This is a genomic window from Ructibacterium gallinarum (genome assembly GCF_014982785.1).
GTDB lineage: Bacteria > Bacillota > Clostridia > Monoglobales > Monoglobaceae > Ructibacterium > Ructibacterium gallinarum.
Window position 1 is genome coordinate 1 of the sequence record NZ_JADCKB010000014.1, and the last position, 57,671, is coordinate 57,671.

The following is a 57,671-nucleotide window of genomic DNA, read 5'->3' on the forward strand; positions in this document are numbered from 1 at the left end:
ACATTCAGTCTGCCATTCGCCTTGGCATGGCAGTGCGGGCCGCCGATCGCTTTTCCTCTGTGGAACAGCTGCAAAATGCCCTCAACGGCCAAAGCACAACTTGGGTTCCAACGACTCCCGAGGAAAACCATACTAGTCCCTCCAGCTCTATACCCTATTCACCCTCAAAAGCAAAACCGTCGTCCTCCTCTCTCCTGATTGCGGGGCTGCTGGTTGGCTCATTCCTTTTGCTGTTGATTAGCATTATTACGGCAGTTACACTTTTTCGCACCTCGGCTTCGAAAAACAGTATGAATACACTGTCCTCTTCCACAGTGACTGTAACTCCGACTCCTGCTCCAACTATAACGCTAGAGCCGTATATTCCACCCCAATTTACGGGAGTAAGCGCCTCCAACGTAACCTCATCAAGCGGCAACTCCAGAAATTACCACCCAGAATTGGTTCTTGATAACTCTCCCGCTACCGCCTGGAACGTCCCCGGAGGAACAGGCGAATGGATTCTTCTTACCGCTCAAACGGAACAACAAGTAAAAGGGGTTCGAATTTTAAACGGATACACCAAATTCAGTCCAGACTATAATATGTGGATCTATGCGGCAAACAGCCGCCCGAAAGATATCACTGTAAGTTTTTCAGACGGTACTTATCAAAACTTTACGCTGTCAGATGTCTTTGACGACCAAAACTATATTTACCAAACGCTTGATTTTGGCGGGATCAAAAAGACCACCTTTATAAAAATTACAATTAACAGCATCTATCCTGGCACCCGCTGGAGCGACTGCTGTATTTCGGAAATTCAAGTATTTTAATATGATAATCGAAAGGAGATGATGTCTTGCGCAACAAACAAAACCATTACTCAGATAATCAACCAGATGAGGTCCATACCCTTTCTTTGCCGGAACAGACAGAGCGTCTTTATGTACTGCCAGACAACGCCCAGCATATCGGCAGCCGTGAGGAACAGCAGGATTATTTTTCCTATACGGATCTTTTTGATCCCGTACAAATTGACTGTCTTGGCTGTACCGCTGTGATGGCTGACGGCATGGGTGGACTGGAAAACGGCAGAGAGGCCGCTGTAACGGCAGTAAATGAGTTTTTGAACAGCTATACAGCGGCAATGAATGACGGTGCCGCAATTCAGGATGCACTGTTTGAAGCTTTGCAATGCGCCAACACCATGGTCTGTCAATATGCCGGTGCAGGCGCTACTTGCATCGGGGCTGTCGTGAAAGAAAATCATCTGCATTGGATTTCGGTGGGAGACAGCCATCTCTATCTGTTCCGAAAAGGTTTGCTGCGGCAGCTGAATCAAGACCACGTATATGCGTCCGAATTAGACGATCTGTATCAGTCCGGTCTTATTAGCAAGGACGACGCACTGAACCATCCGGAACGCAAGGCTCTCACCTCTTACCTCGGTATGCCCGCATTGACGCACATCGATCAGAACGCCCGTTCCTTTCCACTTCGGATGGGGGACAAGCTCCTGCTTTGCAGTGATGGTCTGTATCAAACGCTGTCCGAAGAAGAAATGATCAATATCCTTACAAATCAAAAAGACGACGTTGCGCAGACTCTGGTAGATACGGCAATTGCAAAACAAAAACCGGGACAGGATAATGTTACCGCAGTACTGATGAAAATAATATGATGAAAATATACCAACAAAACGGAGGGAATGTTATGTTAAAAAAAGTTGGCGCATCCATTTGTATTTTAGGATTGCTTCTTTTGCAGGCCGTTGCATTTGCGGCCGGGACACCCCAGGCAGTTTTAGACGTCAGGGACAGCGTGGTACGGATTGTGGCAGAAACCGAGTTCGGTACACAATTCGGGACCGGCTTTGCGGTGGGGACTGCGCAGCCGGTGCAGTACATAGTGACCAACCATCATGTCATTAAAAATGCGCAAAAAATTTCTGTTCTCCACGCTCGAGATAATCTTATTGAAGCCACCGTACAATTTGAATTACCCGGCTCCGATCTGGCGGTACTGCGCATGAATACCCCGCTGCACGCAGTCAAGCCGGCAGTTCTGAATGACAAAACAGTCAAGGAAGGTACGGTAGGCTATGCCCTTGGATACCCCTTTGCCGCTTCAGAACTGTCTGCCACTATTACCGGTAATAAAGAAGATATTACCATCACAAACGGAATTGTTAGTGCACTGCAGACTGTCCCTTATGTGGAAGGACTTCAGCCGGTTAATGTTTATCAAATCAATGCAGCATTGAATCCCGGAAATTCAGGTGGGCCGTTTGTGAACCAAAAAGGGGAGGTCATCGGCATTAATTCCTGGGGTGCACAGAACGCCGATGGTATCAATGCCGCCATTCGGGTACAGGACCTCACTGTTGTTCTGCAGCAAAACGGTATTCCATATTTAAAAGCACAGGATATGACTTTGATGTGGATTCTGCTGATTGCGGCCATCATACTGGCAACAGCTGCGATTGTCTTCTTGGTGATCATTCTGATCAAAAAGAACAAACAGCCAAAACCGGTGCTTTATGGCATCTCCGGCGAATTCTCTGGTCAGCGGTTCTATCTGCCAAAAGAAGGTGTCAATATTGGCAGAGATGCCTCTCTGTGCCAAATTGTATTTCCTCCGGATAGTCCCAAGGTGAGCCGTTCTCACTGCAATCTGCGCTATCAGCCGGATAACCGCACCTTTATCCTGACAGATCTTTCTTCCGCAAATGGCACCTATTTCGCCAACGGAACACCGCTGCAAGCCAAAATTCCTGCGGCACTTTCGGCTGGGACGAAATTCTATTTAGGCGATGAAACCGCCATGTTTTCTGTGGGAATCGAGGAATAGCCTATGGATGCAGCAAAAATATGCGATATCGGCGGCCGAACAGAAAATCAAGACTATGCCGCTATTTACACACAAAACCAAACCGGCTGTTTTATTGTGGCTGACGGTCTGGGAGGCCACGGTGGTGGCGAACTGGCATCGGAAGCTGCCGCACTTGCAGTACTGCGGCATTTTCATAGCCAGCCGTCCTGCACCAAAGACTGTCTTGCGCACTGCTTTGCCGCCGCCCATCAGGCAGTGCTTCAAAAGGCCTCAGAAACTGCCTTTTCCGGTATGCGTACCACACTGGCAGTTTTGCTGATAGAGCAGGACACCGCCATTTGGGGGCATATCGGCGACAGCCGAATCTATTATTTTCACAATAACACGCTCACGCAGGTAACGGCCGATCATTCCGTTGCCTATCTTGCCTATTTGAACGGTGAAATCAAATATCAGGATATTCGACACAGTCCAGATCAAAATCGACTGATCCGTTCCATCGGTGCAGGCAAAGAATGCAAACCTGCCCTTGGAGAGGCAGTTAGCCTTACCCCCGGAGATACCTTTTTGCTTTGCAGTGATGGATTTTGGGAACTCCTGTCTGAAAAAGAGATGCTGTCCTCTTTGAAAAAGTCATCCACCGCATCCCGCTGGCTTGCAAAAATGCTTCGGATCGCAAATGAAAAAAGAAAACGGATTCCGGATCATGACAATTTCAGCGCAATCACAATATGGATTTAATAAAATACAAAATATAATACGAGGTGAAACATTATGGCAATGAAACGATGCAACAATGGACATTTTTACGATGATACCAAACACTCCGTATGCCCTTTTTGCGGAGTCCAAAAGATTGATATTTCAAAAACCATGCCCTTAAAAGACGCCCCCTCCCTGCATCCGCAAACACCACCGATGACACCGGCGACTGAAAAAACCATAGCAAAAGGACAGGCTCATGCCAACGAAGGAAAAACCGTGGGTATTATGCGCAGTCATTTGGGATTTGACCCAGTGGTCGGCTGGCTGGTCTGTATTGATGGTCCGGATAAAGGAAAAGATTTTCGGCTCAAAAGCGAAAAGAACTTCATCGGCCGGAGTTCCAACATGGATGTTGCTATTTCATCCGATGCAGGAATCTCCAGAGCCAATCACGCCGTGGTCAGCTATAATCCCAGAAAAAATAATTTTATGCTGTATCCCGGCGAAAGTCACAGTCTTGTCTATTTAAACAGCGATGAGGTTTGTACTCCGATACAGCTAAATCCAGGGGACTGTATTGAAATGGGGAATACAAAGCTCATGTTTATTCCATTTTGCGGGGAGTGGTTTCAATGGCGAAACGACTGATTTGTATATACATTTTATTTAGTCTGCTGTGCATTCCAATCGGTATTACCGGCGCAGGCATCAGCAGTGTAAACATTCGTCAATTTTATCTGTACACCGACGCACTGCATACCTATGTTGATTTAAAATCTGCTGACGGCGTTTCTGTTTCCGGCTTGGATCGCTCAGGCATTTATGCTTCCTTAGATTCGGAAGATCTTCGGGTCAAGGAAATTCAGACCTTTGCAGAATCCGGAGAGGGTATGGCCTATATTTTTCTGATTGATATTTCCGGCTCCTTGTCTGGAACTCAATTTTCCCAAGTCAAAGCTGCCACCAAGCACTGGGCAGAAAAAATGGATGAAAAAGACCGAATGGCTATTATTTCCTTTGGAAACGAGGCTAAAATCGTCCAGGACTTTACCCAGGATGCGGGGCAGATCTCCACTGTGCTTGACAGCCTGTCCAATTCGGACGGCAATACCAAACTCTACGGTGGTATCGAGGAAGCAATTAATTTGGCCGGGAGAAATGATGCCGGTTTACCCAAACGCAAAGCTGTTCTTTTGCTCACCGATGGTCTCAATGACTATCCCGGCGGAATCAGCCAGGAAGATGTCATCATTCATGCAAAAGAAGATTTGATCCCCTTTTATACCCTTTTGGTTCCCAGGGGAAACACCGCAGGAAAAGCATTCTTAAATACGCTGAGCGAAACAACCAACGGAACCGCCTACGACCTATCTACCGGCATTGATACCATCTATGACGCTGCATATGCAGAATTGCAGGAAGCGTTCGTCATTGACTTTTCCTATCCTGCCGCCAAAGCCGATGGCCAGCTGCATAATCTTAAAATATCGGTTCGCCTGGAAAACCAGGAAGCCTCCGACGACATCAGCTGTACTTTAAAGAACCCCACAGAAACTTTAGCCAGTTTGCCGATCAGCGCTTCCGGAGCCGGCGGCGAAACAGAAAAGGAGCACAAAAACATGTCACCTATTTTACTCATTGCCATTATCATTACTATTTTACTGGTATTTGCAGCCATTATCCTGGTCATTGCGCTGGTCAACCGCAAAAAAAAGGAATTGCCCACCTCATCTTTCTCTTCTCAAACGCCAGTATATACGCCCGAATCCGCAAATATTCCCATTTCTGCGCCAACTCCCAAAACATTTTCTACCGGCAGTATGGCGTTCTCCTTGCATGAAATCGGTGGCACGGACGTAAAGGAATCCCAAATTGCCGATACACTGATCCTCGGCCGCGGAGCCGACTGTGGTCTGGTTCTTTCTGATCCGCAAATTTCCAGCAGGCATTGCCGGCTTACCCGAGAAAATGGCATTTTGTTCATAGAAGATTTGAACTCTACCAATGGCACCATCATAAACGGCATGACAATTACCGGAAAAACTCGCCTGAAAAACGGAGATCTTCTTCTTTTGGGCGGCACGGAATACCGCATCCGATTTGAGGAGAAATAAATGAAAAGTAAAAGACACTCACAACTTTTGTCCTCTGCACTACTATTCTGTTTGCTGTTAAGCGGATGCGGGCAAAAGCAAGAATCTGCTGCTGATACAGTGCCGGCGCCGCCTGCCACTGCACAGCCTTCTGCGCCCCCGGTCAGTACGCCGCCCCCTAAGCCTCAGCCCACTCAATCTGCCAAAGGGACCAAAACAGCTATTCCCGCATCGCTCCGAAGCATAATGCAGGGTGTTTCCATGCCCGAAGGCGCTTCTGTCACCTTTGACGACCTGGCCTATCTCACCATTCCTCATTATAATTATCAGGGAGAAGTCACCCAGGGACATATGGTAGTAGACGCAGCACTAGCTGATGAGATCCTGGAAATTTTTGAAAAGCTGTTCTTGCTCCAGTTTCCCATTGAACAAATGGAGCCCATTGATTATTTTGTTTCTTACATTGATGAGACCTTTGACAATCTAGATCGGGCATCCATGGGACAAAACAACACATCTTCCTTTTATTACCGCAATGTCAACGGCACCAATCGTATTTCTTATCATGCATACGGCCGTGCCATTGACATTAATCCCCGCACCAATCCCTATTGCATTCCATCCAGCGGATATGTAAGCCCAGCCAATGCTTACGCTTATGCAGACCGCAGTCAGGATCTGCCGGGCATGATCCATCAAGGGGATCCAGTCTACCAGATTTTCATAGAATATGGCTGGGAATGGGGCGGTGACTGGAGTGATGAAAAGGATTACCAACATTTTCAAAAGCCTTGATTCATGCACCTGCTAAATAATAATGCAAGGCAAAGATAAAAAGACAAAAGTATAAAAGACAAAAGTATATTTGAAAAGCGGAGCCGACGTACGCTGTCGGCTTCGCTTTTTGCAATCAAAAACGAAACAATCATTTTAATTGGTGTAAAAATTTTCTCCCTTTCAAGCAATCTATTAGCAGCAGCCACAGCTATTGTTGCAGCAAGTATTTTCTCTGGGCTTTTGCGGCGGGAAAAATTGGTCAATGGGGAACCGGATCTCATTGAACAGGGCACAGGGGCTTTCCTCTGTAGCCGAGGGGCACTCCTGGGTGGGGATACAGAAATCCACAGCATCAATCAAAAGCTGCGTATCCCGTTCCAGCCGAACAATAAAGAACAGTCCATAAGTAACCAAAACCTGTCTTGCATCATCATCCACCACCAAATCACCGCCGAAGCACTGACAGATATCCGCCGGGAACGGACAGCATCCACAGCCGCATCCGTTTCCATTGTTTGATCCGCAGTCACAGCAGCAGTCGCAGCAGCAGTCACAGCAATCGCTTTCCGCGATACGTGCGCTCAAAGCCACCGGCTCTACTACTTCCACAGCCACGTTAGGCAGATTGGTCTTCTTCCAGTTTTCAGCTACATCGCTGCATTTGGAGCTGAATACCTTGGAACTTCCCTCAGAACCGTAAAGAATCACTCTCTTGTCATAAGTGGTTAATCCATGTACAATTACAGGATTACATACACCACAGAATACCTCTAAGGTGACACAGACAAAGAATTTCATGTCAACCGAAAAATATCCCCGGTTAAAGGACAGCGGCTCAACATCGGTATATACCCAAATAACCTCTGCCTTCTTCAGCTTTACATTGATCGCTCTTTCAATCAACTCCTGGTCAGCCTGGGTCAAATATACCCGCTGATCTGCTACGCAATCACGATCCCGGCAGGAATCATAAATCTGGCTGGTGTTGATACATACCGGTTCAGAAAACACGCAGGCACGACGCGTTTTGGTATCTGTGCACTCCTCCCGCGCATCCGCCCGAGCTGCCTGTGCAGCGCCTGTATCTACGGAATTGTTCTGCGGACAGCAAACATAGCAGTTATCTTTTCCGGATGTCCCCTGACAACACCGTCTGTTATTTCTCTCGCTCATAAAAATTTCCTCCTTTTTTTGTTGACTGCGCGCTTTCCGCGCCGTCTCAGTATCATCATATGGGCGCTTCAGGGTTTTGTGACAGCTTTTTCGAAAATTATGTAAACAGCACCTGGCTTTATCATCAAATTATTGTGCATATCGACCAAAATTAGCCCATAATATTGTATACTTTTCGGTTGAATTATCAGACAAAATCAAGTACAATAATGGGGTATAAAACATTTTTTCGGTATGTACCTGAAAAAACAGGACCGCATATCAATTTATCACTTAGGAGGGCTGTCGTTTGAAACTTTATGACACATCAAAAATCAAAAACTTTTGTCTGTTGGGACACGGTAATTCCGGTAAAACCTCGCTTGCCGAGGCCATGCTGTTTACCTCCGGAAATATTGACCGTATGGGAAGAACCACAGACGGCAATACTGTAATGGACTTCGACCCGGAAGAGATCAAACGTAAGTTCTCGATCAGCACCGCCATTGCGGCCTGCGACTGGAACGGCGTTAAATTTAATATACTGGATACACCCGGATATTTCGATTTTGCTGGTGAAGTACAGGAAGCGGTTCGGGTAGCTGATGCCGCTATTATCGTACTGAGCGGAAAATCCGGTCTTACTGTAGGTGCAGAAAAGGCTTGGAACTACTGTGAGCAATATGGTCTACCCCGTATCTTCTTTATTAATAAGGTTGATGACGAACGGGTGAACTATCAAGGCGTTCTGCAGCAGCTGAAAGATAAGTACGGCAAAAAAATTGCCCCTTTCCAGCTTCCTTTGCGCGAAGGCGAGAAAATAACCGGATTTATTAATATTGTGGAACAGGAGGCCAGAAAATTTGATGGTGACCGCACTGTCACCGCCGAAATGCCTCCCGGTATGGAAGACGAGCTAGAGCCCCTGAGGGAAATGATTAACGAAGCAGTTGCTGAGACCTCAGAAGAACTGATGGATAAATATTTCAGCGGCGAGCCTTTTACCCTCCCGGAAATGTATGAAGCACTGCGTGCCGGCGTAGCCGCCGGCGATATTGTACCGGTTCTCTGCGGAAGCGCCTATCATAAACTTGGGATTTCCTCGCTGATGAATGCAGTACACGCTTATTTCCCCGCTCCGGACAGCAAAGACGAATTTGTTATGGCCACAAAAAAAGACGGGTCTTCTTCCCGGCTGAAAATCGATGTGAGCGATCCTTTGTCCGCGCTGGTATTTAAAACGGTTGCTGACCCTTATGTTGGAAGACTGTCTTATTTTAAGGTCTATTCCGGCGTCATGACTCCGGATACTACGGTTTACAATATGAACCGGGATATTAACGAAAAAATTGGTAAGATTTATGTTGTTCAAGGCAAAAAACAGGTTGAAGTGGAACGGCTGAATGCCGGCGATATTGGCGCGGTAGCAAAACTTTCCAAAACCGGAACCGGTGACACCTTAAGCGGTCTCAATCATCCGCTTCAGCTGGAAGGTATTGATTTTGTAAAACCCAATATGTCTTTGGCCGTTGTTCCCAAGTCCAAAGGCGATGAAGAAAAAATTACTCAGGGTCTAACCCGGCTTATGGAAGAGGACAAAACCTTTGTTTTGGAAAATAATAAAGAAACCCGCCAGCAAATTCTACGCGGACTGGGAGATCAGCATATTGATGTGATTGTCAGCAAGCTGAAGAATAAATTTGGCGTAGATATTTCTTTTGAGCCTCCGAAGGTTCCCTACCGTGAAGCCATTCGCAAAAAGGTGAAAGTGGAAGGCAAACACAAAAAACAATCTGGTGGTCACGGCCAATATGGTCATGTCTGGATTGAATTTGAACCTACCGATGCAGAAGGGCTGGTCTTTGAAGAAAAAATATTTGGCGGAAGTGTACCCAAAGGTTATTTCCCTGCTGTAGAAAAAGGGCTGCAGGAATCCATGCAGCATGGTATCTTGGCAGGCTATCCCATGGTGGGATTAAAAGCCACCTTGGTAGATGGTTCTTATCACGATGTAGACTCTTCGGAAATGGCATTTAAAATTGCTGCCAACCTTGCCTATAAAGCGGGTATGGCACAGGCTTCCCCTGTAATTTTGGAGCCCATTGGCCATCTTAAGGTTTATGTACCGGATAATTATACCGGTGACATTATCGGCGATATTAACAAGCGGCGGGGCCAAATGCTGGGTATGACTCCCGAAGGCGGCGGCATTACCATGATCGAAGGGGAAGTTCCTATGGCGGAAATGCATTCTTACGCTTCCGATCTGCGGAGCATGACCCAGGCACGGGGCAGCTTTGAATTTGAATTTGAGCGCTACCAGGAAGCGCCGCAAAATGTAATGGATAAGATCATTGCAGAAGCGAAAAATGAATAAAACCAAACGGCGGACCGGAAATGAAACTCCGGTTCGCCGTAAATCATTGTAAAGGAGTTTACCCAATGAATCTCAGACATTTAAAAATATTCCTTACCGTCGCTGAATGTCAAAATATGCACCGCGCGGCAGAAAAGCTCTATATCGCGCAATCCACCGTCAGCCAGGCCATACGGGAAATCGAGGAAGAATATGACGTAAAATTATTTGAACGCCTGTCCCGGCGCATTTACCTGACGGAAACCGGCGAATTGCTGCTCTCTTACGCGCGGCATATTTTAAGTTCTGCCGAAGAGATGGAGCACGCCCTGCGCCACCGCTCTCAATCCCCTATTCTACGCCTGGGCGGCAGTGTAACCGTCGGCACCTGCTTGTTGGACGGCATCATCGACCATATACAGCAGACACTGCCTGGCGCCCAATTGTATATTACTGTTGATAATACCTCCTCCATTGAATCCTTCCTGCTGACCAACGAGCTGGATGCCGCTGTAGTAGAAGGTGTCATTTCCAGTCCAGATCTCATGCAGCTGCCGGTGTTTGAGGATGAACTGGTCATTGCCGCCGGCAAGAATCATCCTCTTTCCGCACTGCCAAAAGTAACGCTTTCTGATCTTGAAAATCAGCGACTGATTTCACGAGAGAGCGGCAGTGCAGAACGAAACCAGTTTGAAAAAATTCTCCGTCAAAACGGCATCCATATGGTTCGTCTGTGGCAGTGTACCAATACAGAAGCCATCAAAAATGCCGTGATACATGGCAGGGGACTTGCCATATTATCACGGCTTCTTCTTCAAAATGAACTGGAGCGGGGTCAGATCAAAATTCTGCCTCTTGAGGATATCTGTGTTAAACGCACCATCCATCTGGTCTATCATAAAAACAAATATATCTCGCCGGTCATGGAGGCTCTACAGCAGGCCTGTAATGCCCTGTCCGGTCAGTGCGCCAATACCTAAATAAATCAGCGTTCCCACTACGCCGCTGCCCAAGATAACGGCAACCGCGCTAGGTTTAAACCGGCGCAAAATGAACAGGCAAACACCAAACATGATAAATTCTACCCACCGGAAATCTGCCCAATGAAACGACTGGATATCTGCCTGAAAAAGGCCCAGCATTAAAATAGAAGTCCCAGCCGAACCGATCAGCGCCACCACAGCCGGACGAAGCGCAGACAAAACTGTCTGTACGCCGCTGAAACTCCGGTATTTATAATAAAAGTGTGCCAAGGTCAGACAAATAATAAAGGAGGGAATAATGCATCCCAACGTACACAGAATTGCTCCCACCGGACCGCCCCACGCACCCAGCTGCCAACCTAGTTGGGTTCCCACAAAGGTGGCGGAATTGATGGAAATTGGGCCAGGCGTCATTTCCGCAATGGTGATCAGATCGGTAAACTGTTCCATAGTCATAAGATGATGCAAATCCACCACCTGCGCCTGGATCAACGGAATTGCCGCGTAGCCGCCGCCTACACTGAACAGCCCGACCTGAATAAAGGAAAAAAATAGCTTAATCAATAGACTCATTTTGCAGCAGCCCCCTTCTTTCTGTATAAATCAATCAATAAATCAAGAATCCCTATCCCCAGACAGGATAAAATAATCAGCATGGCATTGACCTTAAAGAAACAAGTAAGAATAAAAGCAATGACCATCATGGCAATATATAAGATACTCCGCGTTTTTACCACATTCTTTGCCAGATTGATTACAACATCAAAAATAACGGCCGCAACGCCTGCCCGCATGACCTGCAAAGCCACCGCAATATATGGATTGGTGCGGAACTGCTCATAGCACATGGAGATAATGAAGATGATGATCATCGGCGGCAGGATAGTACCCAGAATCGCTACCAGAGAGCCTACCACCCCACGCATCCGGTATCCAATGATCACCGAGGCATTCACCGGCAGAGGGCCGGGCGACGACTGGGTAATCGCAGTCACATCCAGCATTTCATCTTCCTCCAGCCACTTGAGCTCTTCCACAAATTTCTTTTTCATTAACGATACAATTACAAATCCTCCCCCAAAGGTAAAGGCGCTTAAGACGAACATAGACCAAAACAACTTCCGCAAAACGCCAGGGGTTTTTTCTTGCTTCATAACAATCCCTCCTCTTTAGCATTATTATACGCAAACCAAAACGATTTGTAAAGCACAAATATTTTATTAATTTGATAGGTATTTGCCTATCAAATTTTCACTTTTGTCATGGTAAGGTTGTCATAACCCACCAGGAAAAAATTACGGCCCGCTCTTGACAAGTTTCCGGCAGTAGGATAAAATAATAAGGATTGTAGGAAATGTATAGAAAGGGTGACGCAAATGGGCATGACACTGGCTCAAAAAATTTTAAAAGATCATTTGGTCTGCGGCGAAATGATTCCGGGGCAGGAAATCGGAATCCGAATCGACCAGACCCTGACACAGGATGCGACCGGAACCATGGCTTATCTGGAATTTGAGGCCATGGGAGTTCCGCGGGTGAAGACAGAGCGTTCTGTTGCATATATTGACCATAACACGCTGCAAAACGGATTTGAAAACGCGGATGACCATCGATTTATCGGCAGCGTCTGCAAAAAACACGGCATATACTTCTCCCGTCCCGGTAACGGCATCTGCCACCAGGTACACCTGGAGCGGTTCGGGATCCCCGGGAAAACGTTGATTGGCTCTGACAGCCACACCCCCACAGGCGGCGGCATTGGCATGATTGCCATCGGCGCTGGCGGTATGGACGTTGCAGTGGCTATGGGCGGCGGGACATACTATATCACCTGCCCAAAAATTGTGAAAGTAGAGCTGACTGGAAAACTGCAGCCTTGGGTTGCCGCAAAGGATGTCATTTTAGAGGTTTTGCGCCGTCTATCTGTCAAAGGCGGCGTAGGCAAAATTATTGAATACTGCGGCGAGGGTGTAAAGACCCTTTCTGTTCCCGAACGCGCTACCATTACCAATATGGGTGCAGAGCTGGGCGCTACCACCTCCATCTTCCCTTCGGATGAAAATACCAGGGCCTTTTTGAAAGCACAGCAAAGAGAAGAGGATTACCGTCCCCTTGCGGCGGATCCTGACGCAGTTTATGATGAAGAACTGGTCATCGACCTGAGCGCACTTGTGCCGCTGGCAGCATGTCCCCATTCTCCGGACAATGTAAAAAGCCTTGATGAGATTGGCTCCATGAAGATCGATCAGGTTTGTATCGGTTCCTGCACCAACTCATCTCTTTTGGACATGCTCAAGGTTGCCCATATTTTGAAAGGCAAGACCGTACACCCAGACGTTTCTTTATCCATCGCGCCCGGTTCCAAGCAGGTACTGAATATGCTGGCGGAAAACGGCGCGCTTGCAGTGATGATTGACGCCGGTGCAAGAATTTTGGAAAGCGCCTGTGGCCCCTGTATCGGTATGGGACAATCCCCCAACTCCGGCGGTATCTCCCTTAGAACCTTTAACCGGAACTTTGAGGGACGTTCCGGCACCAAAGACGGACAGATTTATCTGGTATCCCCGGAAACCGCGGCAGCTTCTGCACTGACCGGTGTACTGACCGACCCCAGGACCTTGGGTGAAATGCCCGAATTTGCCCTGCCGGATGTCTTTACCGTACGGGATAACATGATTGTTCCGCCGGTTCCCGCGGAAGAGATGGACAGCGTAGAGGTACTCAGAGGACCCAATATTAAGCCTTTCCCGGTATCCGAAGCGCTTCCTGACAGCATCAGCGCAAAATGCAGCTTGAAAGTCGGAGACAACATCACCACCGACCATATTATGCCGGCCGGCGCAAAGATCCTTCCTTTGCGTTCCAATATTCCCAAAATTTCAGAATACTGCTTTGCGGTCTGTGACGAAAGTTTCCATGACCGCGCGCTGGAGCTCAAGCAAAGTATCATCGTAGGCGGATCCAATTACGGACAAGGTTCTTCCCGTGAGCATGCCGCCCTTGCGCCCCTGTATCTGGGTGTGAAAGCGGTGATTGTAAAATCCTTTGCAAGAATCCACATGGCCAACCTGGTTAACGCCGGCATCCTGCCCATGACCTTTGCGGATGAGAAAGACTATGACCGAATAGACCAAATGGACGAGCTATCTATGGAAAATCTAATCCAGCAGTTAAAAGACGGGGACACCGTTACGGTTACCAACCGTACCAAAGGCTTTCGCTTTGATGTCAATGTTTCTCTCTCTGACCGGCAGAAAGATATGTTGATTGCCGGCGGCCTGCTGAACTATACCAGAAATAACGCCTAAATAAAGAAAGGAATGATACCCATGAACAATGCAGAGCAAATCAAGTATGCACAGGAAAAATTTGGAGAACTGCTTACAGAGCAGTTTGCCCGCATCGAACGGATGAAAGCTGAAAAGGACTTTCTCGATTATGACAAGCTGGATAACATTGTGATTGGTGTGGTCGGCGGCGACGGCATCGGCCCTGCCATCACAGCCCAGGCACATAGAATCCTGGAATTCCTGTTGTCTGATGAGGTGGCAAAAGGCCGCATCACTTTTAAAGTGATTGACGGCTGTACCATTGAACACCGGGCAGAGGTTGGCAAAGCCCTGCCAGACGATGTGGTAGAAGAACTGAAAAAATGCCACGTTATTCTCAAAGGCCCCACCACCACTCCCAGAGCCGGAGACCCGTGGCCTAATATCGAAAGCGCCAATGTTGCCATGCGCAAAGAGCTTGACTTATTTGCAAATGTACGTCCTGTGAAAGTTCCGGAGCAGGGCATTGACTGGACCTTCTACCGTGAAAACACGGAGGGCGCGTATGCGGTAGGCTCCAAAGGTGTACACGTTAATGACGATCTGGCGATTGACTTTACTGTTACCACCCAGGAAGGCAGCGAGAGAATTGCCAGAGCCGCTTTTGAATATGCCAAAAAGACAGGGAAAACCCGGGTTACCGCTGTTACCAAAGCAAATGTTGTAAAAACCACTGACGGCAAGTTTCTGCGCATCTGCCAGGAGGTTGCAAAAGACTATCCGGGCATTGAGCTGGATGACTGGTATATTGATATCATGACCGCAAAATTGGTAGATCCCAAGCGCCGCACCCAGTTCCAGGTGCTGGTTCTGCCCAACCTTTATGGTGATATCCTCACCGACGAGGCCGCAGAATTCCAGGGCGGCGTTGGTACGGCAGGAAGTGCGAATATTGGCAAACGCTATGCCATGTTTGAAGCTATTCACGGCAGTGCGCCCAGAATGGTGCAGGAAGGCCGGGATAAATACGCAGATCCATGCAGTATTATCCGTGCCGCAGTGATGCTTCTTGAGCACATTGGATATGCTGATAAAGCGAAAAAACTGGAACGTGCTCTTGATATCTGTATGTATGAGGAAAAGAAGCTGGTTATTACCGGCCGAGATACCGGCGCCACTAGCGAAGCCTTTGCAGATTATGTAATGGACACCATTCAAGCATTATAAAAAAATAGAGCTGCCGCAAGTGCAAAAACACACTTGCGGCAGCCTTGTTTTTTACCAGAACAAAATATCATTTTCGGCCAGTTTCATCAATGCTTCAATAAAATAATAGTCTCCGTAAATAATAGGATAATGATGTTGCTTATCATGATATGCCCCGGTGCCCATCTGTACGATCGACTGCTCCGATTCACTCCAATCACAGAATCGTTCCTCCGTAGCTTTTAAGATGCGGATGGCGCTGTCTAAGTATAAGTCCTTTTCATATTCTCCCACAGCTTTTGCAATTTCAATCAATCCACAGGCGGCAATCACTCCGGCGGTACTGTCATAGATCACCGGTTCTTTCGGCGCACGGAAATCACATTTTGCCACAAATTCATCCGCCACATTCGCAATAAAATAATGGGCGGCGCGTTTGGCCGTGTTTAAAAAGTCCTCGTTATGCGTATGGATATAGCTGAGAATAAATCCATACAAAGCCCACGCCTGCCCCCGGGACCAGGAAGAACCGGATTCATATCCCTGTCCGGCGGGATTGTCGATGATTTCACCGGTATCCTGATCAAAAATGACAATATGGTTAGAAGATCCATCGGGCCGGATGTGGTGTTCCATGGTGGTTTTGGCGTGCTGTTCTGCGATATAGCGGTATCTGGGGTCGTCAACCTGCTCGCTTGCCCAGTACAAAAGAGGAATGTTCATCATACAGTCAATGATTGCATACCCCTTGTTGATGTTCCCGCTTCCCCAGGCGCGGATGTATTTACCAACCATATTATACCGCGCAGCCAAAATATCTGCCGCATGAAGCCCCCGTTTTCTTGATGCGTCATTTCCAGTAATCCGATAATCCGCTACCGCGGACGTCAGCCACATAAAGCCGACATCATGATGCAGCTTATCATAAACACCAAAGGCCTTGTCCAGCTCCTTCTCACTCTGTTCCGCCTTCTGCCGGAACAGCTCGTTTTTGGTGCGCAGATACATCAGCCACATCATACCAGGCCAAAACCCGTTGGTCCACCAACAAATGCCATCAAAAGGCAGTTCCTCCTCGCTTTTTTCGTATTTTCCGTTCTTTGTGGTATATGGGAAACAAAACTCCACCTCTTGAGCTGTCCGTGTCAGCTTTTTTTCCACTTTTTGCAGTGTTTCTTCTATCCATTTTTGATCTTCTGCCTTAAGCATTTTGTCATTCCTTTCCTAATATATTTATTCTTTTTTCAAAATATGTAATTTTTCTTTTCCCATTATACTCCAGATTATTATCAACGTCAATCTTTTTTTGCTACACAAAATGAAAGGCTGTTTTTTGCTTTTTCCGCGTAAAACAGCCTTTTCATCATCTTATTTTGCTTCCGCAAGGGGTGTCAATTTACCGTCATCTGACAGCAAAAATGCCTTTATGCTATACCCTTCCATTTCCTCCGGGAAAGTAATACCATCAATTTGAGCTGTAAAATATTCGCCAAGACTTCCTTCCGGGATATCTACCGTCTTGCAGTCTACCAACGTCTGATCTTTATAAACGGCAAAATATAATTTGCCAGCTGTATTTTTTGTTCGCAAAACACGGACGCTGTCCACGCTTCCCAAAGCAGCTGGGGTATCCGTTAAATTCCCGTCTTCACCGCGATAGAAAAGATCCAGTATCACATAGGAAAACTGGGGATTTTCCATAGTCACAAAATAATCTCGCGTTACTGTTTTGCCGTTTTGGCTGACCGCTGCTGTCAAACGAACCGTCGCTTCTGTGGCTTGCGGGGTCACCACACCCGCACTTGTAATAAAGTCCTCTGCTCGGCTGGTCCAAGTTACCGGCAAACCAGACACTGTATTTTGAGGCAATATCAGCGTATCGGTAACAATTGCCGGCAATGTCAGCTGATTCAGCTGAGAAATCAGCGCAGCTTCATCCGGATCCTCGGTATACTCAAAAACCAGATACGGTCTGTAATCTGTAGCTTCTCTATAGTCGGGAATCTCATATTCTTTGGTATAAATGCTGGTTGGATATTTCGACAATCCGGCAACCTCTCCGGCAACCGTGCCAGTAAATTTAGTGGCCTCTAAGGTAAGATAATCATCTTCTTCCATGGCTTTCTGTACCGACGCGGTCACATCCACAGCATATTTTAAATTAGCACCGGAACCGCCAAGCCGTACTTCCGCTGTTTTTGCTCCCTTGGCGTTTTGCATCACTTCGGCATAATTATTGCCGCACAGAGTCGCCTCGTCCCAACCATCCTTGCTCATATCGTAAAAATTCAAATAATTTACATTGGCATCCGAGCGGGTAATATAGAGTGTGGCTTTTTTCACGGTTTGGGGCACTTCACTCAAGTCAAATCCAAGCAGAATTTTCCGCATCTCGTTATCATCATACGTCATAACGCTTGTCGCTGTACCCAGCGGGGTTGCGCTGGTTTGGCTGTCAATGGTAATACTGATACCCGTATCCTTGTCTGCTATCAGTCTGCCAAGAGCTGGAATGGTAAAGTTAAATTCTCGAGTGGCATTTTCGCTTCCTTCCTTTGCCGCCGTCGCAGTCAGGATAACTTCTTGATCCGCAAATGCAGGCCGTTTTACATTTCCTGTGTTGTCCACCACCGCTGGGATATTGGACTCCCATGTAATGGTTGAGCCACTTACACCCTCTGCAGGCAAATCAATTTTTAAAGCATTTTCATCATATTGGATGGAAATCGCCTGCAAATCCATGGCCGTTTCGCTTAGGTCACTGGGTACCACCTGCACCGCAAAGATCTTTTGCGTGCTCTCTTCGCCTTTCGAAACCGTTGCGGTCAACGTGACCTCTGTGGGTTCCGCAGGATTTTTGTATACCGCTTTTATCTCGTTCTCTGCTTCGCTTATTTCCAATATATCCGGATTGGAGGACTGCCAGGAAATGTCGCTGCCCTTATCACCTGTCTTTGGAAGGCTGAGGTCGGCCGAAACCGTATCCAGATTTCCAAGAGACAGTGCCGCTGCATCCGTGTACACATCTGCCTTGTCCTGGTTCTTCTTCAGGCTCAGAATCAGCTGAGGTTTTTGCGTATCCGGTCCGTCAGATTCTTTGGTAAACACATGAATACCATAGGTATTCTTATTATTTGGATCCCGGAAACTGGTTACTATACGCAAAACCAAGGTATCCGCCTCGGAATACACAGCATCATATACCGCTTGCGTTATATCCGAATAAAACGGCGCACCATAAGCAGGGCGCAAAGTACTTCCATCAAAAATTTCCTTGGACTGCTCTGCCATAGTACGGGAATTGTTCCAGGTCAAATCGGTTGCAACACCGGTTTCCGCTCCGATAGCAGATCCTTCCGTCCAGCCGGTATCCGGAAGAGAATAAATCACATACGACTGATTATACTGCCCTCCATTTTTTTGTATCTGCAAAGACAGATCTGCTTTTAAAACTTCATAAGCATTTTTCTTCAGCTCGGACAGATCAAACCGTAAATAAATCTCACGGCTGACCTCTGCTGCTGCCGCCGAAAAGGCATAAACATCACCGCCAAAATTTTTTGTACCATTTCCGTTGTGTACATAAGTATCGGCAGAGACTAAAATGTTTTTGGATACAATGGCATCTTTTCTAACGGTAACCAGAATTTCCCGGGTAATACTCGCTTCGCCTTTGCTAACCGTCGCGGTCATGGTTATCTGCGTATCCTCCTGAGGCTGATGATATTCCGCCAAGGCACCATCTGCACTGACCGACAAAACATCCGGATTGGAAGACCGCCAGGAAATATTGCTGCCTTTCGCACCAGTTGTGGGCAAAACAAAATTTTCTGTAATATTTTCGATATCACCAAGATCAATCGCCGCTGCATCCTCGCGAACCGCTATCGCATTGTCCACTGTCTGCTGATCCGCTGCTAAAGTAAGCCGCAGATGGGGCTGAGACATGGGCTCTACTTCATCCTCTTTGGAGTAAATCATAATTCCCCAGGTCTGCTTCTCATTGCCAACAAAATTAGTAATCAGCCGCAAAGTCAAAAAATCATCGGTTCCCTCGGCTGTTACCGCTGAAGTAATGTCTACTACAGTAGGCTGGTTGCTTTCCGTTATCAACCGTCCCTCTCCAGAATTAAAAACCTCTTCTGCTGTTTCTGCCATTGTTCTTGAATTGTTCCATGTAATATCGGTATCCGTTGTAGTCTGCGCACCATTAGCATTTCCTTCTGTCCAGGTATCCCCTGCCGGATCCGTTACCCGCTGCACAATATATCCATTGCCATGCTGTGCGGTATTACTGCCGCCATAGGTCATATACAATTCCGCTTTTTCAATGGTAAAACCCATTTCTCTAATTTGCGACAAATCAAATTTCATAAAAATTTCACGGCTTAATTCGCCTTGCAAAGCAACACTGTAAATCTTTTGCATTGCGCCAAAATTAGCATTGGCTTTTGCACTCGACTGTACCATAGCATCTGCAAAAACCGGAAGGTCAATCACTGCTGCTTGTTCCGGATCTTCCGCATACCCAACCGCCGGAAGAATCACCATTTGAAGCATCATGACCGCCGCAAGCAAAATGTGCATCCCTTTTCTCATAACCATTCCTCCTTATGAAAATATAAAACTGGAAACAGACCGCTTTCGTTTGCTTTTTCGAAAACAGTCTGTCCCATTCAGTATAAGAAAAGTATAATTCACTCGCAAAATACTGTATACCTATTTTTTTTAGATTTTAGTGTGCATTTTTTAGTTCTTTCCTTCTATGATTTGAAGCTTAACTGGAGTTTTATCAAGATAAAGGACGCCCTCTTTCAGAGCAACCGAAACAGTGGGCGTATCTCTGCGCACCGGCTGAAGCACAACCAGAAAACAATCTGTATCCTTGCCGTGAATGCGAACATAATCCTGATACGCTGCCGGCAGGGCGCCAGGAGAAACCGCACCCCTTTCCACGGTTATCTGCGGGCTTTCCGGCAACAGGGCCTGCACCTTGATATCTGTATCAAAATGTCCTTTTCCTATAACCTCTTTTTTTCTGACCATAGTTTCTCTGCTGCAAAGCGGCAGATTCCACACCGTCTCACCCCGGAAATCTTCGATTTGGTCATATACAATAAGCGCGCCGCTTTTTTTGTGCAGAATCAGATGTCGGATCTGCCAGCCATCTCCAGCGGGATTTTTCACCGTCAGCATAAGATAATCCAATTCGTCACTGGTGGAAAAATACCGGATTTTATCCTCTTCCTCATATACCATGCCAAGGCCGCCGTCACTGTTTAATACATTTTGACCGTCAAACTGCACGGTAGCATGTGCCGCTGAACTGCGGTACCATTTCAGGCTGTTGTCCCAGTAACTCTCCACGCCAGGGTCAAGCGAAAGAGGAACGCCGTTTGCAAAATAAGAAAAACTACCCAGGTCAAAATGGCCGTGCGCACCACAATTCTTTGTACAAACTACGGTGACATGGGTGTCCCGCTCTGTTTCCGCATTACTGCGCAAAACAGCAAGGCCAAAGTGCGGATAGCACTGACTTTGCAGACCTCCCACCTGATCCATAGGCACAGAATCCGCATCCGTCAAAATAAAAGGCAAAAGCCAGCCATTAAGACCATCAAAAGCAATGTCGCCTCCAGATTTTTTCCAGGTCGCCAGCAATCGATCGGCAAAAACAGGATCGCTGTCCCGAAACAGGGTAGAAGCAAGATTAAAGTGCCAAAAGCTTTTCCCTGTTCCTAAATTATCATCGCCAAATACCAGATGGGAAATGGTATTGTCCGTATAGCAATACTGAGGCAGCTGGGTTTCCAAGGCATACTGATACATCTTTTTAAATTTGGGATTGACAGCAAGGTCCGTTCCCTCATTTCGCTTCAGCACCAGCGCGTATAACAACAAACCCTGTAAAACCGCAAAATGATACCGCATGGACTCCGGCCAGATGCCGTCCGGATCGGTCAGCTCCTCCAAATGCTTTTTTACCACCGCCTTAGAATTCTCAAGATAGACAGGAGATAATGGATGTTCAGGAAAAGTCAGCGCAAAATACCCAAGCCCCGCAAACTGATCTGTCGTCCAGTTGCCTCCTAACAGCAATGAGGATTGATCTTCCATCTCCGGGAAATACCGAAGTCCTCCGTTTTCACAGTTTACCGTACCGCATTGCCCCAAATAAAAGGCAATAAAAAAGATTCCTTTTTCTATTTCTTTTTGCTGTTCTTCCGTCATTAGACCGGGAGCTTTTCTCAAAATGTCATATATCATGCAAAGTCCAGCCATAGCCCTTCCCATATGTACCGTTCCATAACCATCATCAAAGGGCTTTTGATTGTACTGCATAAAATATAATACCCCGGTTTGTTTCATGTCAGAGAGCATATACAAAAGTTCAGCCGCCGCTTTTTTTGCATATTCCTCTTCTCCGGTCAGTAAATACACCACCGCATCCGCACAGCTGCGCTCAAACATATAATCCCACCGGATATGAGTCAGCCGATTCCAGTCATAATCCGCTATCTGAACGCAGTTTCCCGCCAAATCATACAGAAGAACAGAAATCCGCAGCAGCTGCATCAACGGTTTTTCCTGTTTCACAAACAGGTCAAGTGTGTAATCCGCATTTCCTTTGATCTCTATACTTTCCATGGTTTCGATTTCATCTGTTCCGTGCAGTGCAATCACATTCTCTACCGAAAGCCTGCCTCGGTTTCCATAGGTCTCTTTTCTTTTTTCCGAAACCAAGACGGCATTTACAAAAGAGGTATTTGGTATCTGTTTTATTCCGGTACTGCTCTCTTTAAGGCATATCTTATCCAAATATACCTCTCCTTCGGGCAAAGCAAACCGTATCTTCGCCGTACAGGCTTCGCTTACCGTATGGAAATTAAAGGGAAGCTGACGCCATGCCTTCATATAGATTGGAATATTTTCCGTATCCTTAAGACTATATTCATCGGCAATTTCCCGAATCCTCTTCCATTCTTTCTGAATCAAAGGATGGGAAAGTTTGCCCCGCAGTTTTGCAAGTTCTGAAGCCGAAAAAAACAAATAGTCCTCTTTCCGATTCCGCATGCTGCCAAACAAAGCTTTCTCTTCCGGCACAGCAGTTTCCATAAGCCGCTGGCTTTGATACAGCCGTGCAGCCCCAGTAATCCCAAAAAGCATGGCCCAGCTGCCGCCGTCCAGTGCAAGACCCATTTCTTTTTCTGATCCGTTTTTCAAAACTTCCTCCGCCTTGCTGATCTGCCAGGCAAATATTGCATTGCTTTTTTTAGAATGATACTTTTCCTCCCGTTCAAATAGCTCTTTTGCCTCTTCTATCTGTTTTCTTAGTTCCTCGTTCACCACCATATTTCTCTCCCTTGCCTATTCTTTTTCCGCTTTCCGCCTCAGTTCCGTTGGGGTAATTCCAAAATATTTTTTAAACATATTGCTAAAATGCTTCTGGTCACAAACACCGATCTGCTCGGCAATCTCATACATTTTCATTCCTGTGTTCTGCACCAGGTCATAGGCCTTTTCCATCTTGACCTTTGCCACGTAATCTTTAAAATTGGTTCCCGTATGTTTTTTGAAAAAAACGCTGAAATAATAGGAATTCATATAAATCATTTTTGCAATGGTTTCAAGTTTTATGTTCTCTGACAAATGGTTTTCAATATATTCCTTGATGGTTTCAATTTCAAACATATCCCGCTTTTTCTTTTCTTCTTTGGGATCCGATAAAAACTGATGCAGCATATCCCAAATATAATCGGTGGCTTCTAAATACCGCTCCGCGTTTTTTAGTTCCTGCATAATCACATTTTCATCATACATTTCCTCAAACTCCGAATGATGAAGCGTCCGTTTGATTTGTTCCAATAGTGCGTAAAGCTTCATCACAGCAATTTCTTTGACACCCATAGAGTCACAGCGAATATAGCCACAAAGCAACGCAAAAGCCTTCTGCGCCGCTTCCTGATCCGAAACCCGAAGAGCATGCAAAAGCTTTTCCATTTCAGCTGAAAAGCCTTCTCCCTCCGGGCGTGGGAAAACCGCTCGATCCTTAATGCAAAAAATTTTGTCTTCATCCGAAAAATAATTATACTGCAAAGCCTTTTCAGCCTCTTTAAATGAAGCGGCAATGTTTTGGGTTCCTGTGCAAATGCTGCCAAGGCCGCCCCAGACTTCTATCTGCAATTCCTGCTCCATTTGCTTTAAAATTTCCCGTGCTTTCTGATGGATTACCTTAAGGTCAAAGTTAAAATCCGCGGCGTCAAAAATGATACAGACATATTCCCTGTACCGTATAGCCTGATAATTTTCATAGGATAAAAACCGCAAAATATCGCGCTGACGGGATATGTCCGATTTTAACGCACAGACACAAAAGGATTTTTGTTCATCACTTTCCATGCCAAAATCATTGTCACGGTTCTCCTGACCGAAAATTTGTTTTTTTATTTTGAGAATGCTTTGCAGCAGGGTCTCTTCATTAATGGGTTTCAGTAAATATTCGGCTGCATTTAAAGCAACTGCCTGCCGAGCATATTCAAATTCCTGATAGCCACTAATCAAAATAAAATACGGGCACATGGGCTGATCTGCTAATTTTTGTAATACATCAAGTCCTGTCATTTCCGGCATAGCAATATCAGAAATGACAATATGGGGTTTGGTCTCCTCAATTTTGTGCAGAAGTTCACTGCCGTTTTTTGCTTCTCCAACTATTTCTACATCGTCTCCCAAGCTTTTTACACAACTGCGCAATCCTCGGAGAATAACCGCCTCATCATCTGCAATGACAATTTTCAATTTCATCTTGATCACTCACTCGCTTTTCGGTAGTAAAATTTTGACCAAAGTACCCATTCCGGTTTCGCTCTGGATCATCAATCCATATTCATTTCCATATAAAAGCTTAATTCTTTCATCTACACTTTTTAAGCCAATATGCACATTTTCACTGCTATCTTGTGATAAAACAGCTGCAGCAACCTGTCCGTCCATGCCCCGGCCATTATCAAAAACTGCCGCTTCAATACCATTTTCGGTACATGTGACATGAATTGCAATCAAAAGATGCGTTGTAGTCTCAGAAATTGCATGCTTAAAGATATTTTCCACAATGGGCTGTAAAATAATCTTTGGTACCCGGTATGAGAGCGCCTGTTCATCTACTTGATAATCAATATTGATGTCAACCGAATTTTCAAATCGGAATTGCATCAGTTCTATATACCGTTTCACATTATTAAGTTCATCCTCAAGAGAAGCAAATTCAGAACCGGTATCAAGTAAATACCGCAGCTGCTCCGCCAGCGCACTGATCATGACAGCAGTTTTTCCTGCCTTTTCTTCCTTTGCTGTTACCCGGATAATCTCCAGCGTATTATAGATATAATGTGGCTTGATCTGCATTTTCAGCGCCTTCAGTTCCGTCTGCTTCTGCTTGAGCTGATAAAAATATTCCTTGTCAATATAGGCTTTTAAATCGCGGATCATATCATCCACGCCAGAAGATATAATACCAATTTCGTCATCCCGGCATGGTGTTTTTTCCAAATCAAAATTTCCTGCTTTAATTTTTTGTAGTTTCTGTAAAACCGCCTTCAGCGGCTCCGACATAGAAAAAGCAAAATAAACCGACAGGCAAACAATGACCATGACGGCAAAAATTCCAAGTATTAGCAAATATTTCTGCATATTGTATAAATCTGCAAAAATACGCCGATTATTTAATTGTAAGAAAAGAGTATTGCCCATATTTTCGCTTTTGGCAACAAGATAGAACGCATCCCCCAAATCATTTACTGCAGCGTCTGTTGGTTCTGCATTCAGGCGATTCAGGTTTTCCGGTACAAAATCCCCGCCTATTTCGTATACAGAAGTCGAATAAATACATATATTATTTTGATCCACAACTTCCAGCTTCTCAACATCACTCATTCCTGAACTGCGATATAAATCCAGAAAATAATTGATATTCAGGTCAAGAATGATCATTCCGGCATATTCGCCGGAATGATCATAATAATTCTTAACAATACTGATGACGTAATCATTGACGCCATTAAAGTATGGCTGATCGTGAAGATGTGTAATCACCACGTCCTCCCCTTTTTCACGCATTGCCTCAAACCACTCAGCATCCTGAAAATCAAAGAAAACATTTTTATATTTATTTTCTTTTGACTCCAATTCCCAAACACCATCAGGAGCCACAAAGATAATATTTTCAAGATTGCTGTTCTTATTGAGATAATAACGCAGCATAGCAGGAGCGTCCGAAGAGAAAAGATACTGGGCATCAATTTCATGCAAAATATTCACAGCATCCAGATAGGTAGTATCCATTTTGTCCGCCATACCTGCAAGAGAGCTTTGATAATTCTGTAAAATTACCCTCCGGTGATTTTCCGCAAAATAATTGATAATCAATGCCGAAAAAAGAATCATCGGAAACACAGCAACTACCAAAAACGCTGCCATAAACCGGAAAAACGTACTTTTTAAAAAACGTTTCACCTGATTCATATGGCTCATTTATTCAGCAGGCTGCTGTACCGGTCATATGCTGCCTGATAGGATTTTACAACATCCTCAATTCCCATGGTCTGAATCGTGCTGAGATAGGTATCAAAATTCTCAATCGGTTCCTTGCCGACAATGAATTTATTAATAATCTCATCATGATAACTCTTAATCTCATTATATTTTTTATTTACATTATCGGATTCATCTGCCGTAAATTTCAAAGACGGGATCGACCGGCTGGCATCTGCGTCCTTCCAGACGTTAATAGCGGCTTTCTGCTTGGGCTGCATATACTGATCAAAATAATCCAGACTCTGCAGCGTTGGATAACCGCTTGGCACCGCATAAAGACCGATTGCCTCCGACATAGGCAGTCCCTGGGGATTGTTCACAATCAAATCGGTATAAGTCGGTACACCATTTTCCATGGTATAGCTCTCGCCTTCAATACCAAAGTTAAAAAGACGAATTCCTTCTTCGCTGTAAGCATAGTCCATCCATTTTACCGCTTCTTTGATGTTTTTGCACTGAGTAGAAACCGCATAGCCAAGGGTAGAGGCCTCCGTAACATATTCGCTGTTTACCACATATTTTTTACCATCATCTGCCTCAAGCCACGGCATACCTGCAATGTCAAATTCAGGATTTACCGGTTCCATCAGTGTCATCAAACGGCCCAAACCGCCGCCGGCCAAGCCATACCAGGCACCTGCCAGTTCATTGGAAACTTTATAATCAAACTGGGTTTTGTCGGTAATTGCATAATCCGGGTCAATCAATCCCTCTTGATAAAGCTGATTCAGCCAAATGACATATTCTTTAAATTCAGGCTCTGTCCAACCGCATTTTACCGTTCCGTTATCTACATAAAACGCATCCTTGCCCCAGAAGTTGTACATCCTGTCAATACCAAAGGTCTTTTCTGCGATATAGGGGACCTCATCTGCAACGCCGTTGCCGTTGGGATCCTGCTCTTTAAATGCCTTAAGCACACTATAAAACTCATCACGTGTCTGCGGCATTTCAAGATTCAGCTTATCCAGCCAGTCCTGACGAATCTGAAAGCCCTGGAAAACCCGAAGTTCCTGATCGCCACGAATAAACGGGAATGTATACATTTTTCCGTCCGCCTCCGTCATCTGGGGATAAACAGTGCGGTTTTCTTTCATATATTTGACAATGTTGGGCGCATATTTCCCCATATAGTCATCCAAAGCAAGGATCTGGCCATCCTCAGCATAGGTCAGCGCGCCACCAATGCCGCCCCAGTTTAAAAGCATCAAATCAGGAAGGTCATCCGAGGCAAACATCAGGTTCACTCTCTCATTTTCCACAACCTGAAAGTCGACTTTGATTCCGCTGATTTTTTCCATTTCCTGAAAAGCCTTAATTTCATTATACGAGTAGGTTTTTCCCGCAACCGACACCTTGCTGGTCGTAATCGCAGATAAGGTAATGGGTTCATTGGTAATGGGCATGGTGTTTTCTTCCGGTGTAACCGAATCAAGATCAATCGGCTTTACATCAGAAGAAGCAATCTCCTGATCCGATGCGGCACAGCCGCTCATCAGCAAAACAGCTGCAGCCGCACCTGCCATGACTTTCCACATGTTTTTCATTGTAAAAACTCCTTTCCAAATTTTAATATCCGTCAAATTATATTTTTTATCCTTTAATTGCGCCTACCATAACACCTTTTGCAAAATATTTTTGCAGGAATGGATACACACACAAAATAGGCACGGTCGCAACAATAATGACAGCATACTTAATATTTTCCGCGATGGGCAACTTATCAATGGTAAAGGTATTTTCCATCATAGAGCCGCTCTCATTGAGTATCAGAATCTCACGCAGAATCAGCTGAAGCGGCCAGGTATTCCGATCCTTTAAGTAGATCATCGCATTAAACCAGCTGTTCCAGTGACCCACCATGTAGTAAAGCCCTATTACAGCCAAAATTGGGGTAGAAAGCGGCAGCATGACATTGGCCAAAATGCGCCAGTGGCCTGCTCCATCTATTTTGGCTGCTTCCTCAAGGCTGTCAGGAATGGTCAGGAAATAGGTACGGGTCATAATCAGGTTAAATACATTAATTGCTGTGGGCAGTAAAATCGCCCAGCGGGTATTTAAAATCCCAATATTTTTTACCAGCAAATAAGAGGGAACCAGGCCTCCGCTAACAAACATGGTAATGGTAATATACATCATAAAAAAGTTTCGCGGTTTGAAATCCTTTCTGGAAAGCACATATGCTCCCAGAACCGTCAATGTCATATTGATGGAGGTTCCCGCAATCACATAGAGCAAAGTGTTTAAATATCCGCTCACAATATCATCGTTTTGGAAAACCGCTTTATATGCCTCAAGCTGAAAACCTTTGGGCCAGAGCAGAATTCCCGCATTCTGCGATATTTCCGTAGGATTGCTCATGGACGCAAACAGGACATAGAGCATGGGATACAAACAGATAAATGAAAGCAGTGTCAAAATAATCACATTACAAATATCAAAAATCAATGATCCAGCCGATCTTCGTTCAACCATGAATTCCACCTCCTACCATAAACTCGTTTCGCTGCATTTCTTCGACACATAATTGGCCGACAGCAAAAGTATCACATTGATTACTGTATTAAATAAATTGACTGCGGTACTGTAACCATAATCCGGAGCGGTTCCAAATGCCAGTCGGTATACGTAAGATGATATAATATCCGCCTTATCCATGATCAAATCATTGTACATCAAAATAATTTTCTCTGAGCCCAAAGACATCATCTGTCCCATTTTCAAAATCAGCATAATGATTACCGTAGGCATAATACCGGGAATGGTAACATGCAGCATCTTCTTCCATCTGCCGGCGCCGTCAATGGTCGCCGCTTCATATAAATCCATACTGATGCCGGAAAGGGCCGCTAAATAAATGATAGATCCCCAGCCAATTTCCTGCCAGATACCGGAAATGACATAAATCGGTGTAAAGAAAGAGGACTCACTCATAAAGGAAATACGGTCGCCGCCAAACATCACCAAAATATCATTAATGATTCCGTCCCGTTTGGTAAAATCTAAAACCAACCCTACTGCTACCACCAAAGAAATAAAATGCGGTAGATAAGTAATCGTCTGTACCGTTCTTTTAAACTTTTGTCCCCGCAGTTCATTCAGCAAGAGGGCCAGAATCAACGGAGCGGGAAAACCAAAAATCAAATTAGCAAGACTAATACGCAGCGTATTCCACAAAACATTAAAGAATTTAGGGCTGGAGAAAAACTCAATAAAATGCTCCATTCCAACCCAATGACTTCCCAGTATCCCCAATCTGGGGGAAAAATCCTTAAATGCAAGGATGATTCCACCCATGGGAATATAGTGAAAAATCAGGTAGTAGAGAAAGACAGGCAAAAACATAACATACAGCGCACTGTCCGCCCGGAAATGTTTGATTAGCGACTCCCGAACGCTTAACTTTTCAGCCTTTGCCGCATGTTTTTTTCCAAGGGAGATTTGTTTCATATCAATCCACTCCTTTTAAAATCACAATGTCTGCCACCGCATCGCGATATGCCCGAATAAAGATTTTATCTGCCCCGGAGAAGGAATTGTCCATGGAAACCAGGTTTTCCAGCTGATCCATACGCACTTCATTTTTTCGGCCGTCAAACTGATACACATTAACGTCCTCAGGCAAAGCAAAAACGCGATTGCTCACTGGTGTGTTATTCTTGTTATCGTCAATCGTGATGCAAAGCGTATCCTCATCCGCATACGCCACCATAGACACCGCGGTCAGCAGATTGACCGCATAGTTTGCACCGTTCCAGATCCGGATTCCCAGATCATCACCTGCCCGGTACAGAACCCGGAATGCGTCCACTTCTGACTTGGCGTTCAGCTTATACTGAATCACATCCCCGACTCTTAAATCCGAGAACAAGGTGCTGTTTTCTTTATCCGGCTCTTCCATCACCACATCACCCAATTCCGGGAACCGGGTATTATTGGAAATCGTAGGAATAATGGTCACAAGCTCACCGTTTTGATAACCAGTAATGACGTTCAGCATGCCCCGTTCTTCATGATAAATCGTCTCCATGCTCTGCACCACCAAAGCGGCGCTGTTCCAAGGCAGGGTTGCTTCTGACGAAGCATTGAGGTCAACACCGCGGTTTACCACCGCGCCCACCTGACGTCTTTTATCCGCATCAAAAAGTTCCACGTTGTAAAAGACATCTGAGGTAAATATGGAGGTATCTGTTACCATATAATAATCCTCATCTTCCTTTTCGTCGGGAATATTAAATACCGGCACGCTCTGCGGCACCAGGTACAGCCCTCCAAAACTGGGAATGGCCGTATTTTTAAAGTACATAGAATTACTGGGGTTATCCTTAGAGAATACTTCTTCATCATAACCGCGATATTCGGTATTATTGGTATAGTCAGTGGCTGTATAAATTTTTTGAACCAAATCATCAGAATTTCTCTGATACTGGATCAACGTATCCTCTTTGACTGCGGCATATGCCGCTTCATCACTGATACTTTCATCATTCACCCGCACCTTTGACTGAAGATTCAAGGTCAAAATTTCACCGCTTTGATCCAGGAGTTTTACCATATACGTGGTATCCAGCGACGTCAAGGCCGTCTTATCCATCACATAAGCATACAGCAGCCCTCCGGCGGCCGTGCTATCCGACGGGCAGAAAATATGTCCGAACGGATCCAGCAGAAAGGTTCCCTCATCGCCCAGTTTGATTTTTTCCGGCGCATCATATGCCAGCTGATAGGAAACATCATCAATAGAAAGCATGGTTTTGTCATCAACGTCGTTCATTTGCGTTACCTTGCCGCTGACCATCTGATCACTGACCAAAATCCGTGCCGCTTTTTGATCCAGGCTCCAAGCCACTGCAGCCACATCATTTTTCACAAGGTCAGTCAGTTCTGCTTCTTCTCCGTTTTTCGTTAATTCCAGAGAATCAAGGTCATACAGCACCATTTTAGAAAGGCCATGGATATTATCGGAAAAATAAATCTCCTGTTCTGCCTCGTTTACACTGGAAATCAATGTGTTCTGGTAAGAGAAAATCAAAACAGTGTCATACTGAGAACCACTTCCAGAAACAAACCGCAGTGTTCCCTGATTGATATCCAGCAAGTTCATATTGTATTCTTCCGCTGTAACTGCCTTGCCGTTAAAGATAATCCGGATCCCTTTGCGGAAGGAAAGCTTACTGCTATTTCCTGCCGACTCCCTGTAATAGACCAAAGAATCCTCATTGATTTGCTCGATTTGATCTGCCTCTATTTCCATCATTTTACTTCCATCAGCAATATAATATCCCAAGAGGATCGGTTCCGTGCTTTGACTGTCTTGATAGAAATAGTACACTACCTCAACACCCAGCATATCGGCGATATCCGTATTTTCTACCCGGTAAGACGCGCTTTTGCCGTCAGAAAGAATGGTAACACATCCCTCTGGCGCAGCCTGATCCGGTGAGTCGATGGAGGTTACCGGATTAGCGGTAACCACTCCCGACGCTTTTGTCACATTCAAAACAGATCCCAAAATGGTGTTATCCGTTACCGTGTACTCTCTGTCTTCACCGTAGCTAAGCGGCTCTAACATTTTGGTTTCCAGCGCGTTGTAAAGCATCAGCGCCATATCCCGGTTGGTCATTGGCTCGTCAAAAGCCTTTGCGGAAACACCTGTTAAAAGTCCGTTCTTTGCCGCCACATTAAAATATTCATCTGGATATCCTTCCGGATTTTCAATGACGGATTTATAGCCAATCATGGAGACCATGATCTTTAGTCCCTGAAAATAGGTTGCCGCGTCATCAGGGCCAAATTCGGTTTCGGTATAGCCATTGACAATACCCATAGATTTTGCCACAGAAATATATCCATCATACTCGTCAGAAACATCTGTAAAACCAGACGGCTCAGCAGTTTGCGCCACTGCACCCAGGCCATATTCCCGCACGCTTGCTTTCACAAATTCCGCCCGGGTTGGGCTTCCTTCCGGATCGAAGTTTTCCTGATCCAAAATATCCAGAAAATCCAAAACGGAAAGAACCCGCACAAAACTTTCATCCATCACCGGAGCCGTTTCTTCCTGTACCGTATCTGCGGCAAAAACAGATACATTCAGCATCATTGCCACAGCCGCTATTATAGAAACAAATTTTTTCAACATTTTCTTACTCCCTTCCAAAAATGTGCAGCGATCGGAAAATTACCGCTGAAACCTCTGCCCTTGTCGCATTGCGTCCCGGTCCAAACGAACCATCAGGGAATCCCTGCAATAACCCAAGCGACGTAATCTCTTTCACAGCATCTGCGGCGTAATCCGCAATCGCATCTTCGTCCGTAAATGTGATTTCCGTTTCCGGAGAAATTTCTATTCCTTGCATCAAAACTGCTCTGTCAAGGATTACCGCCATTTCCTCTCGGGTAATATTTGCGTCAGGACGGAAAGTGCCATTCTCATATCCCTTGACCAAACCTTGGGAAGCCATACAGGTTACCGCATGATAATACCAAGCATCCTCGGCTACATCAGAAAACTCTGCTTCACCATTTTGCTGAAGCTGCATGGTCTTCGTGAGCATTTGCGCAAACTCAGCACGGGTAACCGACTGATCCGGATAAAAGTTTCCATCATCGCTTCCGTTTACGACAGCCAGATCTGCCAGCTTTTCAATGTAGGTATAGGCCCAATGTTCGGTAGGCACATCCGAAAATACGGGCTGATCCTGTATTTCCTGATTTCCATTTCCATTATTTCCTGTTCCGCTTCCAGAGCCAGAGCCGCCTGCACCTCCGCCTCCGCCAAAGCTTCCACCGCCGGAACTACCAGAGCCGCCGGGATTATTCGGTACACCACTGCTGTTATTTGACGTCAGCTTCACTTCAATGCTGTCATAAATCTGATCTTCAAACCCAGAAACTGCAGCGGTTATAGTAAATTCAGTGCTAACCGCAGTAGACCGAACCGTCAAGACGCCGCTGTTTTGATCCAAAACGACACCAGAAGGATTGGAATCTAACTGATAAACCACCGGTGCAGACATTTCCTTTCCATTATAATCCAAAACCTTGGCAGTGTAATGATAAGAGGTACTGCTCTTTGCAGGAGCGGTAATCGAGCTCTTTCCACTCAAGGTAATTTCATCCGGAACATTCAGTGCGGTAAACACAGAGAAAATCTGGCTTAGGGTCGGATTTGCCTTTGATGTTACTTCAATCTTGATTTCCGTATTTTCCGGAATCCCCGCCTGCAAGGTTAGGGTGCCATTTTCATCCATGGATATCCGTTCATCTGTATCCACAAGTGCAAAAGTAACACTCTGGTCGCCAAAGATATTTCCGTTTTGATCCACAATATCAGCCGTGTAAACAAAACTGCGTTCTCCGCTTTCCGGCGGACAGACATATTTCATACCATTGAGCACAATAGAACTTGCCGCTCTTTCTGCTACTCTAACCGTTTTAGAGGAAACCGCCGCCACACTGGATGCGGATTTTGCTACAATGGTAACTACAGTTCCAACGGGAACATCCGGATCCAGAATGAGTACCCCTTCATCTACGGTGACGCCATCCACCGGCTGATACAGGCTCCAAACAATCCGATCTTCCATGGGATAGCCAAACTGATCCAGCACCTGTCCTTCATAAACCACAGAGGTCTGGGTGCCGTCTTCGTTCATGGTCACTGTGTCCGGCCCGGTAATCACCAAGCTGCTCCGCTGAGAATCTACCGTAGACAGCCGAACTGTTTTTGAGGAAGAAATCTCTCCTGCCGCAGCTGTAATTGTCACCTCAGCTCCATTTCTGGCCTCAGGGGACACAGTAACAGTTCCGGTTTCTTCATTGATCGAAACGCCGGAAACATTGCCGCCAAGGCTCCAACGAACCGTTTGGCCGGATAAGGTATTATTATACTGGCTGATGACATTCGCACTGTATTTTCCATAGCTGACACCAGCGGTCGGGATCTTTAGCATCGCATCACCGCTGATTTCCACACTCATGGGCTCCGGCGCCTTTACGTCTTCGGATTTTAGCACTGTCAATCTTCCGCCCTGGGCAGGAACCGTCACCTTACCGCCAGAAGACGCATAGTTCGTACCGGTCTGCATATCAATTAATGCTTTGCTGGAACTTAATGACACATTTTTGACATATCCCGAACTATTGGCCACAATAACCGCATAGGTTCCGTCCACCTTTGTCAAACGATATGCCGTAACTGTTGGATCTTCGCACTGCAATTCGCTGATAGAAAGCGAGTTCTGCCCGCTCTTTAGCGGTTCCAGTACAACCAGGTGATTGGAATCCTTCGGCGCTGTGCTCATCACATAATTCATAACATTCTCGCCGTTCACCTTGGGTCCAACCGGAGTAGTTGGTTTGAACTCGGTGGTGATCTGCACGTCTGCCGGTTCTAATACCGTGGTCTTTAAATTGGTATCAAAAAAGCCTTTTGAAGTTACCACATTTCCTTGTACCGTAGCCGATTTTGCCACTACAGGCATATTGAAAATTGTGTTATTGGGCGCTCCGTCAATTTGATCCCAAATGACAACCGCGTTAAATCCATTCTCCAACAATGCGTAATTTCGATAGTCAATGGCATCATTGACTCTGGTCCAGGTAGTCCGCACCCGGATATAGTCCATTTCATTGGAACTGAAAATACTGTCACGCCTGCTGGTGGTAGGACCTGCTTCCGGGGTTTTTCCATCCTTGGTAAATAGCAATGCCGCATGAGAAGATGTATTGGCATACCAGCCTCTGCTGGAAGTAAAATAACTCTCAATACCTGGATCCATGACCAATGGTACCGAATTGGCATATAGGATAAACGAACCTTGATCCGCATGTCCGTGTCCCAGCGCAGTATCATTTGACATGGTAAAGAAGTATTTGGCATTATCCCTGCCATAGTTCTCACGGAAAATATATACCCCTGTGGTAGCTGACTGGTAGTCACCCAGCTGAAGCGGATAATTCGCGTCACCAAAGTCAAATTCCATAGGGTTAAAGAAATTCATCAGAGCAACACTTTCACCGCTGTAGCCACTCATAGGTGAACCAGACATCAGCCACATTTTCTGCATCCACTGGGCAAGCTCCGGATTTACCTTTGCAACCTGATCATAGTACTGACCGCAGTAAGCAAAAATCGAGGATGAATTCTTTAGATCCGCATCCCCAAAAGGCGGCGTACCTATCTGATTGTTAAAATAGCTGTACGGCGGCGTGGAAGTGTTAATTGCATATTCAAACATCTTAGGAAGATTGGTAGTTCCCCACCAGTCATCTCCCCGGGCAATATTGATAACTCTGGCAAAGGGAGCAAATTTTTGGATAACCGCACCCACATACCGGATACTTTCCGGCCAGCCTCCGTCATCATATACCGTCCGCTTCAACTGTTCATACAGCACGGTAGAACCGTTCATCAAAAACTGTCTTGCATCCTTCTGATCCGGGAAGGTAATGCCATACATAGCCGCACCACAGGATTGGTCGGTGAGCCAGTTTCCGCCAACCACGATATCCTCTGGGTCAGCTGTCGTTCTGTCGCGGGAATCCAAAAGGAATTTTGCAAGATACTCCACCGCATTCATAAACTGCTCATACTCTTCCTCCGTAAAAACGCCCGAGTCTTTAATCAAGGTATATGCAGTGCAGATGCTTTGCATAATTCTTCCGCCCTGCACTTCGCCGTATGCGTCAATCCCGTCCGGACGGTTATTTTTCATCATCCAATATTCTGCACCCTGACAAAAATCATTGATGGAATACAAAAGCCTGTTTTTCGCTTTCTGGGCATAATAAATATCATGTTCTACCGCATAAACAATAGCATCTGCCTGTGCCTGAGAAAGTTGATTTCCCGTACTGGATTTATTGTTCCAGTTGGTGGTAAATGTTCCAATTGCTTCGTCATTCTTATTGTAATAAGTAATCACCGGCACAATACCGCGGTTTAGCTTTTCATCTATTTTATTCCGTATGGAAATAGAATAACTCTGTCCGGCAACCAACGGAATCTTTTCTGTATAGCGAATACCGCCCTGATCTTCCGCCGTGGGGTTTTGAATATAAATACTGCGGGAACCAGAATACACATAATTGCCTCTTGACTCCCAGCTAAACTGCGGATTTCCCTGATAGGTTACATATTCCCAATATTCTGGTTTATCCGTTCCTGACTCAAATCCGGCATTTTCAATCACGATGGGATCGCCGCTTCCAGTAATGCTAATATCGTCAATCCAGACATGGCCAACTTTTTTAGGATCCTCCTGATTTTCATGCTCTACCGATGGGAGGTATAGCTCCAAGGTAGCATACGCCGTATTATTCGGAACCTTAAAATTCGTGGTTGGCATACTGCTCCACAGTTTAAAATATTGGTTAATTTCCTCTCTTGTATGATCCTCATTCATGATCCAGAACAGCCGTTCCACCTGGGTTAAATCCATTTCATCCGAAAGCTGTTTTAGATAATTGTATTGATCCTGAAGCACACTGTATTTGTTGATCTTGTTAGAAAATTCAATGACATCCTCTTCCGTGAAAAATGTATTGGAAAGCGGCTCAATATCTTGACGCAGAATCTGTGTATTATACATATTCCATATGGCGTCATAGATTTTCACAAGCGCTTTTCCGGTTAACATAGTGTCTCCGCTTGCATAAATTCTCTCAGCATCGTCTCTTGCTAAAGTTAAAGCATCATAACTCTCTGCTGGATACTGTCCAACATCTCCACCAACCACTGCGGATTCCAGCATTGCATCAGCGCTCTCCATTGCCTTCTGATACATTTCATCCATTTTGGAACGCTCTACCTCATTAATTTTAATCTCCAAAACAGGACGCAAAGACGCATTGGTTGCCTCTTTTGAATGAAATCCAGAAGGATATTTGGGCGCTGGGTTTCGAACATCCCAAACAGCAAATCCAATGGTTTCATCCGCATTTTGCTGGGCAATGACTTGATTGGTTACAGAAAGAGAGCTGCGTGTATTGCTGCTTCCTGACCCGAACTGCACCAGCAACGGTTGTATATCTTCTAAACAATACATATTATCTGTCTGATTGATTTCCAACCATTTATCAAGCGTCATGGATTTTTCATCCCATTGTGCATTGATATCTTGGGGGATTTGATACAGCAGTACCTGATTGTTGTTGTTAGTAGCATTATACAACTGCAGTGTTGCCTTGGAAATTTCGCCGCCGATTTCGCTTAAATCAAATTTAATTAGCGCCAACCGGCCATTTCCGGCACCCATGCTCACTTCACTTCCGTGAGGGTTCTCACCCTTCTTCTGCACATATGTATCATCAGAAGGAGATAGTTTTATTGTCTGTAAAACATCATTTAAAATATGCTGGGTCAAATACCAACCATTCATTTCTGACATTCCCATGGTAGAGCTGTATCCCGGATAGGTTTTGGAATACCGCTTTAACGCAAATTGTATCGCTTCGTCCGGCCTTGGCTCTGCAAAGGAACGGTTTCTGGTAAAAGGCCTTTCATAGGTTCCGTCAAGTACAGAGTTTGCGTAATCAATATATTCCTGCAAAGCAAATCGGGCAGAAGCTGGGTACATCTCCGGTTCTGTCATCATATTGATTTCGCCGTCAACCACATCCTGCATCAGCTGGATCCGATAGGCGGAAAACTCCAATGCATTGTTTTCCTCATCTACCACAGCATCCGATTGCACCGCGGTTCCAATAAGTTCTTTCATCGATCCCGCAATTTCCTCAATAGACGCTTTAATATTGCCAGCGGTAGAAGCATCCGTAATGCTGTTATAGCTATTTTCAATTTTTGTCAAGGCATTTTCCTTGTCCGCCGATGCCACCTGCCCAGGCGCTCCACCTTCTGGCATAGCCCCCACATAATCCAGCGCATATGCATATACTTGATCCAAAGATGCCTTTAAAGAACTGCGGTTCCCGTCACTAATCATAGGAACAATAATGCAAATTTCATGTTCTATAACTGCTTCTCCATTGGTGACCGTAACCGTTACCGGAACTCTGGCATCCCCATCTTTGGGCCGGTTCACTTTACCATCGTCGCTCAAATATTCGGGCATTCCGCTTTTCCATGTTATCTGGGAACCAAAGTCACCTGTGGAAGGAAATTCTATATCAGAAATGACTGTAATACCGTCAAAGGGTTTTGCCTGCTGCTCAAAATCATATTCCGCTTTCATTTCATCTGTGGGGCTGGTCTTTAGCACCTTGACTGTAAAGGTTCTGGAATAAGTTGCCGCCCCTTTGATTGCCGTGGCAGTCAGTGTTACTTCTTTATCATCTTCCGTAAAGGACGGCCGCATCACCGTTCCGCTCGGGTCAATCACAGATGGATCACTGGATTCCCAATAAATATCTGTCTCACCGCTTTGTCCTTTCGACGGCAGTATCAAATTTTCCGTTACTGCATTTAAATCTGCTTCTTCCCCATTTTGATCTTGTATCACTATACCACGTGCATCATTTACCACTAGAATCATATCCGGATCATCTTCCAGAGTCAAAACCAAGTGGGGCTGGTATTCCGGATCTACCAGAGCCTCTTTCGAGAATATATGGATACCCCAGGTTTGGTTTCCAGTATAACCTGTCACCAGACGCAAGCTAAGATACGAATCCTGCTCCCCTGCCACAGCATCAGTGATATCCATCAAAGTCGGCGTGGTATTTGATTTAATCAATAAATCCGTACCGGAATCAAAAATTTTTACTGAATTATTTGCCAGGTTTCTGGAATTATTCCATGTAATATCCGTAGTATTGTCCGGCTTAGCATTGTTTTTGCTGCCTTCTGTCCAGCTATCATCTGAAACATAAAAGAGCTGATATTCTCTTGCATTTCTTGTATCTAGGCTCTCATCATGGCCATAGGTTACAGCAAGCTCCGCTTTACTGATGACAGTTCCAGGTTGCTGTACCTGGGACAAATCAAATTTCAAAAAAATTTCCCGGCTCAATACGCCATCCCGGGCAGCAGAAAAGTTTACTTCTGTAGCTCCAAAATTATTTCCTGCCGTGCCAACTTGAACCATTGCATCAGCAATGACAGGAAGTTTGATAATATTTCCTTCTCCATATAACGCAACCAGATTCTCTGTTTCGCTGTTTTGAGCGCCGACTGTGTTTTCCGTCGTTTTCTCTCCATCCACCGAAACATCGCTGATTTCTGTTTCATCAGGTTCGTCTAAATCCGAAGCTGCATCCCCCTCTGTCAGAAGACCATTTGAAACTGTATTCTCTCCGGCAGCCGCCTGGGGCATTTCTGAGACAGTTTCTGCTGTTTCAGTCTGCACTGTACTACGCAGCCCCTCTGCCGCCCCTGCCGGTACCGCAAACAAATTCATCAGCAGCGCCAGGACGGTCAGTGCGCCTATCCCTTTTTTCATACAAATTCCTCCTTGTCTGATAAACTAAGAAAAGCAGTCTGTTATAGAGGGAACTATAAACCAAGCTGCTTTTCATACACTGATTGTAGTACACAAAGACAAAGCTGTAAACATTGTTTTTTTAGAAAATGGTGTATATTTTTTAGATGTTTCTCATTTCTCCGGTATTCCATAGAAAATCTGGAAATACCGGGAAAAAAGGCAAAGAAAATAATAGTTTTCCATACAAAAAAAGGCATAATCGAAAGGAAAACCTGCAAAAGAGGATTTCCTTTTATAAAACAAATAAATGATCGTCCATCTTTTTTTGACGGCGCACACCTGACAATCAAAAAAGTTGGTTTAAACTCCCTGAGAGGAGATATATAAATATTGGTTCGCCATTTCTTTCTTCGCAGAAAAACGAAATAAAATTTGACACAAAAAATATACGGAAAGCATTTTCACTTTACACAATTAGTTTAAAAATTTAATAAAATAAAGCTAAAATATTTTATCTGTCAAGTAAATTCGCTTTACATATTATCAAGGAGATGAACTACAACACAAGCAATCAATACAGCATAAAGCCCCTGAATTAAGTAAAGTCACATCATGTTTTCTGCCAATATAAGTACTATTTTCTTATGTTGATTTCCAGCTTCCTTACACAATACATTTCAAGTTCAGAATCCCAATGGACACCTTGTTTTATATAATTTTTGGATTTCTTTGTTCCATGAAACATAAAAATATGCCGCATAACATAAATATATACAAAACAACATCGGAAAAGGAGGAGAAAAAATGACCTATACCTTTCAAGAACTGCGTTCAAAGGAAGTCATTCATGTTGGGGACGGCGAACGCCTTGGCTTTATATCTAATTTGGAACTGGATGCTGTAACCGGGCGAGTGATTTCCATTAGCGTCCCTGGAGGATACAAAGCTTTCGGTCTGCTCGGAAAAGAACCCGACCGCGTGATTCCCTGGGAAAAAATAAAAAAAATAGGCGATGACCTGGTCATTGTGGAAAATCTACACAAAAGCTAACTTTGGTAAAGCGAGCAGGACAAAACAAAACTCCCATAAAACAGCAACTGTTTTTTTGGGAGTTTTATAATACTATACATACATTTCAGCTTATGCCTCTTCCTCTGGTAAAGCAGTAGGAACCTGCTGTTCGTGTCCACCACGCAGCTCACTGCGGTTATTGCGTACAATGGCTACACATTGCTCCATTTCTTTCATGGAACCCAAAACAACCTTTTCCACCGTTTCCAAAAGATTGTCTGAATAATTATAGGCGGAATCAGAAATGGCCTGTGCCTCAGCCTGGGCACGCTCTACAATTTGTTTTCCTTGGGCAATGGCTTGTTTGGTGATCTCGTTTTCATCTACCATAGATACTGCTTTTTTCTCTACAGTTTTAATAATTTCATCTGCCTCAGCCTGCGCTTCCTGCAAAATCCGCTGCCGTTCTTCCTTAATCCATTTCGCTTGCTTTAAATCTTCCGGAAGCTTCAGTTTCAGTTCCTGTAACACATCAAGCAGCTCGTCCCGTTCTAAAATACAGCGGCCAGAAAACGGCACCGAAGCCCCTTTATCAATAATATCCTCTAATTCATCTAATAATTCTAAAGCATCCATTTTGGCTACCTCCTAAAATAATAATGGGATATGAAAACACGGCTACCGTTCGGCACACCGCTTATTTATAACAGGAATCAATGCCTCAGGCACCAGGCCGTTCAAAGGGCCGCCATATTTGGCAATTTCTTTCACAATACTGGAGCTTAAAAACATGTAGTCTTTACTCGTAGGGATAAACAATGTCTCAATATCCCGATATAATGCATGGTTCGTTAACGCCATCTGAAACTCGTATTCAAAATCCGACATAGCACGGATTCCTTTAATGATAACAGTTGCACCAACTTGCTTCATAAAATCCACCAACAGCCCAGAAAAAGAATGTACTTCCACATTTGGCAGATCCGCGACCGCGGTCTTTAAAAGAGCCACTCTCTCCTCCACCGTAAACGCCGGTTTTTTTGTATGATTAACCAGCACAGCTACAATCACCCGGTCAAACAACTTGGCAGATCTCGCGATCACGTCCAAATGGCCATTGGTACAGGGATCGAAGCTTCCCGGATAAACAACTGTTTTCATAGTTTCACCCCTGCAGTATGGTAATTACAGTTTTGCCGTAAACCGCTGTCTTTTTACAAGAAAAGAAGGAATCCGGCACTACCTCTCCTGCTTTTTCCGTTTCAACGGTCAAAATGCCGCCCGGAGCAAGCAGTCCATATTGATCAATTCGCTGTAAAACCGGCATAAGGAATCCTTTGTTATAAGGCGGATCCAAAAATATTAAGTCAAAACGCCGGTCACAATGTTCTAAATACGAAAGCGCATCTAAAACAACTACCTCTGCTCTGCCGTCAAACCCGGCTCGGCAAAGATTTTCCTGGGTTAACGCTGCTGCCTTTCTGCTTTTTTCCGTAAAAACACAATGCTCGCATCCGCGGCTTAAAGCTTCTATTCCAAGGGCACCACTGCCGGCAAAAAGATCCAAAACCGATGGAACCGGCAAATGAAACTGGATAATATTAAAGAGGGATTCTTTGACACGGTCGGTGGTAGGACGCGTATCCAAACCATCGGGATTTTTCAAATGAAGTCCTCTGCGCGTACCGGCAATGATCCGCAAAATATGATCCTCCCTAACCCTCAAAATTAATAAATAAATACACTTATTATTTATATCTTAATTCGGTAAATTTGTCAAGTGCTTTTTATGACAAAAATGCATCTGTTTTTCGCATGCAGGCGTACCAGAATACACATATGCATTTTTATACATTTACAACAGCCAAATAAAAAAGAAAAGAAAAAGCCCCACCGTGCCGTGATGAAAAGGTTTAGTAAAAACCTGGAATCCAGGTGGGGAAACGCCCAAAAACATTACAAGTCCACTGGATGCATAAGCATGAGGCATGTGCGCCGCTTTTGGAGACAAGACCCCTTCGTAAATGTGTTGGTTTTACATTGTAACCTTTATCACAAACAAAGCAGGGATTTCTCTTTTTCTATGTCTATTATAACATAAAATTCAGAAAATACAAGTAGTTCCCGCATTTTTTTTGAAAAAGGATAAAATTTCTAATCTTTGACATGAGCAAAATTATTCTCCCATCGCCATATTTGCGTAAGAAACAATTAATTCTGCCGTCTGGTCAATCGATATCTTTGAAGTATCTAAAGAAATGTGATAATTATCCGCATTCCCCCATACCTTATTGGTGTAAAAATTATAGAAAGAACTTCTTCGTTTATCCGTTTTGGTAATTAAATTTTCAGCTTCTTTTTCCTTCATCTGATACAGCTCCATCACCCGCCGGACACGCCATTCAAGATCGGCATGAACAAAAACATTCACCAGCCTCTTTTGTTCTCTCAGAATATAATCAGAACAACGTCCAACAATTACACAGGAATGCTCCTCCGCTAAATTCCTGATCACCTGAGACTGGATGCGAAAAATTCCATCGGAATTTAAAACATCACCATAACGGTAATAGGTTCCGCGCCCAGACTGAATTCCCATCACCAGTGAATACAGCAAACTATTGGTCGGCTTTTCTTCGATCCCGTCAAACAGGGTTTCTGAAAGCCCGCTTTCCTTGGCGGCAATTGCAATCAGTTCTTTATCATAAAAAGCTGTTCCCATCAACTCAGAAACTTTTTTTGCCACGTCCCGCCCGCCTGAGCCGAACTGCCGGGCAATCGTAATAATTTTATTTTGCGACATTATCATACCTCCAAAAACCACAATCTTTTTCTTTTGTGATATTATACCATAAAAATAGGAAAAGTTAAATAGAAACCATAAGAAAACTTAGGGTAAATGTTAACAAAATCCACAAAAGAATTTTATGCTTTATGATAAAGGGAAGCAAGTGTAACGCCAGAATAATAATGCATCAATATTTCCTGATAATTTTTACCTTCTCCTGCCATAGCACCTGCACCGAACTGACTCATACCAACACCATGCCCATACCCGGTAACTTCAAACACCGCCTGCTCTTCTTCGAACCGAAGATTAAAGTGTGCGCTTCGCAGTCCAAACATACTGCGGATTTCCGTACCTTTAAAAATTTCTCCGCCCAATTCAATGGTTGCAACACTCCCGCCTTGGGTATAGGTTACCTTGCCAAGCATGGAAGATAAAGGTTCTTTCAGAGAAATTTGAGGCCGCGCCCCCTTTAATACAGTATAAAAGGCTTCTTTGGGATAAAACACCCGGCTTCTGTAACCGTCAGCCCGGCTATCTTCTTCGCTGGGCACTGACTGAAGATATGGCAAAGCAGTACCCCAAACATCTTCCGCCGTCTCCGTCTGCCCGCTGCTGACTGCATAAAAGAAAGTTTTTGCTACTTTATTATCATAAATCAAATATTCACCACGGGTTTCCTGAACGGCTTCCAGAATCTTTTGTTCATAATCATCAGCAAATCTAGCATCCCAACGTTTTTTTGTATCAGAAAGGGCAGTCCAATTTTTACAATGGCTATAATCCGTACAGAGCAGTGCTCCGTGATGTTCCTCAGGAATACCGTTTTGCAGATAGCCGGCTATTTTACTCAGCATATAGCTTCGTGCCGCAACCGCCTGAGCCTTTAATGCTTCTTTAGGATAGGACGGTGGCATCTCCTCTGCCACAATACCAGCAACATAATCCTCAAAATCCATAGTAACCGTTTCCCCGGAAGCCGTTATGTACAGGCTAATTTGATAAGGATCCTGCATTACCGCCGTAGTTACTGCATCCCCCTCTTGCTCCGGTACAATATCCGCTGCGGCAGGCACCTCTTTCTCCCGCTGAAACAACCCAGCTACAGGGACAAGAACAGACGGAATCAAAAAAACAGCAACACAGATAACGAAAAACCCCAAAACAATTTTTTTCATAATGGTTTCCTCCTTAAAAACAGCTTGTCTTAATATATTGTTACAATTCCATATTTATGAAAAAAAATGGGAAATATGCTTGACAACCCGCGAAATTTATAATATAATAACCAAGTTGTATTGACAAAAATCCTTACTCCTTATCAGATAAGGGGTCAGAGTCCAGAAGGAGGTGACTTATATCATGGCAGAAATCATCAACAAGTATGAAACGATTTTTGTAATCGATTCAACCAAAACTGAGGATGAGATTACGGCTTTGATCGAAAAGTTTAAGTCATTGATCGAAAAATACGGCGAGATTGAAAGTGTTGACGACTGGGGCAAACGCAGACTCGCATATCCGATCAACGATTTGACCGAAGGTTATTATGTTTTGGTCAACTTTAAATCAAAACCTGATTTTCCCGCCGAACTCGAACGTGTTTACGGAATCACAGATGGTATCATCAGAGATATCGTTGTAAAGCGTGAGGAGGATTAGTCTATGATTAATAAAGCAATATTAATGGGCAGACTCACACGGGATCCCGAACTGCGGCATACGAGCTCGGGAACACCGGTTTGCAGTTTCAGCATTGCCATTGACAACGGATATGGCGACAAACGGCAAACCGATTTTATTAATTGCGTCGCATGGAACAAAACCGCTGAATTTGTCAGCAATTATTTTTCCAAAGGGAAAATGATTATTGTAATTGGCCGGATTGCGACGCGGACTTGGGAAGGTCAGGACGGCAAAAAGAATTATGCCACGGAGGTAGTAGCCAGCGAAGTAAGCTTTGGAGAGAGCAAACGCAGCCAGGACGGCAGCTCCTATCAGCCGGGTTCCGGCGCAGATATGGCTCAATCCGCACCCTCAGTGCCAGAAGCACCCGCTGTGCCCTCCTATCCGGGAACAGCCGCAGAGGATGCATTTACCCCTCTGCTTGATACCGATGATGATCTTCCGTTTTAATTTGATTTAAAGGAGGCGAATCAAAATGGCTGAAGAAAGAAGAACAGAGCGTCCCAGAGCCAGACGCGCAAAAAGAAAGGTTTGCGCTTTCTGCGCGGATAAAGTGGATTACATTGACTACAAGGACGTTGCAAAACTGAGAAGATATGTAACAGAGCGTGCAAAAATTCTTCCTCGGAGAATTAGCGGTTGCTGCGCAAAACACCAAAGACAGTTGACTGTCGCAATTAAGAGAGCAAGACAGATCGCTCTGCTGCCTTATACTTCTGACTAAACAGTAGCAAATTGACAGCTCCCACATTTGTGCGGAGCTGTTTTTCTTTTTCTTCCTCTTTCACAAAGCTTTTTTGATATTTTTTTACTTTACCTCTTTACAAATGCTTCATTTTATTATAAACTATATAAGTTAAATTGGATGAAAGCTGAATTTGATCAGGAGCAAACAGCTCTGTTATTATATTCAAAACAGAAATAGAAATGGAGGTTCTTTTTATATGTATCGCAAAGTATCAACTGATCTTTCCTTTGTAGACCGCGAAAAAGAAGTGATCGATTTCTGGAAGAAAAATGATATATTTAAAAAGAGTATGAAAAACCGCGAAGGTGGAGAGAATTTTACCTTTTTTGACGGTCCCCCGACTGCCAACGGGAAACCGCACATTGGTCACGTTCTTACCCGTGCAGTCAAGGATTTAATCCCCCGGTACCGCACCATGAAGGGCTATCATGTTCTTAGAAAAGCCGGCTGGGATACACACGGTCTTCCGGTCGAGCTGGAGGTGGAAAAATCACTGGGTATCAGCGGAAAACCGGAAATTGAAAAGTATGGCATTGAGGACTTTATCAAAAAATGTAAAGACAGCGTTTTTACCTATCAGAGCGAATGGGAAGAAATGAGTGAGCGCGTTGGTTTTTGGGCCGATATGGATAATCCGTATGTAACCTATCATAACGACTATATCGAATCCGTTTGGTGGGCTCTGCGTCAAATATGGGATAAAGGCCTATTGTATAAAGGTCATAAAATCATGCCATACTGTCCCCGCTGTGGCACCTCCTTGTCCAGCCACGAAGTCGCACAGGGCTATAAAGACGTGAAAGAGAATTCCGTTATTGTGAAATTTCCTATTGTTGGCAGGAACGGAGAATATCTCCTGGCGTGGACTACCACCCCTTGGACACTGCCGTCCAATGTTGCACTCTGTGTCAATCCATCAGAAACCTATGTGAAAGTTCAAGCAGAAGACGGCATCTATATTCTGGCAGAAGCACTGGTCAAAAGCATTTTTGGTGATCAGGATGTCTCGATTCTTGAAAAATATATTGGAACCGACCTGTGCGGTATGGAATACGAGCCGCTTTATACCTTTATTCAACCGGACAAAAAGGCATATTACGTCATTGCGGACAATTACGTCACCATGGAAGACGGTACCGGAATTGTACATATTGCGCCTGCGTTTGGTGAAGACGACTCTCGTGTGGGGAAGGAAAACGAACTTCCCTTTATCAACCATGTCAATACCCAGGGCAAATTTATTGACTGTACTGGTGATTGGAGTGGTTTGTTTGTCAAAGATACAGACAAGCTGATTATCCGGGATTTAAAAGAAAGAAACCAGTGTTTTGCTGTTGTACCGTTTGAGCACAGCTATCCATTCTGCTGGCGCTGTGATACTCCGCTTCTGTACTACGCGTGTGATACCTGGTTTATCAAAATGACCGCTGTCAGAGATCAACTGTTAAAAAACAATGATACTGTAAACTGGCTGCCGGATAATATTAAACACGGCCGTTTCGGCAATTTCCTGGAGAATATCATCGACTGGGGTCTTTCTCGTTCCCGGTATTGGGGAACACCTCTTCCCATCTGGGAGTGCAGCTGCGGACACAGACATGTTGTGGGCTCTATTGCAGAACTGAAAGAGATGGGCATTAACTGTCCGGAAGATATAGAACTTCACAAACCCTACGTTGATCAGGTGAAGCTTCGCTGCCCCAAATGCGGCGGTGAAATGACCCGAGTCAGTGAAGTCATCGACTGCTGGTTTGATTCGGGATCTATGCCCTTTGCCCAGTGGCATTATCCCTTTGAAAACAAAGAAATGTTTGAAAACAATTTCCCGGCTGATTTTATCAGCGAAGCAGTTGACCAAACCAGAGGCTGGTTCTACACTTTGATGGCCATTGCCACTCTGCTGTTCGATCAAGCTCCATATAAGAACGTGATTGTCCTTGGTCATGTACAAGATGATAAAGGCGTAAAAATGAGCAAACACAAGGGCAATGTCATTCTGCCCATGGATATTTTAAATGATCAGGGAAGCGATGCCGTACGCTGGTATTTCTATTCCAATTCAGCGCCATGGCTGCCGAACCGTTTCTCTGCAAAAAACGTTTCCGAATCCCAGCGCAAATTCCTGGGCACACTTTGGAACACCTACGCATTTTATGTACTTTATGCAGAAATTGACCAATTTGATCCCACGAAACATCAGCTTGATCTTAACAAGATATCTGTTTTAGACCGCTGGATTTTATCCAAACTGAATCATGTCATTGACACGGTTGATCGAAACCTTGCGGCCTATAAAATTACAGAAGCCACTCGTGCCATTACAGAATTTACGGATGAGCTAAGTAACTGGTATGTTCGCCGTTCCCGCGCCCGGTTCTGGGCCAGTGAAATGACAGACGACAAAATCAGTGCATATATGACTCTTTATACAGCATTGGTTGAATTTGCAAAAGTTTGTGCACCGTTCATTCCCTTTATGACCGAACAAATTTATCAGAATCTTGTTTTATCAGTGGATACATCGGCACCAGAGAGCATTCATCTGTGTGATTTCCCGAAGGTACGGGACGAATTTTTCGCTCCGGAAATTGAGCGGGATATGGATGCAGTGCGAAAGATTGTAATGCTGGGTCGAGCATGCAGAAACGAAGCCAATATCAAAAATCGCCAGCCGCTGCAAAAACTGTTTGTGCAGAGTGCCGTTCCGGTCAATGCCGCGTATGAGCACATCATTTTGGAAGAGCTGAATATCAAAGAAGTGGAGTTCACCGAAAATGCCGGAAGCTTCATCAGCTATCATTTCAAACCCCAAATGCGTACGCTGGGACCGAAATATGGAAAATTGATGCGCCCCATTTTCGATGCCATTGCCGAGATGGACGGCGAAAAGGTCATGGAACAGCTCAACAGTGGTGAACCACTGATACTGACAGTGGATGGTACCGAAGTTTCGCTGGAAAAAGATGATATCCTTGTAGAAACACTGCAAAAGGACGGCTTTGTATCAGACAGTGACGGCGGCTTTACGGTGGTTCTGGATACCAATCTTACGGACACTTTGATTGAAGAAGGCTTTGTCCGCGAATTTATCAGCAAGGTGCAAAATATGCGTAAAGACAGCGGTTTTGAAGTCATGGACCACATCCGTATCCAATTTGGGACTAATGCCAAAATTGCGCAAATCACCGCCGCAAATGCGGAGGAAATCCAAACCCAGTTGTTGGCGGAATCGATAGAGGAAACGTCACAGCTTCCTGATACAGCCGTGGAATGGAACATTAACGGCGAAAAAGTTTCTATCGCAATTCAAAAAATATAACAATTTTTAATGACAACTACAAAAGGAATGCTTTGTTTTAAGAAAGCATTCCTCAGCGTGTCGATACTTTATCGACACGCTGGCAGATGCCAAAAAAGGAAGTTAGATTTTCCGCAATCGCTTTCGTCGGCGTACAAAGGTACGGTAGAGAGCGATTGCGGGAAAAGCAAGCAATGACGCCGGTTTCTCGATGAATCCGGCGTCATTTTATACGACAACATAAAGTTTATGAAAAGGAAGCACATTTTGCTTTTATCATCTCGCTTGCGGTATAACGACTTTTTCGACAGTCTGAGGCATGCTATGTTTTAAGAAAGCATGCCTTTTGTCCGCTTCTAATCCAATTATGATAAAATAGCAGCAACAATTCTATGACAAATCATTTATATATGCTCAAGGAATCCATGTCAATGATCTCACAGCAGCAACATATAACTCTCTTTTATCTATACAAAAAAGGCCCAGCGTATACTGAACCTTTTTAGATAGCTTAAACAAAATTATTTTAAAATCAGAAGTAAATTTAATATTGACATAACGCTCATTATGCGGTAAGATGAAGCCATATACCGGGAAAGGAGGCATTTCTTATGGAAAACTGGGTTGAAGAACCAAAGGTGATTGTCAATGGTGAAGAACGGCATATTGTAGTTCATATCCAAACATTACCCTCACCTATTCTGTGCGCACAGGCACACTCCCATAGTTATATCGAAATGCTGTACTGCCTGGAAGGAACCCACGAGATCCTTTTAAACTGGAAATCCTATATCTTTTCCGAGGGTGATATGGTATTGATCAACTCCAAAGAAATTCACCAGATTAAAGCAATATCTCATGGAATCAGCAGCTATATCGTTGTACGTTTTGATCCAGAATTGCTCTATACCTCCTATCAAAACGCTTTTGAGCTGAAATATATGCTTCCCTTTACTTTGAATGAGCATACACCGCAAAAGGTCTTCCATGCCGAGGAAATTAAAAATACTTTCCTTCCTGGGCTTTTCCATGAACTTCTGGAAGACTACAGCAAGCAGCCATATTGCTTTGAATTTGCCCTTCGCACCAACATCTGCCGTATTTTCCTCTGGATACTGCGATATTGGAATCAAAGCGGTCTAATTCTTCACAGCGCTATAGAGGACAGCGGCCTTTTGAAACAATTTCAAACTGTTCTTGATTATCTCAACAAACACTATGATCAGGATATCACTGCGGCTGAAATGGCAGATTTTTGTCATATGAGTTACAGCTACTTTTCCCGTATGTTTAAAAAAGTAGTGCACCGCAGCTTTCGGGAATATCTGAATTATATTCGGATCTCCAAATCTGAATTGTTGCTTGCTACCACAAATCTTAGTATTACAGAAATTGCAATGCAAACCGGCTTTTCCACAAGCAGTTATTTCATTCAGCAGTTTAAATTTTATAAAAAAATTTCTCCCAAACAATTCAGAAAAAAATTTATTGCCATCGAACCAGCAACCAAACTCAATCAGGGAATGGAATAACCCTATTCCGTTCCCTTTCTTTTCGGCCGAAGCCGAAGATACCTTCAAGATGCATTTTTGATCTGCAACCGCAGTTTATCGGCAATCATGGCAATAAATTCCGAATTGGTTGGTTTCCCTTTAGAGTTAGCTATGGTATAGCCAAAAAAGGAATTAAGAACATCCGTGTCTCCTCGATCCCATGCTACCTCAATCGCATGTCGGATAGCGCGTTCCACCCGGCTGGGTGTAGTATTAAAATCTTTTGCGACGGTAGGATACAATTCCTTGGTGATGGAATTGATAATATCCAGATCATCTACAGCCATCATAATGGCATGCCTTAAATATTGGTAGCCTTTGATATGTGCCGGTATCCCAATTTCATGTATTATCTCTGTGACCATGGTTTCCATATCTGCGGAAGTTGTTTTTCCAGAGAGTGCTCGTACCGCGCCAGCATTGTGACCTTCCCGAAGCATCTTCTCACCCTCCGTTCCAAACATGCAGACTCTCCGGATCAAAACATCAAAATCTACCGGCTTAAGCATAAAATACTCTGCGCCAAGAGCAATTGTTTTAGCAGCAATGCTGTCGTTTAACACTGCACTAACCATCAAAATTTTCGGCATCTCTTTTAACTTAGCATTCTGTAAACGCTCTAACACCCCAATTCCGTCAAGGTTCGGCATCACCATATCCAAAATCAATACATCCGGCTCCGTCATTTTCACCATACTGACCGCTTCCAAACCGTCATAGGCACATCCTACAATTTCAATTCTGCTCTCGCGCTTCATATACTCGCAGAGAATCCCCACATATTCTCTGTTATCATCCGCAATTACTACCCGTATTTTCTTATTCTCTTTTTCCTGCATTTTTTGCACTCCTTTGTCTTTTTCAAGTTTCATTTTGCTTTCTGACAAGATTATAAACTTAATTTACAAATTTTGTCAATAGTTTTTTGGAAAAAAATTGGAAATTTTTAACATTTATTTCCATTTTAAACTTTTTGAACAAAATTCGACTTTTTCTGACAACACCACAAGATATTGTAACATGTAAAAGGAAAAAGGTCAATCTCTATTGATAAAAAGAAACGTCCGTAGCACATGGCAGTTTCGGATTTACACGGACGTTTCTTACTGTAACTTTATCTGTCCATTACGTCCGGCGAAAAAGTAAGGTGCTTAAACTAAATCTTAATATGTTCAATAAAAGTAACAAAGACTATGGCTATCTCTTTAAACGGTTTAAATGATTTCGTTATCAAAAGACAGCATAGTGGCTTTTGAGATTTGTCTAAAATTTTCTCTGAAAAAAATTTTTTAGAATTAAAACGTTTTAAAAAATCTAGCATTAAAAATTATTATTCTACTCTCTAATTTCTGCCCAAGAAGTGGCATAGCGTAAAAATAGAACTTGCAATCGGACATCAATGATACCCATTACAAGTTCTGTTCATTTGCTTAAAGTGAACGCTATAGATGCCATCCTGTGCTTTTCAAGGCTCCCGCAAAACCGCAGGTTTTGTGGGACTAAGGAGGAACGACAGAGCGGGTAACTAATTTTTCTGCATAGAAAAATCGGAACGGAGCATAGTCCGTTCCGACGTGGTTAAAATGAACGATATAGATGCCAGCGCATTCTTATTTCATATCAATTTGCTTATAATTTCATTGACTTGTTTTTTACCTTTTAATACTACTGTTTTTTGTTCATATTGGTTTAAAATTTTCTTATTCCGACTTATGTCGATAATAGTATAGCACAAATTCACTAAATAATCAATAAGGAGTAATAATATTATTTATTATTCTATTGTAATGTTCTATTTGTTTTTTCCCTTTTATGTTTCGGCACACTCCTTTTTATATTTTTCTAAGAGTACCATGTTTTTTATTTATTAGCCACTAAAATACATTTTTTAAACACCATTTTTTACATTATATCATCACTATTGACAGGGGTCACTTCATATCAACATCAGTATTCTAATGTGCGTTATAACTTGATTAATCATACAAATGTAACTTTTTCACAGAAAAATTTGTAGGTGTAACCTTTTGAAAATAAACCTACAAGTGTAACAAAACAAGAAAAGGTAATTTCTAATGTGTTATTTTCAAACCCATATAAATAAATGAGAGGGGGCTTTATATAGCTCCCTCTCATTTATTTATTTTTCCAACAGCCGCTGCAAAATAGCCGCTGTTTCTGCACGAGTGGTATTACCCTGCGGATTCAGCTTGTTTTCATCTGTGCCGGAAATTAAGCCTGTTCCGACTGCCCATTCCATATTTCCGTAAGCCCAGTCTGCCACTAAGCTTTCGTCTGTAAAATTGGAAAGGTCGCCTTGTGTGCCAATCATTTTCTTGTAATTTGCATAGCGGTTTATAATCGCCGCCATTTCCTCTCTGGAAATTAACTTGTCAGGCGCAAATTCTGTCTCGGAATATCCTTTTACAATCTGCGCACTTGCCGCCCAGCGTACTGCCTCTCCATAATATGCAGACTCGTCAACGTCCTTAAATGTCATCAAGTAGTTTACAACGGGTTTATTTTCTATCCGCCACAGTACTGTCACCAACATACCGCGAGTGATAGGCTCGTTCGGCGAGAAGGTTGTTTCTGTTGTACCGCTGAACCACCCATTTTTCACTGAATCCTTTACTTCATTGTAGAACCAGTCGTCGTCTGATACATCGTTAAAGGGGTTTTCCCATTCGTCGGGTTCTGCTGGGTCAGTAGGATCGGTCGGTTCCCCTTTTTCTTCTGTCCATTTTGCATACAGCGTGATATTTTTTGTCACTTTCGTATCAAAATCATACGCTGTCGCGCATTCCTTATCGGTAAACCAGCCTTCAAAGGTGTATCCTTCTTTGGTAGGATCCTCCGGCTTAACAACAGTAGAGTTTTTATTTACTTTTATGCTGTCAATTTTGCTTCCGCCCTGTGTGTCAAAGGTTACGGTATATGATGTTGTGACGGAACTACCGCCGCCACCGCCGCCGGATGAACCACCGCCCGAACTCTTCACCGTAACGGTTGTGGTCACTGTGCCGCTGCCGGAATAATTTTCGCTGCCATCGCCGCTAAAGTTATTGTAAGACAAATTTACAGTATATGTCCCTGTGCTTTTAGAAACCTCATCTAAGCTCTCTATCACATTTCCTTTTGCATCCTTGATTGACTCTATCTGTGCATTTGCACTCAAGCTTTCTTCACCAAGCATACCGCTTAAAGTATATAGAGAATGTATGGATATCTCATTATTTTTGTAGACAGTTATATTTTTGCCTTCCACCTTAAGTATTGCAGGGGTAACTGTTAGGGTTCCCACTGCCTTTGTAATTTCATAATTACCGGTAATGTCTGTGCCGTCTGCATTTTTAATCATAACCGTCTCTATTTTATTTTCACAGCTGCCTGTATTCGTAATTGTGCTGTCAGCTGTCATGGTAACATCAATCTTTTGTGTGTCATTTACAAGACCTTCCTGCGTATATTCCACAGAAACCAGCGGTGCTTTATCATAGACTTTGCTGGCACTTGCTGCCGTGATTGTAATTGGTTTTGGAGTTATCTTTACCTTGCATTCATTGGTGTTAACCCGTGCTACATAACCGTTCTGCAAGAATTCCAGTGTACAATAATATATCCCGCTGTCTGTGACATTCTGGACCGAATAGATATTGTATGCCTCGCCGTTAACCGGCACAAAGATATCGCTGCCTTCTGCTTTAAAGTACCACTGATAACGCTCCACCTGCAAAGGCTCCGCCAAATCAAAGGTAACGGCATGACTTTCTCCGTCATAAACACCTTCATATCCCTGTGGGGTAATTGCCGCCGCTTTCCAGCGGGCATAAAATGTTTTGTCGCCAATATCCATATCTGTTATTTCGGTTACTGCAACACCCTCTAACCGTTCGTTATCGTACCAGCCAACAAACTCAAATCCCTCACGGAGTATTTCGGCTTTGCCAGGTAAGACCAGTCCTTGTCCGTAAGTATACTGTGTATCGGGAATCTCGCTGCCGCCGTTTTCTTCATAGACCACTTGATATGTCTCAGCTTCCCACACAGCGTAGAGTGTAACGTCCGCGTCTGTTTCATACAAATCGCTCGCAATATACTCAGGAACATCCGCATTCTCGACAGAAGACCATCCGAGGAAGATATAGCCGTTTCTTACAGGAACAGCATCGGAAATTACTGCCGGTATGCCATGCTGTTTGATGGCTCCATCGGGAAGTCCGCCCACATAGTCGAACGTCCCCGCCTTATAGGTAATGGAGTATACATCCTGACCGATACCGCGGATGGTTATCGTCTGCGGTTCGCCGATCTGCGAAATTGTGTATGTATAAGCATTTCCCTCGTTACTGTCAGTCGTGAGCTGTATGCCGTTTGCCAAAACTACCATTGCCGCCGCGTCAAAACCTTCCGATACCGTAACGGTAAAGGTAAAGCTTCCGCCGTACATAACCTCGGTGTCATCCGCCGCAGTTATTGTATACTCAGCCGTATTAGAAGGCAGAGTTATGGTATAGCTGCTCATATCAAATTTTGCGTCAAGCGTTAGATTACCCAATACGGTATGATTTTCAAAATCCCATTCAGTATCGCCGTTAAACCATCCGGCAAACACATGCCCTTCTTTAGAGGGGGTAACAGGCCGCTGCAATTTTGCACCGTACATTGCCTCTGTACTGCGATAAAGTTCACCGTCTACAAGATATTCTACTGTATAGATCTCCTTTTCTACACCTTCGACAAAGATCATACAATCCGAGGTGATATTCTTTATTGTGTAATGATAGTCACGTCCGGCAATCGTTGGTGTAAGCACAATTCCATTTGCCGTAACGTGGATATTTTCCGCGCTGTAGTGTTCAGCAACACTTACAGTGAAAGCATAGTTGCCGCCAAAGGGGACTGTTTCACTGCTTTCGGAAGTGAACGTAAAGCCCTCGCTGAAAACAGGCGGTGTCACTGTAAAATTCTCACCCAAGAACACGGCATTCAGCGTTAAATTCCCGGTCACCCTGTCTTGCGCGAAGTTCCAACGCTTGTCGCTGTTATACCAGCCATCAAACACACATCCGTCTTTATACGGCGGTGTAATTTCGTCAAGCAAGCTGTTGTAGTTTGCCTGCACCACCCTGTATATCTTGTTGTCTGCCATAAAGGTTACTGTACAAACAGCCAGTTTCCACTGTGCATAAAGCGTTACGTCAGCATTTATCGTATACTCGTCGGAAGGTTGGTAGCGAGTTCCGCTTCCATCCTGCAAAGTGTTCCAACCGGTGAACACATATCCCTCTCTCTGTGGTATGTTTGCAGATAAGACAAGCGGTACGCCATACTGTTTCTGTTGTGAATTAGGCATCTGCGAAACCGGATCCGAGGTGTTTGCGTCATAACTTGCGGTATATGTATTTGCTTCCCATTTTGCATATAAAACAAACGCACCTATGACAGGAATATCAAAGTTATACATCTTTGTTGTCTCTTTATCTGTATACCAGCCGCAGAACTTGTATCCATCATTTGTTGGTGGTTCGGGTTCTGTGAGCAGCTGCCCGTCCTCAACGTTTACGATGGTGTAAATATTTTCACCGTTTACAAAAACGATGTCAAACCGTTCTTTCTCAACAACTGAAATTGAAATGACAGGCTGAGATTTCACTTGATGGATGGTATAGGTATAGCTGTTTCCGTCCTGCACACCATCAAGCGGCTGTCCGTTCACATATACGTTTGGTGTGGCGGTTTTATATCCTTCAGCCAGCGTCACAGTAAACTGCACATCCTGGCCGTAGTTAACCGTCTGTGACTGCGGCGTCACTGTGTATCCTGTGCCATCTGTTAAAATCACTGTGAATCTGACGGGCAAGACGTCATGCACCGTGATATTGCTATTACTTGTAACATTTTTCAGCACATAAGAGTACACATTGCCTTCTACCGACGAAAAGCCAAGCGCCATACCGTTTGCGCTTACAATCATACGCTCTGCTGTATAACCTTCGTGGATTGTGATGGTAAACGCTACCTCACCGCCGTAGCCGACCGTCTTCTGCGCGCCCGGCTCCGATACCGTATACCCCTCGCCTGATTCAGGAAGGATTACCGTAAAGCTCTCGCCATTCCACACAGCGTAGAGGTCTAATGATTTGTTTTCAGTATATTGATACTCTTTTCCAGCTTCATACTTTACCGCACCGTCTGGAGTTTCCGCCCAGCCTAAGAAACGGTAACCCGTCCGCATCGGAATTGTCCTGCTCAGTGTAAGCGGTACATTTTCAACCTTGTTCTGCGGCGCAGGCATTCCGTATACCGCATCCTTCGCGTTACCATGGTAGGTTACCATGTACTCGCCCAGCCTTGTCCAAACGGCATAGATCGTGGTGTTTCCAAATATCTCAATCTCCCCGCCTGAGGCATATGTTTGCCCGCTGCCATCCGACTGTGTGTTCCAGCATGCAAAGCTATAACCGTCCTTGGATGGCACAGCATCACTAATCTGCATCGTAACGCTGTCAGCACCGCCTGTAAGCTTTTTCGTCTGGCTTGGCGGTGCGCCGCTGCCGCCGTTTGCATCATAGGAAAGTGTATAGCTGTCGTTTTCGGAAATTACCGCATAAAGATAGACTGTCGCTCCGTCTGTGCCGGTAAGTCCGGTTGTGATTTCCTGCCCGTCGGTATAGTAAACCGTACTGCTGCCCGGTGCGGTTGACCACCCCGCCAGGTGATAACCTTCAGGTGTAACAATCCCTAGTTCTTCTCCTGTATACAGGTTAAACGGAACCCCAAACTTGGCACTCTGCTCGCTATTTAGCTGTTCGTCTCCGTTGATATATACGATCTTATAGGAAACAGGAATCCAATAGGCGTAAGCCTCAAGCGTCTGACTCTCGTTGTCCCATGGGGCAGAGGCGTATCTGCCGCTGACCTTCATATTCTCATCGAACAGAATTTCACCGTGTCCGTCCTTTTCCGTATAATAACCGCCGAATGTATATCCGTATCTTTCAGGCATCCGCAGCCCCTGGTCAGACAGCATAGAATCATATTTAACCGAAATGGTTGTGCTGCCACCTGCGCCGCCTTCTGCATTTAAAACAATGATTGTCTCAGCCGTTTCCCATACAGCGTAAAGTGTGACAGTTTTGTTGTTCTCAGCCGTTAGGTTTTTAACCTGTGTCTTGTCATAGTACATCACTCCGTATTCAGGCACCGTTGTCCATCCGAGGAAACGATAGCCTTTTCTGATAAATGTATTTT

Annotated in this window: 37 protein-coding genes and 1 other RNA gene (1 of these 38 running past the window's edge); 17 read left to right on the forward strand and 21 right to left on the reverse strand. The window is 44.5% G+C overall.

Annotation, left to right across the window (positions count from 1 at the left end; all coding sequences use genetic code 11):
* From INF28_RS07620 to INF28_RS07650, 7 genes are all read left to right on the forward strand, one after another.
* Nucleotides 1-815: discoidin domain-containing protein (locus INF28_RS07620; protein WP_226392875.1), on the forward strand; the 815-nt coding region annotated here is incomplete at its 5' end.
* Between the two features lie 26 nt (nucleotides 816-841).
* Entirely contained in the window at nucleotides 842-1,663 is an 822-nt protein-coding gene (locus INF28_RS07625; RefSeq protein WP_226392876.1) for a PP2C family protein-serine/threonine phosphatase, read from the forward strand.
* A 32-nt stretch (nucleotides 1,664-1,695) separates the two neighbouring features.
* Nucleotides 1,696-2,832: a trypsin-like peptidase domain-containing protein gene (locus tag INF28_RS07630; RefSeq protein ID WP_226392877.1), complete on the forward strand. Its 1,137-nt coding sequence runs from the start codon at nucleotides 1,696-1,698 to the stop codon at nucleotides 2,830-2,832.
* 3 nt (nucleotides 2,833-2,835) lie between these two features.
* Nucleotides 2,836-3,555 (forward strand): PP2C family protein-serine/threonine phosphatase, encoded by a 720-nt coding sequence (locus INF28_RS07635; RefSeq protein WP_226392878.1) that lies wholly within the window; start codon nucleotides 2,836-2,838, stop codon nucleotides 3,553-3,555.
* 33 nt (nucleotides 3,556-3,588) lie between these two features.
* Complete coding sequence (locus tag INF28_RS07640) at nucleotides 3,589-4,167, forward strand: FHA domain-containing protein (RefSeq protein WP_226392879.1); 579 nt, start codon at nucleotides 3,589-3,591, stop codon at nucleotides 4,165-4,167.
* Nucleotides 4,152-5,633 (forward strand): FHA domain-containing protein, encoded by a 1,482-nt coding sequence (locus INF28_RS07645; RefSeq protein ID WP_226392880.1) that lies wholly within the window; start codon nucleotides 4,152-4,154, stop codon nucleotides 5,631-5,633. The genes INF28_RS07640 and INF28_RS07645 overlap by 16 nt, the downstream gene beginning before the upstream one ends.
* Complete coding sequence (locus tag INF28_RS07650; protein WP_226392881.1) at nucleotides 5,634-6,407, forward strand: M15 family metallopeptidase; 774 nt, start codon at nucleotides 5,634-5,636, stop codon at nucleotides 6,405-6,407. It begins immediately after the preceding gene.
* Between the two features lie 174 nt (nucleotides 6,408-6,581).
* On the opposite strand, the gene INF28_RS07655 is transcribed toward INF28_RS07650, so the two are convergent.
* Nucleotides 6,582-7,562 (reverse strand): hypothetical protein, encoded by a 981-nt coding sequence (locus INF28_RS07655; RefSeq protein ID WP_226392882.1) that lies wholly within the window; start codon nucleotides 7,560-7,562, stop codon nucleotides 6,582-6,584.
* A gap of 289 nt (nucleotides 7,563-7,851) precedes the next feature.
* On the opposite strand from INF28_RS07655, the gene fusA reads away from it, so the two are divergent.
* On the forward strand, nucleotides 7,852-9,918 hold the full coding sequence (gene fusA / locus INF28_RS07660; RefSeq protein ID WP_226392883.1) for an elongation factor G: 2,067 nt from the start codon (nucleotides 7,852-7,854) through the stop codon (nucleotides 9,916-9,918).
* Nucleotides 9,919-9,983: 65 nt separating this feature from the next.
* Nucleotides 9,984-10,877, forward strand: coding sequence for a LysR family transcriptional regulator (locus tag INF28_RS07665; RefSeq protein WP_226392884.1), 894 nt, complete (start codon nucleotides 9,984-9,986; stop codon nucleotides 10,875-10,877).
* Here INF28_RS07665 and INF28_RS07670 read toward each other — a convergent pair.
* Nucleotides 10,830-11,453, reverse strand: coding sequence for a chromate transporter (locus tag INF28_RS07670; RefSeq protein WP_226392885.1), 624 nt, complete (start codon nucleotides 11,451-11,453; stop codon nucleotides 10,830-10,832). The genes INF28_RS07665 and INF28_RS07670 overlap by 48 nt on opposite strands.
* On the reverse strand, nucleotides 11,450-12,034 hold the full coding sequence (locus tag INF28_RS07675) for a chromate transporter (RefSeq protein ID WP_226392886.1): 585 nt from the start codon (nucleotides 12,032-12,034) through the stop codon (nucleotides 11,450-11,452). Before INF28_RS07675 ends, INF28_RS07670 begins: the two co-directional genes overlap by 4 nt.
* A gap of 222 nt (nucleotides 12,035-12,256) precedes the next feature.
* Between INF28_RS07675 and INF28_RS07680 the strand changes: the two genes are divergently transcribed.
* Nucleotides 12,257-14,188: an aconitate hydratase gene (locus INF28_RS07680; protein WP_226392887.1), complete on the forward strand. Its 1,932-nt coding sequence runs from the start codon at nucleotides 12,257-12,259 to the stop codon at nucleotides 14,186-14,188.
* A gap of 21 nt (nucleotides 14,189-14,209) precedes the next feature.
* Nucleotides 14,210-15,376 carry an isocitrate/isopropylmalate family dehydrogenase gene (locus INF28_RS07685; protein ID WP_226392928.1) on the forward strand — a complete coding sequence of 389 codons (1,167 nt, stop codon included), beginning with the start codon at nucleotides 14,210-14,212 and terminating at the stop codon, nucleotides 15,374-15,376.
* Between the two features lie 51 nt (nucleotides 15,377-15,427).
* On the opposite strand, the gene INF28_RS07690 is transcribed toward INF28_RS07685, so the two are convergent.
* From INF28_RS07690 to INF28_RS07735, 10 genes are all read right to left on the reverse strand, one after another.
* Complete coding sequence (locus tag INF28_RS07690) at nucleotides 15,428-16,564, reverse strand: glycoside hydrolase family 88 protein (RefSeq protein ID WP_226392888.1); 1,137 nt, start codon at nucleotides 16,562-16,564, stop codon at nucleotides 15,428-15,430.
* Nucleotides 16,565-16,723: 159 nt separating this feature from the next.
* Nucleotides 16,724-19,954, reverse strand: a complete 3,231-nt coding sequence (locus tag INF28_RS07695) for an immunoglobulin-like domain-containing protein (protein WP_226392889.1) — start codon at nucleotides 19,952-19,954, stop codon at nucleotides 16,724-16,726.
* A gap of 150 nt (nucleotides 19,955-20,104) precedes the next feature.
* The gene (locus INF28_RS12995) at nucleotides 20,105-22,702 is read right to left on the reverse strand and encodes a heparinase II/III domain-containing protein (protein WP_226392890.1); all 2,598 of its coding nucleotides are present in this window, start codon (nucleotides 22,700-22,702) and stop codon (nucleotides 20,105-20,107) included.
* Between the two features lie 21 nt (nucleotides 22,703-22,723).
* Complete coding sequence (locus tag INF28_RS07705) at nucleotides 22,724-24,160, reverse strand: response regulator (RefSeq protein WP_226392891.1); 1,437 nt, start codon at nucleotides 24,158-24,160, stop codon at nucleotides 22,724-22,726.
* A gap of 9 nt (nucleotides 24,161-24,169) precedes the next feature.
* A complete protein-coding gene (locus INF28_RS07710) occupies nucleotides 24,170-25,885 on the reverse strand; it encodes a sensor histidine kinase (protein WP_226392892.1) in 1,716 nt (571 codons plus the stop codon).
* Nucleotides 25,882-27,495, reverse strand: coding sequence for an extracellular solute-binding protein (locus INF28_RS07715; RefSeq protein ID WP_226392893.1), 1,614 nt, complete (start codon nucleotides 27,493-27,495; stop codon nucleotides 25,882-25,884). Before INF28_RS07715 ends, INF28_RS07710 begins: the two co-directional genes overlap by 4 nt.
* A 46-nt stretch (nucleotides 27,496-27,541) precedes the next feature.
* Complete coding sequence (locus INF28_RS07720) at nucleotides 27,542-28,423, reverse strand: carbohydrate ABC transporter permease (protein WP_226392894.1); 882 nt, start codon at nucleotides 28,421-28,423, stop codon at nucleotides 27,542-27,544.
* A 12-nt stretch (nucleotides 28,424-28,435) separates the two neighbouring features.
* Nucleotides 28,436-29,398, reverse strand: coding sequence for an ABC transporter permease (locus INF28_RS07725; protein WP_226392895.1), 963 nt, complete (start codon nucleotides 29,396-29,398; stop codon nucleotides 28,436-28,438).
* 1 nt (nucleotide 29,399) lies between these two features.
* Nucleotides 29,400-32,090, reverse strand: a complete 2,691-nt coding sequence (locus INF28_RS07730; RefSeq protein ID WP_226392896.1) for an S-layer homology domain-containing protein — start codon at nucleotides 32,088-32,090, stop codon at nucleotides 29,400-29,402.
* Nucleotides 32,091-32,094: 4 nt separating this feature from the next.
* Nucleotides 32,095-39,351 carry an S-layer homology domain-containing protein gene (locus INF28_RS07735; protein ID WP_226392897.1) on the reverse strand — a complete coding sequence of 2,419 codons (7,257 nt, stop codon included), beginning with the start codon at nucleotides 39,349-39,351 and terminating at the stop codon, nucleotides 32,095-32,097.
* 786 nt (nucleotides 39,352-40,137) lie between these two features.
* Between INF28_RS07735 and INF28_RS07740 the strand changes: the two genes are divergently transcribed.
* Nucleotides 40,138-40,383 carry a YlmC/YmxH family sporulation protein gene (locus INF28_RS07740; RefSeq protein WP_226392898.1) on the forward strand — a complete coding sequence of 82 codons (246 nt, stop codon included), beginning with the start codon at nucleotides 40,138-40,140 and terminating at the stop codon, nucleotides 40,381-40,383.
* 90 nt (nucleotides 40,384-40,473) lie between these two features.
* Here INF28_RS07740 and INF28_RS07745 read toward each other — a convergent pair whose 3' ends face one another.
* From INF28_RS07745 to spoIID, 6 genes are all read right to left on the reverse strand, one after another.
* Nucleotides 40,474-40,980, reverse strand: coding sequence for an ATP synthase subunit B family protein (locus tag INF28_RS07745; RefSeq protein ID WP_226392899.1), 507 nt, complete (start codon nucleotides 40,978-40,980; stop codon nucleotides 40,474-40,476).
* A 42-nt stretch (nucleotides 40,981-41,022) separates the two neighbouring features.
* The gene (coaD, locus tag INF28_RS07750) at nucleotides 41,023-41,505 is read right to left on the reverse strand and encodes a pantetheine-phosphate adenylyltransferase (protein ID WP_226392900.1); all 483 of its coding nucleotides are present in this window, start codon (nucleotides 41,503-41,505) and stop codon (nucleotides 41,023-41,025) included.
* A 4-nt stretch (nucleotides 41,506-41,509) separates the two neighbouring features.
* Nucleotides 41,510-42,046, reverse strand: a complete 537-nt coding sequence (gene rsmD, locus INF28_RS07755; RefSeq protein ID WP_264175721.1) for a 16S rRNA (guanine(966)-N(2))-methyltransferase RsmD — start codon at nucleotides 42,044-42,046, stop codon at nucleotides 41,510-41,512.
* Nucleotides 42,047-42,227: 181 nt separating this feature from the next.
* Nucleotides 42,228-42,417, reverse strand: a non-coding RNA gene (gene ssrS / locus INF28_RS07760) — 6S RNA.
* 103 nt (nucleotides 42,418-42,520) lie between these two features.
* Nucleotides 42,521-43,147: a cytidylate kinase-like family protein gene (locus tag INF28_RS07765; RefSeq protein WP_226392902.1), complete on the reverse strand. Its 627-nt coding sequence runs from the start codon at nucleotides 43,145-43,147 to the stop codon at nucleotides 42,521-42,523.
* A 122-nt stretch (nucleotides 43,148-43,269) separates the two neighbouring features.
* Entirely contained in the window at nucleotides 43,270-44,310 is a 1,041-nt protein-coding gene (gene spoIID, locus INF28_RS07770; RefSeq protein ID WP_226392903.1) for a stage II sporulation protein D, read from the reverse strand.
* Between the two features lie 193 nt (nucleotides 44,311-44,503).
* Here spoIID and rpsF point away from each other — a divergent pair, with 193 nt between their 5' ends.
* From rpsF to INF28_RS07795, 5 genes are all read left to right on the forward strand, one after another.
* Nucleotides 44,504-44,794, forward strand: a complete 291-nt coding sequence (rpsF, locus tag INF28_RS07775) for a 30S ribosomal protein S6 (protein ID WP_226392929.1) — start codon at nucleotides 44,504-44,506, stop codon at nucleotides 44,792-44,794.
* A 3-nt stretch (nucleotides 44,795-44,797) separates the two neighbouring features.
* Nucleotides 44,798-45,268: a single-stranded DNA-binding protein gene (locus INF28_RS07780; protein WP_226392904.1), complete on the forward strand. Its 471-nt coding sequence runs from the start codon at nucleotides 44,798-44,800 to the stop codon at nucleotides 45,266-45,268.
* A gap of 25 nt (nucleotides 45,269-45,293) precedes the next feature.
* A complete protein-coding gene (gene rpsR, locus INF28_RS07785) occupies nucleotides 45,294-45,542 on the forward strand; it encodes a 30S ribosomal protein S18 (RefSeq protein ID WP_226392905.1) in 249 nt (82 codons plus the stop codon).
* A 220-nt stretch (nucleotides 45,543-45,762) separates the two neighbouring features.
* On the forward strand, nucleotides 45,763-48,885 hold the full coding sequence (gene ileS / locus INF28_RS07790) for an isoleucine--tRNA ligase (protein ID WP_226392906.1): 3,123 nt from the start codon (nucleotides 45,763-45,765) through the stop codon (nucleotides 48,883-48,885).
* A 590-nt stretch (nucleotides 48,886-49,475) separates the two neighbouring features.
* The gene (locus tag INF28_RS07795; RefSeq protein WP_226392907.1) at nucleotides 49,476-50,396 is read left to right on the forward strand and encodes a helix-turn-helix transcriptional regulator; all 921 of its coding nucleotides are present in this window, start codon (nucleotides 49,476-49,478) and stop codon (nucleotides 50,394-50,396) included.
* 44 nt (nucleotides 50,397-50,440) lie between these two features.
* Here INF28_RS07795 and spo0A read toward each other — a convergent pair whose 3' ends face one another.
* Nucleotides 50,441-51,289: a sporulation transcription factor Spo0A gene (gene spo0A / locus INF28_RS07800; protein ID WP_226392908.1), complete on the reverse strand. Its 849-nt coding sequence runs from the start codon at nucleotides 51,287-51,289 to the stop codon at nucleotides 50,441-50,443.
* A gap of 1,268 nt (nucleotides 51,290-52,557) precedes the next feature.
* Nucleotides 52,558-57,671, reverse strand: the 3' portion of a protein-coding gene (locus INF28_RS07805; protein WP_226392909.1) for an InlB B-repeat-containing protein. Its footprint extends 3,217 nt past the window's final position; the window shows 5,114 of its 8,331 coding nt (coding positions 3,218-8,331); the start codon falls outside the window, past its right edge — the gene reads right to left on this strand; the stop codon is at nucleotides 52,558-52,560.

What these genes read in the sequence shown, in the direction of transcription:
- spoIID (WP_226392903.1), bottom strand. Translation starts at nt 44,310, where the DNA reads ATGAAAAAAATTGTTTTGGGGTTTTTCGTTATCTGTGTTGCTGTTTTT.
- INF28_RS07795 (WP_226392907.1), top strand. Translation starts at nt 49,476, where the DNA reads ATGGAAAACTGGGTTGAAGAACCAAAGGTGATTGTCAATGGTGAAGAA.
- INF28_RS07745 (WP_226392899.1), bottom strand. Translation starts at nt 40,980, where the DNA reads ATGGATGCTTTAGAATTATTAGATGAATTAGAGGATATTATTGATAAA.
- INF28_RS07650 (WP_226392881.1), top strand. Translation starts at nt 5,634, where the DNA reads ATGAAAAGTAAAAGACACTCACAACTTTTGTCCTCTGCACTACTATTC.
- spo0A (WP_226392908.1), bottom strand. Translation starts at nt 51,289, where the DNA reads ATGAAACTTGAAAAAGACAAAGGAGTGCAAAAAATGCAGGAAAAAGAG.
- INF28_RS07780 (WP_226392904.1), top strand. Translation starts at nt 44,798, where the DNA reads ATGATTAATAAAGCAATATTAATGGGCAGACTCACACGGGATCCCGAA.
- INF28_RS07665 (WP_226392884.1), top strand. Translation starts at nt 9,984, where the DNA reads ATGAATCTCAGACATTTAAAAATATTCCTTACCGTCGCTGAATGTCAA.
- INF28_RS07690 (WP_226392888.1), bottom strand. Translation starts at nt 16,564, where the DNA reads ATGCTTAAGGCAGAAGATCAAAAATGGATAGAAGAAACACTGCAAAAA.
- INF28_RS07740 (WP_226392898.1), top strand. Translation starts at nt 40,138, where the DNA reads ATGACCTATACCTTTCAAGAACTGCGTTCAAAGGAAGTCATTCATGTT.
- INF28_RS07695 (WP_226392889.1), bottom strand. Translation starts at nt 19,954, where the DNA reads ATGAGAAAAGGGATGCACATTTTGCTTGCGGCGGTCATGATGCTTCAA.
- INF28_RS07730 (WP_226392896.1), bottom strand. Translation starts at nt 32,090, where the DNA reads ATGTTGAAAAAATTTGTTTCTATAATAGCGGCTGTGGCAATGATGCTG.
- INF28_RS07765 (WP_226392902.1), bottom strand. Translation starts at nt 43,147, where the DNA reads ATGTCGCAAAATAAAATTATTACGATTGCCCGGCAGTTCGGCTCAGGC.
- INF28_RS07640 (WP_226392879.1), top strand. Translation starts at nt 3,589, where the DNA reads ATGGCAATGAAACGATGCAACAATGGACATTTTTACGATGATACCAAA.
- INF28_RS07630 (WP_226392877.1), top strand. Translation starts at nt 1,696, where the DNA reads ATGTTAAAAAAAGTTGGCGCATCCATTTGTATTTTAGGATTGCTTCTT.
- INF28_RS07725 (WP_226392895.1), bottom strand. Translation starts at nt 29,398, where the DNA reads ATGAAACAAATCTCCCTTGGAAAAAAACATGCGGCAAAGGCTGAAAAG.
- INF28_RS07670 (WP_226392885.1), bottom strand. Translation starts at nt 11,453, where the DNA reads ATGAGTCTATTGATTAAGCTATTTTTTTCCTTTATTCAGGTCGGGCTG.
- INF28_RS07645 (WP_226392880.1), top strand. Translation starts at nt 4,152, where the DNA reads ATGGCGAAACGACTGATTTGTATATACATTTTATTTAGTCTGCTGTGC.
- INF28_RS07635 (WP_226392878.1), top strand. Translation starts at nt 2,836, where the DNA reads ATGGATGCAGCAAAAATATGCGATATCGGCGGCCGAACAGAAAATCAA.
- rpsR (WP_226392905.1), top strand. Translation starts at nt 45,294, where the DNA reads ATGGCTGAAGAAAGAAGAACAGAGCGTCCCAGAGCCAGACGCGCAAAA.
- INF28_RS07720 (WP_226392894.1), bottom strand. Translation starts at nt 28,423, where the DNA reads ATGGTTGAACGAAGATCGGCTGGATCATTGATTTTTGATATTTGTAAT.
- INF28_RS07705 (WP_226392891.1), bottom strand. Translation starts at nt 24,160, where the DNA reads ATGAAATTGAAAATTGTCATTGCAGATGATGAGGCGGTTATTCTCCGA.
- INF28_RS07735 (WP_226392897.1), bottom strand. Translation starts at nt 39,351, where the DNA reads ATGAAAAAAGGGATAGGCGCACTGACCGTCCTGGCGCTGCTGATGAAT.
- INF28_RS07675 (WP_226392886.1), bottom strand. Translation starts at nt 12,034, where the DNA reads ATGAAGCAAGAAAAAACCCCTGGCGTTTTGCGGAAGTTGTTTTGGTCT.
- INF28_RS07655 (WP_226392882.1), bottom strand. Translation starts at nt 7,562, where the DNA reads ATGAGCGAGAGAAATAACAGACGGTGTTGTCAGGGGACATCCGGAAAA.
- INF28_RS07680 (WP_226392887.1), top strand. Translation starts at nt 12,257, where the DNA reads ATGGGCATGACACTGGCTCAAAAAATTTTAAAAGATCATTTGGTCTGC.
- ileS (WP_226392906.1), top strand. Translation starts at nt 45,763, where the DNA reads ATGTATCGCAAAGTATCAACTGATCTTTCCTTTGTAGACCGCGAAAAA.
- INF28_RS07710 (WP_226392892.1), bottom strand. Translation starts at nt 25,885, where the DNA reads ATGAGCCATATGAATCAGGTGAAACGTTTTTTAAAAAGTACGTTTTTC.
- INF28_RS07685 (WP_226392928.1), top strand. Translation starts at nt 14,210, where the DNA reads ATGAACAATGCAGAGCAAATCAAGTATGCACAGGAAAAATTTGGAGAA.
- INF28_RS07715 (WP_226392893.1), bottom strand. Translation starts at nt 27,495, where the DNA reads ATGAAAAACATGTGGAAAGTCATGGCAGGTGCGGCTGCAGCTGTTTTG.
- coaD (WP_226392900.1), bottom strand. Translation starts at nt 41,505, where the DNA reads ATGAAAACAGTTGTTTATCCGGGAAGCTTCGATCCCTGTACCAATGGC.